This window comes from Edaphobacter dinghuensis (assembly GCF_014640335.1).
Taxonomy (GTDB): Bacteria; Acidobacteriota; Terriglobia; order Terriglobales; family Acidobacteriaceae; genus Edaphobacter; species Edaphobacter dinghuensis.
On the sequence record NZ_BMGT01000003.1, the window covers coordinates 229562 to 286065 of the forward strand.

Annotated in this window: 54 protein-coding genes (2 of these 54 running past the window's edge); 25 read left to right on the forward strand and 29 right to left on the reverse strand. The window is 58.2% G+C overall.

Annotated features, from left to right (window positions below; all coding sequences use genetic code 11):
- Positions 1-765, forward strand: the 3' portion of a protein-coding gene (locus IEW09_RS12840; protein ID WP_188554617.1) for a trans-sulfuration enzyme family protein. 393 nt of this gene lie to the left of the window's left edge; 765 of the gene's 1158 nt are visible here — the last part of the coding sequence; its start codon lies off the left edge, out of view; it ends in the stop codon at positions 763-765.
- 6 nt (positions 766-771) lie between these two features.
- Here IEW09_RS12840 and IEW09_RS12845 read toward each other — a convergent pair whose 3' ends face one another.
- The 3 genes from IEW09_RS12845 to IEW09_RS12855 form a co-directional block, all read right to left on the reverse strand.
- Positions 772-2985 (reverse strand): M28 family metallopeptidase, encoded by a 2214-nt coding sequence (locus IEW09_RS12845; protein ID WP_188554618.1) that lies wholly within the window; start codon positions 2983-2985, stop codon positions 772-774.
- Between the two features lie 27 nt (positions 2986-3012).
- Complete coding sequence (gene mscL, locus IEW09_RS12850) at positions 3013-3408, reverse strand: large conductance mechanosensitive channel protein MscL (protein ID WP_188554619.1); 396 nt, start codon at positions 3406-3408, stop codon at positions 3013-3015.
- Positions 3409-3497: 89 nt separating this feature from the next.
- Positions 3498-4109, reverse strand: a complete 612-nt coding sequence (locus IEW09_RS12855) for a D-sedoheptulose 7-phosphate isomerase (protein WP_188554620.1) — start codon at positions 4107-4109, stop codon at positions 3498-3500.
- Positions 4110-4297: 188 nt separating this feature from the next.
- On the opposite strand from IEW09_RS12855, the gene IEW09_RS12860 reads away from it, so the two are divergent.
- The 9 genes from IEW09_RS12860 (at position 4298) to mqnE (ending at position 16196) form a co-directional block, all read left to right on the forward strand.
- Positions 4298-5185 (forward strand): alpha/beta hydrolase, encoded by an 888-nt coding sequence (locus IEW09_RS12860; RefSeq protein WP_229739298.1) that lies wholly within the window; start codon positions 4298-4300, stop codon positions 5183-5185.
- Positions 5157-5477 (forward strand): hypothetical protein, encoded by a 321-nt coding sequence (locus tag IEW09_RS12865; RefSeq protein WP_229739299.1) that lies wholly within the window; start codon positions 5157-5159, stop codon positions 5475-5477. Before IEW09_RS12860 ends, IEW09_RS12865 begins: the two co-directional genes overlap by 29 nt.
- Before the next feature lie 196 nt (positions 5478-5673).
- Positions 5674-7098 (forward strand): ammonium transporter, encoded by a 1425-nt coding sequence (locus IEW09_RS12870; protein ID WP_188554622.1) that lies wholly within the window; start codon positions 5674-5676, stop codon positions 7096-7098.
- A gap of 50 nt (positions 7099-7148) precedes the next feature.
- Entirely contained in the window at positions 7149-7487 is a 339-nt protein-coding gene (locus IEW09_RS12875) for a P-II family nitrogen regulator (RefSeq protein ID WP_188554623.1), read from the forward strand.
- Between the two features lie 68 nt (positions 7488-7555).
- Positions 7556-10210 (forward strand): [protein-PII] uridylyltransferase, encoded by a 2655-nt coding sequence (glnD, locus tag IEW09_RS12880; protein WP_188554624.1) that lies wholly within the window; start codon positions 7556-7558, stop codon positions 10208-10210.
- A gap of 138 nt (positions 10211-10348) precedes the next feature.
- A complete protein-coding gene (locus tag IEW09_RS12885; protein ID WP_188554625.1) occupies positions 10349-10966 on the forward strand; it encodes an NADH-quinone oxidoreductase subunit B in 618 nt (205 codons plus the stop codon).
- Positions 10967-11179: 213 nt separating this feature from the next.
- Entirely contained in the window at positions 11180-12802 is a 1623-nt protein-coding gene (locus IEW09_RS12890) for an OmpA family protein (RefSeq protein ID WP_188554626.1), read from the forward strand.
- A gap of 116 nt (positions 12803-12918) precedes the next feature.
- Positions 12919-14976, forward strand: a complete 2058-nt coding sequence (locus IEW09_RS12895) for a sialidase family protein (protein ID WP_188554627.1) — start codon at positions 12919-12921, stop codon at positions 14974-14976.
- A gap of 68 nt (positions 14977-15044) precedes the next feature.
- Positions 15045-16196 (forward strand): aminofutalosine synthase MqnE, encoded by a 1152-nt coding sequence (mqnE, locus tag IEW09_RS12900; RefSeq protein ID WP_188554628.1) that lies wholly within the window; start codon positions 15045-15047, stop codon positions 16194-16196.
- 277 nt (positions 16197-16473) lie between these two features.
- Here mqnE and IEW09_RS12905 read toward each other — a convergent pair whose 3' ends face one another.
- The 3 genes from IEW09_RS12905 to IEW09_RS12915 all read right to left on the reverse strand — a co-directional run bounded on the left by IEW09_RS12905 (position 16474) and on the right by IEW09_RS12915 (position 19876).
- Complete coding sequence (locus tag IEW09_RS12905) at positions 16474-16671, reverse strand: hypothetical protein (protein ID WP_188554629.1); 198 nt, start codon at positions 16669-16671, stop codon at positions 16474-16476.
- 247 nt (positions 16672-16918) lie between these two features.
- Positions 16919-19006 (reverse strand): beta-galactosidase, encoded by a 2088-nt coding sequence (locus tag IEW09_RS12910; RefSeq protein ID WP_229739300.1) that lies wholly within the window; start codon positions 19004-19006, stop codon positions 16919-16921.
- A gap of 192 nt (positions 19007-19198) precedes the next feature.
- Complete coding sequence (locus IEW09_RS12915; protein WP_188554630.1) at positions 19199-19876, reverse strand: DUF4142 domain-containing protein; 678 nt, start codon at positions 19874-19876, stop codon at positions 19199-19201.
- Between the two features lie 259 nt (positions 19877-20135).
- Between IEW09_RS12915 and IEW09_RS12920 the strand changes: the two genes are divergently transcribed.
- A complete protein-coding gene (locus IEW09_RS12920; RefSeq protein ID WP_188554631.1) occupies positions 20136-20450 on the forward strand; it encodes a Dabb family protein in 315 nt (104 codons plus the stop codon).
- Between the two features lie 16 nt (positions 20451-20466).
- Here IEW09_RS12920 and garD read toward each other — a convergent pair whose 3' ends face one another.
- The 8 genes from garD to murA all read right to left on the reverse strand — a co-directional run bounded on the left by garD (position 20467) and on the right by murA (position 29904).
- Positions 20467-22020, reverse strand: coding sequence for a galactarate dehydratase (garD, locus tag IEW09_RS12925; protein WP_188554632.1), 1554 nt, complete (start codon positions 22018-22020; stop codon positions 20467-20469).
- 33 nt (positions 22021-22053) lie between these two features.
- On the reverse strand, positions 22054-23409 hold the full coding sequence (gene gudD, locus IEW09_RS12930; RefSeq protein ID WP_188554633.1) for a glucarate dehydratase: 1356 nt from the start codon (positions 23407-23409) through the stop codon (positions 22054-22056).
- A gap of 28 nt (positions 23410-23437) precedes the next feature.
- A complete protein-coding gene (locus IEW09_RS12935; protein WP_188554634.1) occupies positions 23438-24769 on the reverse strand; it encodes an MFS transporter in 1332 nt (443 codons plus the stop codon).
- A gap of 16 nt (positions 24770-24785) precedes the next feature.
- Complete coding sequence (gene kdgD, locus IEW09_RS12940; protein ID WP_188554635.1) at positions 24786-25700, reverse strand: 5-dehydro-4-deoxyglucarate dehydratase; 915 nt, start codon at positions 25698-25700, stop codon at positions 24786-24788.
- 101 nt (positions 25701-25801) lie between these two features.
- Positions 25802-26983 carry an MFS transporter gene (locus tag IEW09_RS12945; protein ID WP_188554636.1) on the reverse strand — a complete coding sequence of 394 codons (1182 nt, stop codon included), beginning with the start codon at positions 26981-26983 and terminating at the stop codon, positions 25802-25804.
- A 108-nt stretch (positions 26984-27091) separates the two neighbouring features.
- Positions 27092-28165: a LacI family DNA-binding transcriptional regulator gene (locus IEW09_RS12950; protein ID WP_188554637.1), complete on the reverse strand. Its 1074-nt coding sequence runs from the start codon at positions 28163-28165 to the stop codon at positions 27092-27094.
- 99 nt (positions 28166-28264) lie between these two features.
- Positions 28265-28588 (reverse strand): hypothetical protein, encoded by a 324-nt coding sequence (locus IEW09_RS12955; RefSeq protein WP_188554638.1) that lies wholly within the window; start codon positions 28586-28588, stop codon positions 28265-28267.
- 35 nt (positions 28589-28623) lie between these two features.
- Positions 28624-29904: a UDP-N-acetylglucosamine 1-carboxyvinyltransferase gene (gene murA / locus IEW09_RS12960; RefSeq protein WP_188554639.1), complete on the reverse strand. Its 1281-nt coding sequence runs from the start codon at positions 29902-29904 to the stop codon at positions 28624-28626.
- A 222-nt stretch (positions 29905-30126) separates the two neighbouring features.
- Between murA and rpsO the strand changes: the two genes are divergently transcribed.
- The 4 genes from rpsO (at position 30127) to IEW09_RS12980 (ending at position 34599) form a co-directional block, all read left to right on the forward strand.
- Positions 30127-30393, forward strand: coding sequence for a 30S ribosomal protein S15 (gene rpsO, locus IEW09_RS12965; protein WP_188554640.1), 267 nt, complete (start codon positions 30127-30129; stop codon positions 30391-30393).
- Between the two features lie 298 nt (positions 30394-30691).
- Positions 30692-33091, forward strand: coding sequence for a polyribonucleotide nucleotidyltransferase (gene pnp, locus IEW09_RS12970; protein ID WP_188554641.1), 2400 nt, complete (start codon positions 30692-30694; stop codon positions 33089-33091).
- Between the two features lie 151 nt (positions 33092-33242).
- Positions 33243-34154 carry a DMT family transporter gene (locus IEW09_RS12975; RefSeq protein ID WP_188554642.1) on the forward strand — a complete coding sequence of 304 codons (912 nt, stop codon included), beginning with the start codon at positions 33243-33245 and terminating at the stop codon, positions 34152-34154.
- A gap of 34 nt (positions 34155-34188) precedes the next feature.
- Positions 34189-34599 carry a hypothetical protein gene (locus IEW09_RS12980; RefSeq protein WP_188554643.1) on the forward strand — a complete coding sequence of 137 codons (411 nt, stop codon included), beginning with the start codon at positions 34189-34191 and terminating at the stop codon, positions 34597-34599.
- 229 nt (positions 34600-34828) lie between these two features.
- Here IEW09_RS12980 and IEW09_RS12985 read toward each other — a convergent pair whose 3' ends face one another.
- A complete protein-coding gene (locus IEW09_RS12985; protein WP_188554644.1) occupies positions 34829-35614 on the reverse strand; it encodes a dienelactone hydrolase family protein in 786 nt (261 codons plus the stop codon).
- Between the two features lie 98 nt (positions 35615-35712).
- Between IEW09_RS12985 and IEW09_RS12990 the strand changes: the two genes are divergently transcribed.
- Entirely contained in the window at positions 35713-36594 is an 882-nt protein-coding gene (locus tag IEW09_RS12990; RefSeq protein WP_188554645.1) for an SCO family protein, read from the forward strand.
- Between the two features lie 153 nt (positions 36595-36747).
- On the opposite strand, the gene IEW09_RS12995 is transcribed toward IEW09_RS12990, so the two are convergent.
- From IEW09_RS12995 to IEW09_RS13010, 4 genes are all read right to left on the reverse strand, one after another.
- Complete coding sequence (locus IEW09_RS12995) at positions 36748-38646, reverse strand: alpha-L-arabinofuranosidase family protein (RefSeq protein ID WP_188554646.1); 1899 nt, start codon at positions 38644-38646, stop codon at positions 36748-36750.
- A 106-nt stretch (positions 38647-38752) separates the two neighbouring features.
- Positions 38753-39400, reverse strand: a complete 648-nt coding sequence (locus tag IEW09_RS13000; protein WP_229739301.1) for a YdcF family protein — start codon at positions 39398-39400, stop codon at positions 38753-38755.
- A 13-nt stretch (positions 39401-39413) separates the two neighbouring features.
- Positions 39414-39803 (reverse strand): DUF302 domain-containing protein, encoded by a 390-nt coding sequence (locus IEW09_RS13005; RefSeq protein WP_188554647.1) that lies wholly within the window; start codon positions 39801-39803, stop codon positions 39414-39416.
- Between the two features lie 75 nt (positions 39804-39878).
- A complete protein-coding gene (locus tag IEW09_RS13010) occupies positions 39879-40076 on the reverse strand; it encodes a hypothetical protein (RefSeq protein WP_188554648.1) in 198 nt (65 codons plus the stop codon).
- A 35-nt stretch (positions 40077-40111) separates the two neighbouring features.
- On the opposite strand from IEW09_RS13010, the gene IEW09_RS13015 reads away from it, so the two are divergent.
- Positions 40112-40681: a hypothetical protein gene (locus tag IEW09_RS13015; protein WP_188554649.1), complete on the forward strand. Its 570-nt coding sequence runs from the start codon at positions 40112-40114 to the stop codon at positions 40679-40681.
- The gene (locus IEW09_RS13020) at positions 40678-41097 is read left to right on the forward strand and encodes a type II toxin-antitoxin system VapC family toxin (RefSeq protein WP_188554650.1); all 420 of its coding nucleotides are present in this window, start codon (positions 40678-40680) and stop codon (positions 41095-41097) included. The genes IEW09_RS13015 and IEW09_RS13020 overlap by 4 nt, the downstream gene beginning before the upstream one ends.
- A 47-nt stretch (positions 41098-41144) precedes the next feature.
- Here the strand turns inward: IEW09_RS13020 and uvrB are convergent, their stop codons facing one another.
- On the reverse strand, positions 41145-43133 hold the full coding sequence (uvrB, locus tag IEW09_RS13025; RefSeq protein WP_188554651.1) for an excinuclease ABC subunit UvrB: 1989 nt from the start codon (positions 43131-43133) through the stop codon (positions 41145-41147).
- A 60-nt stretch (positions 43134-43193) separates the two neighbouring features.
- The gene (locus tag IEW09_RS13030) at positions 43194-44099 is read right to left on the reverse strand and encodes a class I SAM-dependent methyltransferase (RefSeq protein WP_229739394.1); all 906 of its coding nucleotides are present in this window, start codon (positions 44097-44099) and stop codon (positions 43194-43196) included.
- A gap of 188 nt (positions 44100-44287) precedes the next feature.
- On the opposite strand from IEW09_RS13030, the gene IEW09_RS13035 reads away from it, so the two are divergent.
- Positions 44288-44875: a histidine phosphatase family protein gene (locus IEW09_RS13035; RefSeq protein WP_188554653.1), complete on the forward strand. Its 588-nt coding sequence runs from the start codon at positions 44288-44290 to the stop codon at positions 44873-44875.
- 104 nt (positions 44876-44979) lie between these two features.
- Here the strand turns inward: IEW09_RS13035 and IEW09_RS13040 are convergent, their stop codons facing one another.
- The 4 genes from IEW09_RS13040 to arsM all read right to left on the reverse strand — a co-directional run bounded on the left by IEW09_RS13040 (position 44980) and on the right by arsM (position 48177).
- Positions 44980-46203: an FAD-dependent oxidoreductase gene (locus IEW09_RS13040; RefSeq protein ID WP_188554654.1), complete on the reverse strand. Its 1224-nt coding sequence runs from the start codon at positions 46201-46203 to the stop codon at positions 44980-44982.
- A 169-nt stretch (positions 46204-46372) separates the two neighbouring features.
- Positions 46373-46780: an arsenate-mycothiol transferase ArsC gene (locus IEW09_RS13045; protein ID WP_188554655.1), complete on the reverse strand. Its 408-nt coding sequence runs from the start codon at positions 46778-46780 to the stop codon at positions 46373-46375.
- 9 nt (positions 46781-46789) lie between these two features.
- Positions 46790-47278 (reverse strand): arsenate reductase ArsC, encoded by a 489-nt coding sequence (locus IEW09_RS13050; RefSeq protein WP_188554656.1) that lies wholly within the window; start codon positions 47276-47278, stop codon positions 46790-46792.
- A gap of 8 nt (positions 47279-47286) precedes the next feature.
- Positions 47287-48177, reverse strand: coding sequence for an arsenite methyltransferase (arsM, locus tag IEW09_RS13055; protein WP_188554657.1), 891 nt, complete (start codon positions 48175-48177; stop codon positions 47287-47289).
- Between the two features lie 78 nt (positions 48178-48255).
- On the opposite strand from arsM, the gene IEW09_RS13060 reads away from it, so the two are divergent.
- Both IEW09_RS13060 and arsB read left to right on the forward strand, forming a co-directional pair.
- On the forward strand, positions 48256-48663 hold the full coding sequence (locus tag IEW09_RS13060; RefSeq protein ID WP_188554658.1) for an ArsR/SmtB family transcription factor: 408 nt from the start codon (positions 48256-48258) through the stop codon (positions 48661-48663).
- Positions 48660-49727, forward strand: a complete 1068-nt coding sequence (gene arsB / locus IEW09_RS13065) for an ACR3 family arsenite efflux transporter (protein ID WP_188554659.1) — start codon at positions 48660-48662, stop codon at positions 49725-49727. Before IEW09_RS13060 ends, arsB begins: the two co-directional genes overlap by 4 nt.
- Before the next feature lie 300 nt (positions 49728-50027).
- On the opposite strand, the gene IEW09_RS13070 is transcribed toward arsB, so the two are convergent.
- Positions 50028-50741: an HAD family hydrolase gene (locus IEW09_RS13070; RefSeq protein ID WP_188554660.1), complete on the reverse strand. Its 714-nt coding sequence runs from the start codon at positions 50739-50741 to the stop codon at positions 50028-50030.
- Between the two features lie 58 nt (positions 50742-50799).
- Between IEW09_RS13070 and IEW09_RS13075 the strand changes: the two genes are divergently transcribed.
- Positions 50800-51477 (forward strand): carbonic anhydrase, encoded by a 678-nt coding sequence (locus IEW09_RS13075; protein WP_188554661.1) that lies wholly within the window; start codon positions 50800-50802, stop codon positions 51475-51477.
- Positions 51478-51716: 239 nt separating this feature from the next.
- Here the strand turns inward: IEW09_RS13075 and IEW09_RS13080 are convergent, their stop codons facing one another.
- The 3 genes from IEW09_RS13080 to lexA all read right to left on the reverse strand — a co-directional run bounded on the left by IEW09_RS13080 (position 51717) and on the right by lexA (position 54544).
- Complete coding sequence (locus IEW09_RS13080; RefSeq protein WP_188554662.1) at positions 51717-52571, reverse strand: DUF4097 family beta strand repeat-containing protein; 855 nt, start codon at positions 52569-52571, stop codon at positions 51717-51719.
- A gap of 35 nt (positions 52572-52606) precedes the next feature.
- Entirely contained in the window at positions 52607-53815 is a 1209-nt protein-coding gene (locus IEW09_RS13085; RefSeq protein ID WP_188554663.1) for an efflux RND transporter periplasmic adaptor subunit, read from the reverse strand.
- Between the two features lie 123 nt (positions 53816-53938).
- On the reverse strand, positions 53939-54544 hold the full coding sequence (gene lexA, locus IEW09_RS13090) for a transcriptional repressor LexA (RefSeq protein ID WP_188554664.1): 606 nt from the start codon (positions 54542-54544) through the stop codon (positions 53939-53941).
- Between the two features lie 213 nt (positions 54545-54757).
- On the opposite strand from lexA, the gene IEW09_RS13095 reads away from it, so the two are divergent.
- The 3 genes in view from IEW09_RS13095 to IEW09_RS13105 are tightly spaced (at most 37 nt apart) and all read left to right on the forward strand, a layout consistent with a single transcriptional unit that may run on beyond the window.
- Positions 54758-55501 carry a response regulator transcription factor gene (locus IEW09_RS13095; protein WP_188554665.1) on the forward strand — a complete coding sequence of 248 codons (744 nt, stop codon included), beginning with the start codon at positions 54758-54760 and terminating at the stop codon, positions 55499-55501.
- 37 nt (positions 55502-55538) lie between these two features.
- Entirely contained in the window at positions 55539-55754 is a 216-nt protein-coding gene (locus IEW09_RS13100) for a hypothetical protein (RefSeq protein WP_188554666.1), read from the forward strand.
- A 5-nt stretch (positions 55755-55759) separates the two neighbouring features.
- Positions 55760-56504: the 5' portion of a sigma-54-dependent transcriptional regulator gene (locus tag IEW09_RS13105; RefSeq protein ID WP_229739396.1), read on the forward strand. The gene runs 575 nt beyond the window's last position; only the first 745 of its 1320 coding nucleotides appear in the window; it begins with the start codon at positions 55760-55762; its stop codon lies off the right edge, out of view.

A 56504-nucleotide genomic window follows, 5' to 3' on the forward strand; every position in this document is an offset into this window, starting at 1 on the left:
GTCGCGGCGGCGATCACTCCGGCGACGAAGCTGGTGCATATCGAGACGCCGACGAATCCGATGATGGCGATTACGGACATTCGCGCCGTCGCCGACATCTGCCATGCGCGCGGAGTGGAGTTGAGTGTCGATAACACTTTCCTATCGCCTTATTTGCAGCAGCCTATCGCGCTGGGTGCGGACATCGTGATGCATTCGACGACGAAGTTTTTGAATGGGCACTCGGATGGATTGGGCGGGGTGCTGGTTTGCACGAAGCCGGAACAGGCAGAGCGTTTTCGTTTTGTGCAGAAGTGCACGGGCGGGATTCTGTCGCCGTTTGAGAGCTATCTGCTGTTGCGTGGAGTGAAGACGCTGGCGGTGCGGATGAAGCAGCATGATGCGAATGGCCGCGTGGTTGCCGATTTTCTGAAGGGACACAAGGCAGTAAAGCAGGTCTTTTATCCGGGGCTTGCTGAGCATCCGCAGTATGAGCTGGCGAAGCGGCAGCAGAGCGGGTTCGGGTCGATGATCTCGATGGAACTCGGTTCGTTGGAGCGGGCGAATGCCTTTGCGAAGGCTTTGCGGCTGGGGTATCTGGCGGAGAGTTTGGGCGGGGTGGAGACGCTGATCTGTCACCCGGCGAGTATGACTCATGCGGCGGTTGGTGCGGAGGGCAGGGCGCGGCTGGGAATTACCGATGGGCTGATGCGGATCAGTGTGGGGATCGAGGATGTGGAGGATATTGTTGCGGATCTGGGGCAGGCTTTGGATGGGTTGGGGTAGTCTGCATCATTTCGATGCAGACTCTAAGATCTCTGCTGCGCGGTTGAGGGCTTCGGTGAGGGCTGTTAGCTGCGATTGTGCGCGAGGGGCGTCGTCGGCTGCGATGGCTTCGTTGACTCCGGGGATGACTACGGCCTCGTAGCCGGTGTATTCGCCGGGAGCGTAGATGAGGTGTTTGTACCAGGGACGATGGGGCAGGCCGGATTGATTCAGAAAGGCTTCCTCGGTGGCTCGCAGGACTTGATTGAGCTGGTCGGGATTGGCGGGTGGGTTAAGTTGCGCGACGCGAATGGCGGCACCGGCGGCGGCGAAGCGCTGGGCTGCGGCTAGCGTGGAGGTGAAGTCCAGTTTCAGGCCGGCTCTTTCGGCGTGGCGTTGTGCGTGTTCGAGGTAGCCTAGTGTCTCTTTGCCGTAGAGCTGATAGTCGTAGGGCAGCACGTCGGTGTCGGCCATATGCAGGACTTCGAGGCCGAAGACGCGGGCCATCTCCTGCTCGTAGACGAAGGTGGGATCGGCGAACTTGATGAACCAGTTGTAGTCGTCGAAGGTGGAGTGATAGACGCCGTAGGGGCCTTCGGAGCCGATATCGGTGGAGGGCACGCCGACGTGCTGGAGGAAGGGAGTGTAGTCGGAGCCGGAGCCGAGGTTGTCGATGGGGACGGCATTCTCTGAGTGGGACCGATGTTCGTGGTCCTCAGCGCCAGCTTCTTCCGTCTTCTTCCATTGATCGTAGACGGTGCCGCCTTTGGGGCTGGGGACTTCTGTGGTGGCTTCGCGGACGAACTGCTTGAGCGAAGGCACGGCGGCGGCGGTGAAGTCGGGGCCGGAGACGCTGACGTCGGTGTTGAAGTAGGCAACGGTGTGGCTAAGTTCGTCCGCGTGCTGCTCAACCCATTCGGTGGAGCCGACGAGTCCTTCTTCTTCGGCGTCCCAACTGGCGAAGAGAATAGTTCGTTTGGGCTTCCAGCCATGTTGGAGCAGATCGCCTATGCCGTGGACGGTCTCGAGCATGGCGGCGGTGCCGCTGTTGGGATCGACGGCGCCGTAGACCCAGGCGTCGCGATGGTTGCCGGCGACGACCCAGTTGTCTCCTGCCTCGGTGCCGGGAACTTTGCCGATGACATCCCAGATGGTGCGGCGGACGTAGTCCTGCTGAATGTTCATGTGGACGGTCACTGCGCTGGTGCCGCCGAGGTGATAGGTGAAGGGCAGCGCGCCCTGCCATCCGTGGGGCGTCTCGGGGCCGTCGAGTGCTTTGAGAATTGGCTCTGCGTCTTTATACGAGATCGGGTTGGACGGGATGGAGGCCAGATCGATCGGGGCTTTGGTGCGCTGCGAGTCGGGGAGGTCGGGGGTGGAGGCTATGCCGGGAGTCTCGGGGTCGCCGGGATAGATGGGCAGGAACTGTACCGAGCCGCGCTGGACTGCGGAGGCTGGGCGATAGGGGCCTTTGGGGTAAGAGTCGCCGCGGAAGTAGCCGTCGTCGGCGGGGTCGGAGTAGATGAGGACGCCCTTGGCTCCATATTGCTGGGCGATGTAGACCTTCACGCCGCGGAAGTTTTGCCCGTAGCGGACGAGGACGATCTTGTCTTTGACGCTGACGCCGAGTTCGGCGAGCTTTTTGAAGTCGGCGAGGGTGCCGTAGTTGGCGTAGACGACGGGGGCGGTGACATCGCCGGAGGGAGAGTATCCGTTGAAGGCGGGGAGAATGCGGGGATCGTCCTGGCCGGGGTCGCCGCCGTATTTTGCGGGATCGACATGCTCGGGAGTGGGGCCGGACATGAGCTTGGTGCCGTCGGCGTCGAAGGCTTCGATAAGGATGCTCTTGGGCTTGTTGAGGAGGACCTTATAGGGAACGATGGTGGTTTCGAGACCGGCAGCTTTGAATTTGTCGGCGACGTAGAGGGCAGTCTTGTAGTCTTCGGGGGAGCTGGCCCAGTGGGGTTCGGCGGTGAGGATTTTTAGGTGCTCGCCTGCGAGCTTTGCGTCGGGGATGGCCATGAAGGCGGCGTCCCACTTGGCTTGCTGGGCGAAGTCGCGATAACCGAAGACCTGTTGCGGAGCGAGGGATGGTGCAGGCTGCTGGGCGGGGAGAGCGAGCGCGACGAGAAGCGACAGGGAGGCCAGTATGCGGGGAGATGTCAACGAATTTGCCTTGGCGGGGATTGGTTGGCGCAGAAAATCTGGAATACGGCGATGCCCACGGCTGAGCGTGGGCATGATGGCCTTAGGTCGAACTTCGCAGTTTTAAGCTACGGGCTGGCCGCAGAACTTGCAGCGGTGCGCGGCGAGAGGAATCTCCGAGAGACATTCGCCGCAGGTCTTGTTGCTGGCAGCTTCAGGCCCCTTCAGTTTGGCAAGAAGATGGTTGGTCGGAAGCACAAGGAAAAAGTAGATGACAAAGGCAAGCAGCAGGAACGCGATGACCGCGTTGATGAAGTTGCCATAGGTGACGGCGCCTCCGTTGACGTGTGCGACGAGATAGGAAAAGTCCGGCTTGCCGACGATGGCAGCAATTAAGGGATTGATGATGTCCTTGGTCAACGATGCGACGATGTTAGTGAACGCCGCACCGATAATGACTGCGACTGCCAGATCGATCACGTTGCCGCGTAGGACGAAATCGCGAAAGCCTTTTAGCATCGGTTGATCTCCTTGAAGCTTAAGTTGTAGTTCAGAAAGCACGCCGAGTATACGCCAGCATGATTCGGTTCGCGCAAGTGCTGGAGGAGCTATTCGCTCAATATCTGGGGCCGGGTCTCGAAGTCGGCGCCGAACATGGCGCGCTCGACGACCATGCAGAAGATATGTTCAAGAGCGAGATGAGACTCCTGGATGTTCATCGTGACGGATGAGGGGATGACGACGTTATAGTTGCAGAGGCACCGCATCTGACCGCCGCCGTTGCCGCTGAAGCCGATGGTGGTGATGCCCATCTTGTGGGCCTGTTCAAGGGCCTTGATGATGTTGGTGGAGTTGCCGGAGGTGGAGATGCCAAGAAAGACATCCCCAGGCTGACCGAGTGCCTCGACCTGGCGCTCAAAGAGACGATCGAAGCCGAAGTCGTTGCCGGTAGCGGTGAGGATCGACGAGTCGGTGGTGAGCGCAACGGCCCGCAGTGCAGGCCGATTGACGGTGAGGCGAACGACAAACTCGGCGACGAGGTGTTGAGCATCCGCCGCAGAGCCGCCGTTGCCGGCGACCAGCAGTTTTTTGCCGGCCTTCATGGCTGCGGCTGTCAGCTCGCCGATGCTGACGATGGTCTCGACGATGGCAGTGTCGGCAAGGACTGCCTGCATCGTGGTGATGGACTGGGCCAGTTGCTTTTGAACGAGTTCCTTCATCGGTCTCCGTGGTGAAGCTGATGTGTGATTTTATCGCGGGAATAATACCGCCCGGTAAACGCACGCGATGTTTGGGCACGCAGTCGGCGCAAGATACAATTTCTTCGCTGCGCCATAGGATGCTTCGCGGTGCAATAGGAGATGTAAAGCGGATGAGGACAAAGCTATTCCTGGTGTGTGGGGGAGTCTTGGCAATCGGATTGGGTGTTGGAATGGCGCAGGGGCAGCAGGCACCTGCGGCGACTACAGAAAAGACATTATTGCTTTGGCCCGCGGGGGCTCCGGGAGCGCAGGGGACGACGGATGTGGACCAGCCGACGCTGACGGTCTATCTGCCGTCGGGAGTGAATGCGACAAAGACCGGAGTTGTGGTCGCGCCGGGAGGCGGCTATCAGCATCTTTCGATGACGAAAGAAGGATCGGACATCGCGCACTGGTTGAACGAGCATGGCGTTGCAGCATTTGTGCTGAAGTATCGGCTGGGGCCGACGTATCACAACCCCATCGAGCTTGGAGACGCGCAACGGGCGATTCGCATGGTGCGTGCCAGTGCGACGGAGTATGGCATCGCTCCGGACCATCTGGGAATGTGGGGCTTTTCGGCAGGCGGACATCTTACGGCTACGGCGGGAACGCACTTCGACGCGGGCAATCCGAGTGCTGCTGACGTGATCGACCGGCAGAGCAGCCGCCCCGATTTTCTGATTCTGGCTTATCCGGTGATCACCATGATGAATCCCTATGTCCACGCCGGTTCGCGGCAGTATCTGCTGGGAGACAATCCGGATACGGCGCTTGAACAGTCGATGTCGGCGGAGTTGCAGGTGACGAAGGATACGCCGCCAACCTTTCTGTTCGCGACGACAGACGACGGCACGGTGCCGGTGATGAACAGCGTGATGTTCTACTCCGCGCTGGTCAAGGCTGGGGTTCCGGCGGAGATGCACCTGTTTCAGCATGGAGCGCATGGGGCAGGGCTGGCGGCAGCAAATCCTCAGTTAAGCGTATGGCCTGACCTGCTGATCAAGTGGATGCGGGAACGGGGCTATGCCGCGCCTGCTGCCGCAGGGAATTGACGGGAATTTGATGATGACGGTTGCGGAGTTTCGAGCGGCGGAGAGCAGTGAATTCACGGGGGCTCTGCTCGCTCTCTGGTGGGACGGACGGGGCGACTGGCAGAAGGCGCATGAGATTGCCCAGGACGTGCCGGATGCGGACGGAGCGTGGGTCCATGCTTATCTGCATCGCAAGGAGGGCGATCTGGGGAATGCGGCTTATTGGTATCGTCAGGCGGGGAGAGAGACTGCCAAGAGCGATTTGCGGAGCGAATGGGAACAGATTGTCAGGGAGATACTTACGCGAGGTTGAATTTGTTGCAGGTTGATGAATTTACGGCTTTGTGTTGCCGGCTATCTTGTGTAGATTAAATGCATCAGTGCAAAATGTGGCCTTCGCTCCCATGATGTAGTGAAGTTCGCTGTTTTTGTTCACACCGCCATGACCGCGGGTTTGCCGAAGTATCTCTTTCATCGTTCCTCCAAATTCTGAAAAGAGTGGTAGACACATGCGTCTTCGAGCAGCCAAGGTATTTCTTTCATTTTTGTTTGTCCTGATCTTCGGCGGATCGGTCCTGTGCGGATCGGTCGCGATGGCCCAGACGCCCGCGACCGCGCAGACAGACCGGATTGCCGCTCTCGAAAAACGAGCGGACGAGAACGCGGCTGCGATTGCCGCGGCCCAGACGGCAGGGGACAACGGCTGGATGCTGGTCTCAGCTGCGCTGGTGCTGATGATGAGCGGGCCCGGGCTGGCGCTGTTTTACGGCGGCCTTGTACGCAAGAAAAATATTTTGGGAACGATGATGCAGACCTTCGCCATGATGGCCATCATCACGGTGCTGTGGGGACTGCTGACCTACTCGCTGGCCTTCAGCAGCGGGAACGCGTTTATCGGTGGATTGCACAATGCATTTCTGCACGGCGTGGGGCTGGCGCCGGACAAGGCCTATGCGGGGACGATTCCTTTGCAGACCTTCATGGTGTATCAGATGATGTTTGCCATCATCACCCCGGCGCTGATCACCGGAGCGTTTGCCGAGCGCATGAAGTTTTCGGCAATGGTGGTCTTCACGGTGCTGTGGTCGATCGTCGTCTACAGCCCAATGGCGCACATGGTCTGGGGCCAGGGCGGATTTTTGAATGCGACCGGATCGCTGCCTTGCCTTGATTTTGCAGGCGGAACGGTGGTGCACGTTACCTCAGGCGTCTCGGCGCTGGTGACGGCGATTTACCTGGGCAAACGCATTGGATATCCGAAGATTCCGATGCCGCCGCACTCGGTGGTGTTGAGCTTTATCGGAGCATGTATGTTGTGGGTGGGCTGGTTCGGGTTCAACGCGGGTTCCGCGCTGTCGGCGGGAACGTTGGCAACCTCGGCCTTTGTAGCGACGCAATTTGGCGCGGCCGCAGCGGTGCTTGGCTGGTCGGCGGTGGAGTGGATTCGGCAGGGCAAGCCGTCGGCGCTGGGAGCAATCTCAGGTGCGGTGGCCGGTCTGGTCGCGATTACGCCTGCCGCGGGATTTGTGTCCCCGATGTCGGCCATCTGGATCGGCCTGATCGCCGGAGCCTTCTGCTACACCATGGTCGTGAAGGTGAAGGCGTGGTTTGGCTATGACGATTCGCTGGATGCGTTCGGTGTCCACGGTGCGGGCGGAACGCTGGGAGCTTTGCTGACCGGCATCTTCGCGAATAGTGCCATCAATCCGATCTTCGGTGCAGGCAAAGCTACCGGGTTGCTTGAGGGGAACTGGCGTCAACTGTTCCATCAGGCGCTGGGTGTTGGGCTGGCGTGGGGGATCTCGATTGTGGGTACGCTGATCCTTTTGTTCCTTGTGGACAAGACAATTGGCCTGCGGGTAAGTGAAGAAGACGAGCGCATCGGGTTGGATCTGTCGCAACACGGCGAAGAAGGATACGATTGGGCTCACTAGCATTGCAGTGAGATGGTAGTGAGATTGAAGGCGCGAGAGGACATACAGCTATGCAGAAGATTGAAGCGGTGATTCAACCATCGAAGCTGGACGCGGTGAAGGATGCGCTGGTGGACATTGGCGTTGAGGGAATGACGATCACCGAGGCACGCGGCCACGGGCGGCAGAAGGGCCACACCGAGTTCTACCGTGGCCGGGAGTATTCGGTCGACCTGTTGCCGAAGGTGAAGTTGGAACTAGTGGTCAAGGACGAGATGCTCGACAAGGCCATTACGGCGATTACGACGGCGGCGCGTACCGGCACCATCGGCGACGGCAAGATCTTTGTGTCGAAGATCGATGAGGCGATCCGCATCCGCAACGATGAGCGCGGCGAGCTTGCGCTTTAACAATTTGTAACCGGCAAGGTTTTTCAGCAGCCTCTCTGGGCTTGGGTTTTCTTTAGGGAGAAAACAGCATGAGCACAAATGAGTCCACAGGCAGCAAATTGCGCGAGCGATACCAGAAGAAGATGCTGGAGATTCGCGGTGCGTTCGATTCGGGGGCATCGGGCGCGGCGACGATTGCGGCGCGGTCGAAGGCCATCGACGAATTGGCAAGCGGGCTCTGGGCGGAAGAGGTCCAGCGCGACCGCAGGCTGGCGACGGGCATCGCGCTGGTGGCGATTGGCGGATATGGGCGGGGACAGTTATTTCCTTACTCCGATGTCGACCTGCTCTTTCTGCTGGACGGACGGCTGGCCGAGAAGGACGTGAAGGACGCGATCCGGCGCGTCAACCAGGATATGTGGGACTCGGGGATTCGCATCTCGCCCGCGACGCGGAAGCTGGCGGAGTGCGAGCGCTTCGACGAGGAGAACGCCGAGTTTGCAGTCTCGCTGATGGACCATCGGCAGCTCACCGGCGATGCGCTTCTCTACCGCAAGCTGGCGACCGTGACCATACCCAGGCTGCTGCAACGCGAGCAGAAGGGGTTGATGGCCCGGCTGACGGAGCTGACGCGGGCGCGTCATGCGAAGTACGGAGATACGCTCTTCCATCTGGAGCCGAATATTAAGGACTGCCCCGGCGGGTTGCGCGATATCCATGTCTGCAGTTGGATGACGCTGTTGCGCGGAACTGGTTCGGATACAGCAAGTCGCGTCGTGGGTAATGGGAACGTAGAAGAGGACAGCGAGTTCAGCAAGGCGGTGGAGTTCCTGTGGCTGGTTCGATGTTTTCTGCACTACCGGCACCAGCGCGATGACAACTCGCTTGATTGGCAGGCGCAGGATGCGGCGGCAGCGGCAGGCGTAGGAATGGATGGCGCCGTGCCTCCTAATGCAGATGCAGCCTACTGGATGCGCTTCTACTTCCGCCATGCGCGCCGGATCGAACGGCGCGTCTCGCAGATGATGGGAGAGACTCCTCTGGACAAGCCCCGCCTGAAGCTGCTGGGGCTGCGACGAGAGCGGCGCACGGAGCCGTTACAGCAGGGGTTTCGTGTGGAGCGCGGCCGCATCGTACTGGATGCGTTGGTGGACGACGGAAGTGGCGCTCCGGCACACGATCCGGCGCAGGACCCCGATGTGGTGTTGGATGTCTTTGAATCCATGGCGCGAACAGGATGTACGCTGGGAGAAGAGGCGGAGCAGCGGCTGCTGCTCGCGCTGCCGATACTTTCGGCGCATCTCGAGGAGGGACCGGCGTTGTGGCAGCATCTGCAACGCATCCTGACCGGACGCTACGCCGGAGACGCGTTACGCACGATGCATGTGCTGGGCGTGCTGGAGCTTCTAATTCCGGAGTTTCACGGCATCGATGCGTTGGTCATCCGCGATGCCTATCACCGCTACACGGTGGACGAGCACACTTTTGTGCTGATCGATACGCTGCATGGTTTGGAGAGCGCGCAGGAGGGCCCGATGGCCGAGTGGGCCGCGCAGTTCGGGCGGCTGCTGCGCGAGCTTCCTCACCCCGGACTGCTTTATCTGGCAGCGCTGATGCACGACACCGGCAAGGGCCGCAGCACGGACGATCATGCCAAAGAGAGCATGACCATGGCGCGGGGCGTGCTGGAGCGGCTGGAGCTGGATTCGTATGAGAGCGATCTGGTGAGCAGCCTGATCGAGAACCATCTGGAGATGTCGCTGGCCATGCGCCGCGATATCTTTGACCGGCAGACGGTGCGCGCCTTTGCCGGCAAGGTGCAGACGCCGGAAGCGCTGCGGATGCTGGCGCTGTTTACCTATGCCGATATCAATGCCGTGCATCCCGATGCGTTGACACCGTGGAAGGCGGAGAACCTGTGGCGGCTCTACATTGCGACGTCGAACTACCTCGACCGCAACGTCGATGAGGACCGCGTCGGCGCGCAGGAGGAGAGCGAGCTGGTGCATCGCGTCTCCGCCTTGCTGCCGGGTCAGAAGGCAGCGGTCGCCGAGTATCTGGATGGCTTTCCCGAGCGGTATGTGCTGACGCGGACGCCGGAGCAGATCAGGGCCAACTTTCAGCGGTTCCAGAGATTTTCTGAGGATGCGGTGCAACTGGACTTTCGCTATGCGCCGGGGGTGAGCGAGCTGACCCTGGTGACTCCGGATCGGGCGCTGCTATTTGCAAATATGACGGGAGCGCTGGCGGCGTGGGGCATGAATATCGTGACTGCCGACGCGTTCTCGAACCGGCACGGCGTTGTTGTTGACAGCTTTCGTTTTACCGACAGCTTCCGCACTCTGGAGATGAATGCCTCCGAGCACGAGACGTTCGTAAAGAGTGTCCACGAGGTAATGACCGGCGCGTTGTCAGTCGAAAAACTGCTGAGCGGACGCAGGCGGGGAAGGCGCAAGGTGCCGAAGGTTGTTGTGGAGTCGCGCATCGAATTTGACGATGCTGCGTCATCGCACAGCACGCTCCTTGAAGTAGTCGCGCAGGATACGACCGGGCTGCTGCATGCACTTAGCCTGACGTTGGCACGACAAAACTGCAATATTGAGGTGGCATTGGTCGATACGGAGGGAGAGACGGCGATCGACGTCTTCTACCTGACTCGCAAGGGTGCGAAGCTGAATCAGGACGAGGAACGGGCGCTTCGGGAAGCTTTGTTGCGGGCGATAGAAGAAAATGCTCGTTCTTGAGATATTTTTTCGGTAACCGAGCAACCTAGGTAGGTTTAGCGGCGTCTCACCAGATTGCTTTGACCTAGTTTGTGCAAATATTTGCCAATCACATGAAAAATGTCGTCGTCGGGCGACATCGGTTTTATTATTAGATATATGAGTACAGCAGCCAACGAAACAACGAGCAGCGGCCGTCCGACTGCGGTTCCGCAAAAGAATGATCGCTATATCTTCGGCAGCCTGGACAGCTTTGGCAAAAACCAGGAGAAGCTGGAAGAGGTGAGCTGGGGGTATGACCAGCCGGAGGGCATCGTTCTGGCGTCGCTCGACGGAGCCCTTAATTGGGTGAGAAAGAACTCCATCTGGCCCATGACGTTTGGCCTCGCCTGCTGCGCCATCGAGATGATGTCGATGGGCGGTTCGCGATACGACATCGCCCGCTTTGGAGCGGAGGTATTTCGCCCCTCGCCGCGTCAGAGCGACCTGATGATTATTGCCGGTCGCGTCTCGCAGAAGATGGCGCCTGTTATTCGTCGCCTCTATGAGCAAATGCCTGAACCTAAATGGGTTATATCTATGGGGGCATGTGCCACTTCGGGCGGTGTCTTCAATAATTATGCTTTGTTGCAGGGTGTCAATCAGGTGATCCCTGTCGACATTTATGTTCCCGGGTGCCCACCGCGTCCGGAGCAGTTGCTGTATGCCATCACGTTATTGCAGGAGAAGATTCAGCACGAGCGCGGCTCGCTGAAAAAGACTCTTAATTTGGCGTGATTCAAGGTTTACAGCTGATTACTTGCAAGGTTCATTCCGGGAGATATCTAGGGTCTTTTAAGAATTACGGCTGGTAAAGTATTGAAAAGATAGTAGCCGAAAGTAGCTTTTAAACTGGTACGGCTCACAACCAACGTAAGCTGTACTGAATCGAACTAAACTAAACGAGCCAATAGGCTTGCAAAATGAAAGATTTTTAGCGGAGGAAGTTCAATGGTTCATCGCCCGTTTCGTAGTGTTGGCCGGTTCGTACTGGCTGCATGTGCAGTCAGCCTTGGAGTAGCCACTCTGGGCGCACAGACGCCCAGCACAACCGCCCCGATGGGGCCTAACCCTTCGCGAGTGGATGTCTTCACCGGTTACTCGTACTTCGGAGCCCATGGACAGGTAAAGCCTGCGGGAATTAACTATTCTTCGATCGATCTCGGGGCCATTGGTAGCGGCGCTTACTACTTCAATAAGTACTTCGGTGCCGAGGCAAACTTCGTTGCGCACCCGGACGGCAACAACGACGGCCTGTACTCGGCCTCCGCTGGTCCGATCTTCCGCGCACCGATGCAGAACTTCACCCTCTTCGCGCATGGCCTGGTCGGCGGCGCCAAGCTGGGCGGCCCGAACAGCGAAGCCCCCTTCCCGTACCACGAGCCCTACACCTGGGGCCCGACCCTGACGGCCGGTGGCGGCATGGACTATGATCTGCCGTTCCTCAACAACCGCTTCTCGCTTCGTCTCTTCGAAGCAGACTATCGCTATATTCACACCAGCTTCGGCCCCTACACACCTCCCCCGACGGGCGGCGTCATGGGTGGTCGCGCGAACCTCAGCGGCGTGGATCTCAGCACCGGTATCGTGACGCACTTCGGCCATGTCATTCCGCCGCCGCCTGTCACCTACTCCTGCGCGGTCTCGCCTGCACAGGGCTACCCTGGCGATCCTCTGACCGTCACCGGCACCGCTCTGAACCTCAACCCCAAGAAGACGGCCACCTACAGCTGGACTGCTGACGGCGGCACGATCACCGGCACCTCCAACGTTGCCAACATCGACACCAAGAATGCTGCTCCCGGAACCTACACGGCCAAGGGCCACGTAACCGAGGGCAACAAGCCTGGCCAGATGGCAGATTGCTCGGCCCAGTACACGGTCGAAGCCTTCCAGCCGCCAACCATCAGCTGCTCGGCCAATCCTTCCACCTTGAATCCTGGAGATTCTTCCACGATTACGGCAGAAGGCGTCAGCCCGCAGAACCGTCCTCTGACCTATAGCTACAGCGCCACCGAGGGTTCGGTCAGCGGCAACGGCAACACGGCAACCTTGAGCACCGCCGGCGCAGCACCTGGCACCATTACCGTCACCTGCAACGTGGTTGACGATAAGGGTCAGACTGCATCGTCCACCACCAGCGTCACCATCGCCGCGCCGCCACCGCCGCCGGCACCTACGGTCAGCAGCCTCTGCTCGGTCAACTTCGAGCGTGACAAGCGCCGCCCGGTCCGTGTCGACAACGAAGGTAAGGCCTGCCTCGATGACGTGTCCCTCAAGCTGCAGCAGTCGTCGGATGCGAAGCTCGCACTCGTCGGCAATGCCGCCAGCACCGAGAAGCACGGTCCGAAGCTCGCTGCTGAGCGCGCTGTCAACACCAAGGACTACCTGGTCAAGGAGAAGGGCATTGATGCCAGCCGTATCTCGGTCTACACCGGTACTCAGGACGGTAAGACTGTGACGACGACCCTCATCCCTGCCGGCGCCACCATGGACAGCACTGGTATCACCGCTGTCGATGAGAGCGCACTTGCGGCTCCTGTCCGGCACCATGCTCGTCGCCACAAGAAGTAACCACGAGCATGTAACCTAAGCCAAAGGCTGACTGGGATGATTCCCAGTCAGCCTTTGTGTTGAGCGCGATTATCGCGCTACGGCTTATGCTTATAACATTGAACTTGTAGAACTGGATGAATACGTTGACCCGACGCTACAGATTGCAAATCTTTTTCCTTGTATTGTTTCTTGCCTTCACCAGCCTGCGTGGCAACGCAGTCACCTGGTTGCCGTTTGGCCCGGATGGTGGGGACGCTCGATCATTGACAGCCGATCCGCAGGATCCTTCGCATCTGTACCTCGGCACTATGAATGGCTGGCTCTATGAGTCCCATAATCGCGGCAAGGATTGGAAACGACTGGCTCTTGTGGGTGGACGCAATAATTTGGCGCTGGATTCGGTTGTCCTGGACGAATCAAACCCTAAGCATATTTTGGTGGGTGCCTGGGTACCGGGTAGTCGCGACGGAGGCCTCTATAGCAGCAACGACGGCGGCATCACCTGGACTGGCAATAGTGATATGAAAGGCCAGTACATACTTGCTCTGGCCGCCTCTCCGTCCAATCCAAAGATCATTGTTGCTGGAACGTTGCTTGGGGTATACCAGTCAAGCGACAGTGGTGTTCACTGGAAACTCATCAGCCCCGAAGGTAGCAAAGAACTGCATGAAGTCGAATCGATAGCCATCGACCCAGTCAACCCGCAAATTATCTACGCCGGAACCTGGCACCTGCCATGGAAGACGACCGACGGTGGAGAGCACTGGAAGAACATCAAAGAAGGCATCATCGACGACTCTGATGTATTCTCGATCATCGTCGATCCCAAACAGCCAGCTACTGTCTACGCCAGTGCCTGCTCCGGCATCTACAAGAGCGAAGATCAGGGCCTCAAGTTCCAGAAGATACAGGGTATTCCTTCCACTGCTCGCAGAACCCGTGTGCTGATGCAGGACCCGCAGCACCTGAACATCGTCTTCGCAGGAACCACAGAGGGCTTGTTCCGCTCGAGCGACTCCGGCAAATCATGGCTGCGTACGACCGAGCCTGACGTGATTGTCAATGATGTGTATGTCGACCCGGCAGACTCGAACCGCGTTCTTCTGGCGACGGACCGGGGCGGTGTACTGGCCAGCAACGATGGAGGCATGAGCTTCCTGCCTTCGAATAGCGGCTTCTCCTCGCGCCAGATCGTGGCCTATGTGCAGGATGACGAGCATCCGGCGACCATCTATGTCGGCGTGGTCAACGATAAGGAGTGGGGTGGCGTCTTCGTCAGCAACAATGGCGGACTGACATGGAGCCAGCTCAGCGCTGGCCTCAACGGCAGCGATGTCTTCAGCCTCGGGCAAGCCTCAGACGGAACGATCATTGCGGGTACTGCCCATGGTCTCTATCGGCTTCAGGGACAACTATGGAGCCGGGTCGATGACGTGAGCCTTCAGGCTGTAAGCCCGATACCGACAAAGAGGCCAGGCGCTCGACGGCTGGGCAGGGCAGTTGTTTCTCCTCGGCATCCTCACGCAGACCCCTTCGACGGCAGCGTCAATGCAATCGCGAGGTCGGGCGATACACTTTATGCCGCCACCACAGATGGCTTGTTGCAGAGTGTAACTGCGGGCCAGAACTGGGAGCTAACACCCGGACTGGGGCGTCAGAGCTGGCGGTATGTCGCCGCTGCGCGGTCGATGGCGGCAGTAGCCGATTTGAATAGCGTCTCGCTCTCGATGGATAACGGTAGGAAGTGGAAGACGGTAAACCTGCCTTCCCCAGTGACACAGCTTGCCGCTGTGGCAGTCGATGGGGTCGGCGGGCTGTGGGTGGGTGGCCGCGAAGGCGTCTTCTTCTCCGAAGACGAGGGCGCGACCTGGCACACCATGAGCCGATTCTCCATCCACGATGTCACCAATCTCTTCTACGATGCGCGAGAACAGCGCATTCTGATTACGGCCAATAACAAAAACACGATTGTCTATGCCGTGCATCTGCCCGACAGAAAAGTGCAGTACTGGAACGCAGGCTGGTCGCTTCGGATGGCCCGTCCCGTCGGAGATCATCTGGTAGGGGCAACCCTGTTTGACGGCATCGTGGTGCAGCCGCGCATGGTGGCTTCAAAAGAGGTGTCCAGCAACACCGAGGCATCGACCACGCCGGAGACATCCGCAAAACCGGCGATCATCGCCCGGCCTTAGACCGGCATGATCTGCCCTTCAGAGTCCTGTTACAGGAAAACCTGCTCTAGAAGGGATAGAATCGAAGGATGAGCCTTTCATCGGCAGCAGCGCGCTCGCGACACTCTTTTCAGACAGACGATGCTTCTCTTCTCCCCATCGCGGAGAAGGTGCAGCGTGGCGAACGGCTCAGCTTTGATGACGGTGTCACCCTCTATCGCAGCGGCGACATTCTGGCGATCGGCTGGCTGGCTAACCTCGTTCGCGAACGGCTGCACGGCGATCTGGCTTACTTCAACGTCAATCGCCACATCAACCCCACCAACGTCTGCGTTGCCTCCTGCCGCCTATGCGCCTTTGGGCGCAAGAAGGGCGAGGTCGGAACCTACACCATGGCGCTTGAAGAGGCGTGGGAGACGGCCGGCTCCGGGTACTCCGAGGCTATCACTGAGTTTCATATCGTCGGCGGACTGCACCCCGACCTGCCATTTGAATACTTCATGGACCTGGTGCGTGGGCTCAAGCAGCGCTTTCCCAAGGTCCACATCAAGGCGTTCACGATGGTCGAGGTTGCATTTCTCGCCAAGCGTGGCAAGATGACCATTCCTGAGACCTTGCAGCGCATGAAGGACGCAGGGGTCGACTCCATGCCTGGTGGCGGAGCAGAGATCTTTGCCGATCGCGTCCGGCACATCATCTGCGATCACAAGATCGACGGCGGCGAGTGGCTGGAGACTGCCAAGACGGCCCACCAGTTGGGGCTGCGCTCCAACGCGACCATGCTCTACGGCCACGTTGAGAACGACGAAGATCGTGTCGACCACATGGTGAGACTGCGCGCCGTGCAGGATGAGACTGGCGGCTTCCAGACCTTTATTCCTTTGGCGTTTCATCCTGACCACACCGCGCTTGCGCATATTCCGCGCACGACCGGTGTGCTCGACATCAAGCAGATCGCTATCGGTCGCCTGATGCTCGACAACTTCTCCCACATCAAGAGCTACTGGCAGATGGTGTCGCCGAAGATGGCGCAGATCGCGTTGCGCTTCGGAGCTGACGATATCGACGGCACTGTCGTCGAAGAGAAGATCTATCATGAGGCTGGAGCGACGACTCCGCAGGGTATGCGCCGCGCTGACCTCATCCGCCTGATTACCGAGGCGGGTCGTGTGCCCTTCGAGCGTGACACCCTGTACCGGGCTGTGACGCGAAGCGAAGACACGTTTACCGTTGCCGTCTAAGCAGAGGCCGGATCAGTAAAAGCGGGCGCAACTACAGACCAAAGTACAGATGCGCTCTCGCGCCTTACGTAGTGCGCTCATTAGCATCTCTGCAAATCTTTTACATTCTTGTAATAGATTGCAGGAAAAGTTTTTCCTAAAAAGTCGCGGTCTTCGCCATTTCCCATAGAAAATCCATCAATTTTTCTTGCTTTGCTGTTTGGCAACTTACTTGCTTTCATCTATCCCGTACACACATATTCGATCTGATCGCCTGCATCCAGGGGCGCACAAGATCTTAATCATTGGTCTTTAGCAGCTTGCCTTCGTGGTGAGCCGAGGAGAACCGCGCAACAAAGTGCAAGCCACGCTTCAGGTATAAGCAGCAAATATCTTCGTAGGGCCGGTGGTATGTCGTTGCAGCAAAGTTATGCCGATCGCGGTAGTAGAGATGCTCGCAGGCCACCACGATCGGCATAGCAGGGACTCGCTTCAAGTCGCATGTTCATCAGTAGGAGGCATTATGTACCTCTTGTTTATCCCATCCCTGCTTGCGGTTGTCGTTATCGGTTTTATTCAGCTTCGTGATCAGTTTGCGCTTGCAAAATCAAAGAAAGACTAACACTCCGGGCCAGCCGCATTCGTCTTACTTACCGCCCCAAACCCAGGTCTGTACGGATCGGTAAGTAGCAAAAGGAGCCGGATGCCATAGCCCCGGCTCCTCTTTGCTCATGCGGTTAGATTTATTTTGCTTGCAGCACGGCCACCCCATAGTGATCGAGCGATACGGTGTGTACCTCTTTGTCATGAAGCACGTCACGCATCTCAGCGGGCAGAGTGACGGTTTGCGTTGCTTTATTGAAGTTGACGAGGATGAAGACCTTCTTCCCATCTCCCTCGCGCGGATAGACATCGACACCGGCAGGTACAGGCCCAAACGCCGCTGTAACCCCGCTGGTCTCCGCCATCCACTTTGCAGCCTTCAGCATCGTCGCCTCATCCATCCATGCGCCGATATAGGTGATCTGGCCTTTGCCCACCTTACGAGTAATGGCGGCGGGCTGGCCGTCGAGCCAGCCATTGCTCTTGCCATAGCGCATCAGCACCTTCGTATCCGGTGCTGAGACGCTAAGTTGTTCCGCCCATATCTTCGAGGTGGTGTCACCCCATACTCCGTTTACAGGAACCGTGTCCTCAGGTTTGTCGTCGATTGCGTAGAACTGATCTACCCTCCCTCCGAGCAGTTGGGCCAGCGGGCCGGGCTCGCGCTCCGGCCACAGCCCGTTGTCTTCGTTCTTCATCCCGCTGCGCTGTCCCAGAACAAGATGCCCGCCGTTTTTTACATAGGCGATCAGGTTTTCGGCTTCGGCCTTTGAGATCACCTCAAGCCCCGGCGCAACAACAAGCTTGTAGCTATCGAGCCGTGTCGTTGGCGGAACGATGTCGATCGACTGTGCGACCTCGCGCAGAGGCTTGTAGTAGCTCACAATCTGCGTGACTGGATCGAATGCCTGATTGTGCCGCTGCCAGTTAATGGCCCATCGACTGTCATAGGAGTGAAGAATTGCAACCTGCGAATGAACGCTGGTTCCGGCCAGCGCCGGACCGGCCTTGGCAAACTCTTTCCCGATCTGCGCAACTTCGGAGTAGACCGGAACCGGCGTTCCATCGGCACCGAGCAGCGTGCCATGCAGCTCTTCCTGACCATTCAGGTCAGAACGCCACTGCCAGTAGCTCACCGCATCCGCGCCATGACCGACATCGTGCCACGCCATCGCGCGAACCTCGCCCTTATCGAGCATACTGTTTACGGGAGCCCAGTTTACAAAGCCGGGCTGTGTCTCCATTACCCAGAAGTTCTTGCGCAGAAATCCTCGCGTCAGATCATGCGCTGCGCCATTGCGATACGGATCGAGATGACCGCGTCCAACATAGTCATCCCACGATGCAAGATCGAGGTCCTGCGATACCGTGTAGTGATCGTAGCCATCGAACCAGCCCATCATATTCGTCGTGATGAATTGCCGTGCGTCGCTGTTGGCGCGAATCACATCGAGCTGATTTTTCTGGTAGCTCCTGTAGGTGTCCGAGACAAATCTCTTCCAACTGAGTAGAAGGCCAGGATTGCCGTACTTTTCTTCGATGGGAATCTGAGACCAGTCCGAATAGGTCTCACTCCAGTAGGCGGTCGTCCAGCGCTCATTCAAGTTATCGAGTGTTCCGTAGCGTGCCTTCAGCCAGTCCTGAAATTGCTTTTGCACATCGGGACCATACGACTCCGCTGCGTACTCGTTGTCGATCTGCCAGCCAATGACATTGGGGTTGTGACCATAGCGTTGTGCCATCTTCTCGGCAATACCGCGGCACAGTTCGCGATACTTTGGATTGGCCCAATTGAACTGCTCGCGGTTGCCATGCTCGTCTGGCCGCCCGTCTTCCTTGATGCGCAGCGTCTCCGGATACTTCTGCGTCAACCACGCAGGAGGAGCAGCCGTAGGTGTTCCCAGCACGACAAAAATGTGGTGCTTCGCAGCGTCGGCGATGGCATGGTCCACCCAGTCGAACTTGTACACGCCTTCCTCAGGCTCAATCGACGACCACGCAAACTCTGTGATGCGCACAAAGCGAATTCCGGCCTGCTGCATCAGCGTGAGATCGGCGTCCCAACGCGATTCAGGCCATTGCTCCGGATACCATGCGGTGCCAAGATAAATCGGCGGTTGTGCGTCGGGCTGAGATTGCGGTTGTGCCTGAGCGTGCGTGCTCAGGGCAGAGAAGATGAAAAGCGTTACAAAGGCAAGTGGAAGGAGTTTGCGAATCGTCTGCATCATATTTTCTCCGGAGGAGCCAGCTGTGCGCGGAGGCCAAAATTCGCATCAATGCTGACGAACCCATACTAATCGCAATTCGCTGTGTACGGTGCGAAGCAAGAAGTCATTCATCTACCGGGGAGGTATAGCGAGTTTGCAGACAATAAAAATGGGCGCTACTAGTAGCGCCCATTTGCGGATGTTCAGCATGTTTTACTTTGAGGCAACGACGTTATTCTTCTGGGCGATCTGCTCGATCATCTGCAAATGTTGGTCGATCATCTGCCCACCTTGAGAGACAAGGCTCTTCAGCGCAGGGTTCGAGGTATTCTGCGCTTCCTGCTTGAATTCTTTCTCATCTTGCTTATGGTCTTTCACCATGTTTTGGATGTAGGCCTTGTCAAACTCGTCGCTGTTTAGCGCGCTAAGCTTGGACACCGTCGATTTATCTTTGCCCGACAGTGAGGACGGCGGTTTGACGTTCATCTGTTGAGCGACTTGTTTCATCGCATCGCCAAGTTTGGTATGGTCATCGACCATCTTCTGCGCAAACTGCTTTACATCCGGATTGCTGCTCTTTTGCAGGGCGAGTTGCCCCATCTGAACCTCGGCCATTCCGCCTTGAAGGGCCTCGCGAACAAATGCTTTGTCCATCATGGCTGCAGGCCCGTTCGGGTCCTGATTGCTGGTGGTCGCCTGATTCATCGCTGATCCGGGCTGCATTCCCGGCTGGGTTCCCGGTGTCGTCTGCTGGGTCGGAGATGACTGTTGTTGGCCGCCCCCAGGAGACATCTGCGCGATGGCGCAGGGAACGCTGAGAAGCGCCGCACCTGTGAGAAGCACAGGAAGGCTGTGCATCAACCTGCTGATTGCCCGACAACTTGTTCTCATGATTGAGCTCCTGAATAGGGATTCGAAAAGTCATTCCTGAAAATAAGAATGTTCCGTTCGCGATCCACACCTTACAGGTCGCATTAAATAGGGTGCATCGAAGTGTCTTTCGGTTGCCTATTGATAAGTAGAAGATGAAGAAGCAAATAAGGAGAACTCCATCGCGCCGTGCGTCTGCGCAAGGTGATATTTTTGAAGGCAAGACAGGCAAATATTCAAGCCGCAGCGCCATGCGCTCGGATACAGAGGATTCAATCACATGTATATTCACGCGTTTGCGTTTCGCTGGGTAGAAGGAATCACCGAAGAGCAGAAGAAGCACGTTCAGAAGGAAATCCTCGCGCTGCAGGGCAAGATCCCGGGTCTGCTTGAGACGCATGTCGGCACCAACGTCTCGCCCCGAGGACAGGATTACGCGTTTGGCGGCGTGATGAAGTTTGTCGATAAGGCTGCGTTGGAGGCGTACTTTCCGCATCTCGTTCATCAGGCCCTGGGCGAGTGGCTGATGCCGATGATTTCACCTCTGGAGCTGGATTTTGATGCTGCCTCCTCAACTGAGGCATACAGAGGCTGAAATTCGATTCGTCACGTTAAGTCACCGGAGCAGGATTGAAGAGCGCAAGATCGTTATGCAGCCCCCATTGATCTGCACGTGTCTGCTTGCGCCCGCTGGCCACATCAAGAATCAGTTGGAAGAGTTGAGTGCCGACCTGCTCAATGGTGGCATCGCCGGTTGCGATACTGCCTGCGTCGAGGTCGATGAGATCAGACCATCGCTCTGCTAGGGCGGAACGCGACGCTACCTTGATTACAGGGCACATCGCAAGACCATAGGGAGTGCCGCGCCCGGTCGTAAATACATGCATGTTCATGGAAGCGGCGAGTTGCAACGTTCCGCAGATGAAGTCGCTGGCCGGAGTGGCAGCGAAGATCAATCCCTTTTTTGTAACTCGCTCACCCGGACCGAAGACGCCCGCAATAGCGCTGGTGCCGGCCTTAGCTGTCGAGCCCAGCGCCTTCTCGACAATGTTAGTCAATCCTCCCTTTTTATTTCCGGGAGTAGGGTTGGCGCTGCGATCTACTCCTCCACGGTCGAGATAGGCGTCATACCATGCCATCTCGCGGACGAGATCGCGCGCCACCTGTTCATCCGCAGCGCGTGCCGTCAGCAGATGAATCGCATCGCGAACCTCGGTCACTTCAGAGAACATGACTGTGGCTCCAGCACGAACCAGCAGATCGGATGCGTAGCCCACAGCGGGGTTTGCTGTGACGCCGGAAAACGCATCGCTCCCACCGCATTGCAGCCCAACAACGAGATCGGAGGCAGGTCGCGTCACTCGTGTTCTTCGATTGAGCTCCGCAAGTCGTTTCTCCGCTAACTGCATAATGGAAGCCACCATGTCGCCGAAGCTATGGTGCTCTTCGTCCTGCATGCGAACGACATAGGGCTCTGCTGCCAGTATAGGTAGAGTGCTGTTCGGCAATAGCCGCACTGGCTGCAGCTTCTCGCATCCCAGACTAACAACCATGGGAGCGCCGCCCAGATTAGGGTTCAAGCTGAGGTTGCGCAGTGTACGAATAGGAATCTCAGCGCCAGGGGCATCAATGGCGACGCCGCATCCATAGTTGTGGGTCAACGCGATAACGTCATCGACGTTGGGATAACGCGGCAAGATCTCAGCCTTGATGCGCTTGACAGCAAAGTCGACGGTCGCAGCGACGCATTGAACAGTAGTTGTGATGCCAAGAATATTTTTTGTGCCTACCGATCCGTCATCATTGACGAAGCCATCGAAGGTGTAGCCTTCAATCGGTGGCATCGGCGCTGGCACCGCCGTCGCATGAGGAAGGTTATCCAGCGAGGGAGCAACCGGCAGGCGCATCCGCTCCTCATGCACCCAACTGCCTCTTGCAATGGGATACTCTGCGTAACCGATCACCGAGCCGTATCGCAGTATGGGCGCTCCTGCCGGCATATCGACCAGCGCCACCTTGTGCGCTTCCGGAATATCCTCAATCAGCTTCAGCCCTGAATCGAACTCTGTGCCTGCAGGCAGACCGCCCTCGTTCACGATGATAGCCACCGTGTCGTGTGGGTGCACCTGTACAAAGAGGGGACGCAACTTTTTTCCGCTGGGCATGCTGTTCCTTATATTGCTGTTGCCGCCAAAAGTCTACGAGACCAGGCAGGGCCGCTTTGGGTTGAACTTCCAGCCCGGAACAAGAAACTGCATCGCCTTCGCGTCGTCCCGTGCTCCCAGCTCCATCGTATTGTAGAGCGCATGGGCGCGCTCGATCTGCTCCATGTCGATCTCGATGCCAAGTCCGGGACGCTCCGGCACAGTAATTCTGCCGCCAACAATTTGCAGAGGCTCCCTTGTGAGGCGTTGCCCATCCTGCCAGATCCAATGCGTATCGATTGCAGTAATCTTGCCCGGTGCCGCTGCTGCCACATGCGTAAACATCGCCAGCGAGATATCGAAGTGATTATTGGAGTGCGATCCCCACGTGAGTCCCCACTCGCGGCATAGCTGCGCTACGCGTACCGAGCCCTGCATCGTCCAGAAGTGCGGGTCGGCCAGCGGGATGTCGATGGCATTGAGCTGAATCGCGTGCTTCAACTCGCGCCAGTCAGTCGCAATCATGTTGGTCGCCGTGGGGAGACCAGTGGCACGCCGGAACTCGGCCATGATCTCGCGTCCGGAGAATCCCTTCTCTGTGCCGCACGGGTCTTCGGCGTATGCCAGCACATGCTGCTTGCCCTGGCAGAGGCGGACAGCCTCATCGAGCGACCACGCTCCATTCGGATCGAGCGTAATGCGTGCATCGGGAAAGCGCTCCGCAAGCGCGGTAACGGTTTCCATCTCCTCTGCGCCTGCCAGCACACCGCCCTTTAGCTTGTAGTCATTGAATCCATAGCGCGCCTGAGCCGCTTCTGCCAATCGCAGCACAGCATCGGTCGTCAACGCCTCTTCGTGTCGCAGCCGCAGCCACTCGTCGTCTGCATCGGGTTCGCTGCGATAGGGAAGATCTGTCTTCTTTCTATTACCAATGAAGAACAGATAGCCCAGAACCTCGATGCTTGAACGTTGCTGACCTTCTCCCAGGAGGGCTGCGACTGGCAGCTCAAGAAACTGGCCGAGCAGATCGAGCAACGCCGATTCGATCGCAGTGACTGCATGGACCGTCGTGCGAAGATCGAAGGTCTGCAGTCCCCGGCCTTCGTTATCGTAGTTGGCAAAGCGTTCTCGAACCGTGTTCAGAATTGCGTTATACGCAGCTAACGGTTGTCCTACTACCAACGTTTGTGACTCTTCAAGCACACGGCGGATCTTTTCGCCACCCGGAACTTCGCCCGCGCCGGTGTTGCCGGCACTATCGGTCAACAGCACAACGCTGCGTGTGAAGAACGGCGCATGCGCTCCGCTCAGGTTCAGCAGCATGCTGTCATGCCCGGCTACGGGAATGACCCGCATGCTCGTGATGGTGGGAGTGTCCTTGTGCGAGATGGGCGTCTCTACCGAATTCACCGCTATTCTCCGAATCTATCGTTTTGCATTATCTTGACGACGCTTGAGGTTGCAGCTCGAGCCGCTTGATCTCGCCGACAATGACAAGATAGCTAAAGATAGCCAGCAGCGCGGCAAAGCCGACAAAGATCAGCGCATCGTTAAACGAGCCTGTTCTCTTCACCAGATATCCGATCACAATCGGCGTCGTGATGCCGGCCGTGTTACCGAAGAGGTTGAAGAGTCCGCCGTTCAGTCCGATCAACTCCTTCGGCGATGTGTCTGCGATTACCGTCCAGCCCAGTGCGCCGAAGCCCTTGCCGAAAAAAGCCAGCGACATCAGGAACATCACGACTGCCTGCACATTCGTATAGTTGCACGCGATCATCGTGACCGAGAGCAACATGCCTGCGATGATCGGCGCCTTGCGCGCAAACGTAAGAGAGCGGCCTCGACGGAGAAGCGCATCCGAGCACAGCCCGCCAAGCACGCCACCCACAGAGCCGCATAGCGCGGGCAACGCCGCTGCGAATCCTCCGCGAAGGATGGACATGTGTCGCGCTTGCACCAGGTACACGGGAAACCATGTGATGAAAAAATAAGTCAACGTCGTGATGCAAAACTGTCCGAGATAAATTCCGACCAGCATTCGCTGGCTCAGCAACTGCTTTACGCCGGACCAGGTAAGAGCATGGGCAGTCGATCTCCCACCCGCCACGCGATCGACGTTAACTAATCCGCCGCCTCGCTCGATGCACTCGATCTCCGACTCCGAGATCAGCGGATGGTCCTTCACGTTGTAGACGGTCTTCCACCAGACGAAGGCCAGCACAAAGCCGAACACTCCCATAAACCAGAAGCAGCTTCTCCAGCCATAGGAGTGCGTGAGCCATCCGAAGAGTGGAGCGAACGCAACCAGTGCAAAATACTGCGACGCATTGAAGATCGCCGACGCTCCGCCACGCTCTGCCGTCGGAAACCATGCAGCGACGATACGCCCATTGCCGGGAAAGACCGGTGACTGGGCCAACCCCGAGAGCAGCCGCAGAATAAAGATCGCGCTGAAGACCCACGCTGCCGCGAGATATCCGGTGAAGCCGATGAGGAATGCACAGGTCGTCCAGCAGACGATGCTGATGCCGTAGACGCGTTTAGATCCGAAGCGGTCCAGCAGCCCGCCCGAGGGCAATTGGCCAAGCACGTAAGCCCAGCTGAAGCCCGACAGCAGAAAGCCGAGCTTTACTGGGTCCAGCGCCAACTCTCTCTCCATCGCGGTGCCTGCGATGGAGAGAGCGACCCGATCGCCATAGCTGAAGCAGCTGGCGATGAACAGCATCGATACGATCAGATAGCGTATGTGCGTCTGTTTGCCGGCGTTCATCGATCTCCCATTCAGCTTAGGAACGGCCAGCGATCAGTTTGGTGAGAGCATCCATCTCGTTTTGATCGAGATCGGTGAGCGGTGTGCGGACGGGACCTGCGGGTCTGCCAATGGCGCGCATTCCGGCTTTGACGATCGAGACCGCGTAACCCTTATGCCGATTGCGAATGTCGATGTAAGGCAGAACGAATTCGCGCAACTGCGTGAAGACCTCCGCATGATCGCGCCTGCGTACCGCGGCGTAGAAGTTCTGCGCGAACTGCGGAAGAAAGTTGAAGATCGCTGAAGAGTAAGTGGTGACGCCCATCTCCAGATAGGGCAGGGCAAAGGTCTCCGCCGTCGGCAGACCGCCGATGTAGGTGAGCCGGTCGCCCATGCGCGCATAGATTCGTGTCATTAGCTCGATGTCGCCGTATCCATCCTTGAAGCCGACAAGGTTGGGGCAGCGCTCGCACAGACGAGCCAGCGTCACATCGTTGATGATCGCGTTGTCGCGGTTGTAGAAGATGACCCCAAGGCTGGTGGAAGCGCAGACCGCCTCTACGTGTGCCATGATTCCCGCAGGCTCTGCGTTGACGAGGTACGGAGGTAAGAGCAGTATTCCATCCGCACCGGCACTCTCCGCCGCCTGCGCGAACTGCTTTGCGATTGCCGTGCCATATCCGCAACCCGCTACGACCGGCACGCGATGATTGGTCTGTTGCACTGCGGCAGTAACGACAGCAGAGAACTCCTGCAGGTTGAGCGAAAAGAACTCGCCCGTGCCTCCCGCTGCGAACAGCCCCGCCGGCTTGTACTGCAAGAGCCATTCAATATGCTCGCGATAGGGAGCCTCGTTAAATGCGTAGGTATCGGTGAAATGAGTGACGGGAAACGAGAGTAGCCCCGCTCCAATCTTCTTTGCAAGTTCTTCCGGCGACATCGGGGTCATAGGTTTCCTTCAAGGCGGATCGCGTGGTGCATACGCAAAACTATAAAGAAGTCAGAGAAGATGTAACAAGCAAGCTATGGTTTCACTGACGATTTCGCGATTTATCTTTCGGTTGCTCTCGAAGGAATGATGGATGTACTGGTGATAATGCCGGCCAGCAGTAACAGCAACACCGTTCCAATGGCTGGCACTGCAAGCCCCGCTCGCAACCCATGGAACCTGCTTGAGACGACCCCGGTCATCCAGGGCAGGGTTGCTCCTCCCACGGAGGCTGCGGCGAACACCCGTCCAAGCCGCGGATGATTGCCTGTCCGCGCCAAAAAGAATGAGAGAATCAACGGATAGACGGGTGCAATGGCAAGCCCGCAAAAGATGGTGAGCGCTATCACTCCACCGGCGCTTAGATGCTTCGCCACAATCAGCACGCCCTCTGCCACTATCAGCAGCACCACGCTGCCTCGATAGAGCGTAGCCTCGCCGAACATCTCGATCAGCCCAGCCAACATCAGACGTCCGGTCATCTCCGACACCCAGAAATAAAGCGCAATCGACGAGGCCAGCAGAGCGGAACTGGCGCGTACGCCGTAGCTCGGCAGCCATCCTCCCAGGGCGTTCTCTACTCCTACGAACAGCAGCATCGCAGCAGAGAACATCAGCAGCGGCCACAGTGACATCGGCATTGGAATCTCTGCCTTCGCTTCGTTACCTCCTGTGGCTGCTACTTCAGGTTTTTTATCGCGCGGCAGAAAGATTGCAAAAGCAGCCGCCAGAACCAGGCAGCTTGCAAGCACGCAGAAGAAGAGCCGTACTCGACCCGGCCCGCAGGCACGCACCAGCAGCGAGCAGCTGATCGCTCCTGCTCCCCAGGTCATGTTGAGTAGCGCAATCAGACGGGTGCGTGCCGACGGAATCGCTATCCCCGAGATCACATTTCCTGCAGTAAGTCCCGCGCCTAACCCAAGCCCAACGCAGAACAACGCGATGTGCGCCGCGTTGAAATCGGCCCAGCCCATCAAGGCGCATCCTGCCGCGCTCATGCACGCGCCATACAACATGCTCGCCCGCAGGTTGCGTGTTGCGAACCATGCTCCGCAAAGCTGGCCTGCAAAGGTGGTTGTGAACAAAGTTCCGGCCTGCGCGTCTTGGATATGCCATCGGCCGATCAGCGCCGGCAGCAGCGGCCCCAGCATTACGGTCGCAATGCCCGCTACAAAGAAATAGAAGAAGACCGGCCCCAACACGCGCAAAGTGCTCGTCCGTGTCTCAAAAGCATCCGAGGTCAATGGTGTGGTTCCTGGCAATGCGCTGTTCTCGCGTCCTCATTATGACCAAGAGCATAGCCGAAAGGGAAGCACTCCTGTATTTCGCGTCTGTTATGCAGTTCAGAAGATCTAATGCTTTGCCTTATGTCCCTTCACCGGGCGATCTTCGCGAACTCCCGCCGTCGATTCTCTCACCACCAGCTCCGGCTCAAACCACACCGCGTCAGGATACGGCTCATCCGGCGATTGAATCCGGTTGACCAGCAGTTGCGCCGCAGTCCAGCCCATCTTGTGCAGCGGCTGCCGTATCGTCGTCAGCCGGGGGTTGTAGTATTCGGCAACGATGATGTCGTCGAAGCCGATCACCGAGATATCGCGCGGGCAGTTCAACCCCACATCCTCGATGGCACGAATCGCGCCAATCGCAGCCGTATCGTTGAAGCAGAAGATAGCGGTAAAGTCGCGGGTACGAGTCAGCAGCTCTCGCACCGGCGGATAGCCCAGCTCCGGCGACCACGAGTTCTTCTCGAGGTTGATGCAAAGCTCCGGCCTGATCGTAATGCCGATCTCCTGCGCGATGCTGCAAATCGCCTCCCACCGCGCCACCGAATCGCTTACATACTTGGACCCCTTCATAAACGCGATGCGTCGATGGCCCAGATCATAGAGATGACGCAGCGCCATCTTTGCTGCGCGGTTATGGTCGAGCACCACGTTCGTGAGTCCGGGCGTCTTGCTGTGCGACGAGATGCCCACCATCGGCAGCGGCACCTTGTGCTTCAGCTCTGTATTCACCGTCAGAAAGCCATCGACGGCCCGGTTCATCAGCAGCTGCGGATACTCTTCGATCAGGTCCGGCCGTCCCAGATGGCTGACAGTGAAGTAGAGAAAACCTTCTTGCAAAAGATACTGTTCCACGCCCAGCATGACGCCGGTGAAGTATCCTTCGCTGACCTCCGGCACGATCAGGCCAACCGTGTTGGTCACCTTCGTTCGCAGCATACGCGCGTGCAGGTTGGGGCGATACTCAAACTTCTTCGCTGCAGCGTGTACCCGCTCCTTCGTTGCAGTCGAGATCGACTTTGCTACCGGCGAATCGTTCAGCACGATGGAGACGGTCGCCGGCGAGAGATCCAGGTACTCCGCAAGGATCTTCAGCGTTACCGGTTTGCCGGCCTCGGATGTTTTTTTCTTTCCTGTCATGGTTCTCCAGGGACCCTGTATGCGTGTTGTGCAACCTTTGTACACCTTCTAACCCGGTTGCAGCGAGAGATATCGAATTGCGGTACTGCAATGACAGCGTCACTTCCAAAGCGAGACGATCAGGCCGCCGGTCACAATCAGGGTTCCACCCACTACGACGGCAGGCGTCGGGGCAGTCCGAAAGATGACATAGTTGGTGAGCTGAAAGACCACGAACAGAGTTGCGATATACATCCCCGTCACGGCAGCAAACTCTACCGGCGCAAGGTTGAGCGAAGTTCCGTAGAGCGTCAGCAGCGTGCCTCCAACGACGAAGAGGCCGATCCGCGCCGGCAGCGAAGGGTGGTTCAGGGCAATCCGTACCACGGCGTCGCCTACAGCCTCAAACACGGTTGCAGCAAAGACAAACAGAAAGATCTTCATTCATTAACCTTGCACAGCCGAATTTCGAAAATCTTCTACTTCTTGCCGAAGACGTCTCCCATCCGCCGAATCTGCGCTCCTACACCACGCAGCTTCTCTTCCAACCGCTCGTAGCCGCGATCCATGTGATAAACGCGGTCGAGGATCGTCTCTCCGTCCGCTACCAGCGCCGCCAGCACCAGCGACGCCGAAGCTCGCAGGTCCGAGCACATCACTGCAGCTGACTGCAGAGGAGTCTTGCCCTGCACCGTAGCCGTTCGACCCTGCACGGTGATGTTCGCGCCCATGCGGTTCAGCTCCTGCACATGCATAAAGCGGTTCTCGAAGATGTTCTCCGTAACAATCGTCGTTCCTTCAGCCTGCGTGGCCAGCGCCATGTACTGCGCCTGCATGTCGGTCGGAAAGCCCGGATACTCTTCGGTCGAGATGTCCGCCGCCTTCAGATCACCACCGCTGCGGACGCGGATATGGTCCGTGCCCACATCGATGCGAACGCCGCACTGCTCCAGCTTGTAGATCAACGCGCTCAGATGTGCAGGCTCGCAGCCATCCACATTAAGATCGCCGCCGGTAATCGCTCCGGCAATTAGAAACGTCCCGGCCTCGATACGGTCGGGGTTAATGCGGTGCCGCGCTCCGTGCAGCTTCGAGACGCCCTGCACGCGGATCGTGGATGTCCCGGCCCCCTCGATCTTGGCTCCCATCGCGACCAGCATCGCGGCAAGGTCAGTCACCTCCGGCTCTCTCGCGCAGTTCTCGAAGATCGTCTCGCCCTCGGCAAGCGTGGCTGCCATCAGCAGGTCTTCCGTTCCTGTGACGGTGATCTTGTCGAAGACGATGCGCGCTCCCTTCAGCCTGTTGGTGCGAGCTTCGAGGTAGCCATGTTCCTGCGTGATGGTAGCGCCCATCGCTTCCAGCCCTTTGATGTGCAGATCGATAGGCCGTCCGCCAATGGCGCAGCCTCCGGGCATAGCGACACGTGCGATGCCGGTGCGGGCGACCAGCGGGCCCAGCACCAGTGAGCTGGCACGCATCGTCTTGACGATCTCGTACTTGGCCACCGGGTCCGACAGCACAGCGCAGCGAATGCGGGTGCGATGCTGCGCTCGTCCATAGCCCAGCTCAACCTCGGCTCCCATGCTGGCCAGCAGTTTGCGCTCGGTCTCGATATCGCGCACCTGCGGGATATTTTCAAGGATGACCTCATCCTCGGTGAGGATGGCGGCGGCCATGCAGGGAAGGGCGGAGTTCTTCGCTCCGGAGACTTTAATCGTGCCGAGAAGCGGATTTCCGCCGCGTACAACAAACTTGTCCATCCTGCCAGTTTACGGGGCATTCACGTGGAAATAAGTGCCTGTGCTGGTACGCGCACCGGGATAGCTGCGCTGCACCATGAAGAAGTCGCCGCAAGTGTAATTAAATCAATGCGGCAGCCATCCCCTGAAATGCGGTTCTGCTTATTGCTGCCTTGCGTGAGCGGTGCTATCCTATCGTAGACACTAAGAGTGGACTAGAAGAATCAGGAGTTAAAGAAATCTGTGCTGGCATCTGCTAAAAAGACAGACATTATTGCAAAGTTCCGTACACACGACTCAGACACCGGGAGTCCCGAGGTTCAGATCGCGATTCTGAGTGAGCGCATCGGCGAGTTGACGGAGCATTTCAAGACCCACAAGAAGGACCACGGATCGCGCCGCGGGCTTCTCATGCTCGTGAGCAAGCGCCGCGGTCTGCTTGATTACCTCAAAAAGTGCGACGCGGACCGCTATCGCGACGTGATCGGTAAGCTGGGAATCCGCAAGTAGCGCATTGTCTCCGGAGACACCGTTCAATCCTATGGAAGCATGCACGGCCCGTTCTCGTTCGGCTGCAACTTCTCGTGCTAGGTCATTGAAGACCTTGCCGCTGGAATTGCTGACGATGAGCGGGTCTCGTCGTGCGTCGATGACGGATCGCGCCGGACACTCACCATCAATCGAAGATTGTATTCAGTGCAGCTTCCAGGCGGCCCGATAGTCGTCGCCGTGGAGCTGCCTTTTCGCGCCCGCAAGAGGATGACGCGATTTAACAAGTTTCCAAATAGACAAAAAATGAGAGGGCAACATGAAGCAGGACGTTACAGTTGAGCTTGCCGGCGGCAAGCAAATTAAATTTGAGACAGGGCGCATGGCCAAGCAGGCCTCCGGCGCCGCGCTTACCACCAGCGGAGACAACGTAATTCTGGCGACTGCCGTGGCTTCGCCCGACCCCAAGGAAGGCATCGACTTCTTCCCCCTCACGGTCGAGTACCGCGAGTTCGCCTATGCCGGCGGCCGCATCCCCGGCGGCTTCATCAAGCGCGAAGGCCGTCCCAGCGAGAAGGAGATCCTGACCAGCCGTCAGATCGACCGTCCTATCCGCCCGCTCTTCCCCGAAGCCTTCCGCAACGAGACCCAGGTGGTCGCGTTCGTCTACTCCGCCGACAAGGAAAATGATCCTGACGTGCTCGGCATCAACGGCGCAAGCTGCGCCCTGGCCCTCAGCGATATTCCCTTCCACGGCCCGGTAGGCGCAGTTCGCATCGGCCTGGTCGACGATCAGTTCATCGTCAACCCCACCTATGCCGAGCGCGCGAACAGCAAGCTGAACATCATGGTCGTCGGCACCAAGGACGGCATCGTGATGATCGAGTCCGGTGCGAAGGAAGTTGCCGAAAACCGCGTCGTCGACGCCATCGAGTTCGCGCATGAACAGATCAAGAAGATCTGTGCTGCGATCGAGGACCTCGTCAGCCGCGCAGGCAAGGCCAAGCGTCTCGTCACCGCGGTCGAGAATGATCAGGAGTATCTGAACGCCCTGACCGCCAAGATCGGCGACAAGCTGAAGGATGCGCTCGACACGAAGAAGCACCCCAAGTTCGAGAGCTACGCTCTGGTCAAGGAGATTAAGGACGAGCTCAAGCGCGACCTTCCCGAAGGTGATGCCGCCGCCGCGAAGAAGCTCAGCAAATACTACGAGCTGTTGCGCGAGATTATCTTCCGCGAGCAGGTTCTCAAGGAGCGCATCCGTCCCGATCACCGCGCCTTCGACGAGATTCGCCACGTCACGGTCGAGGTCGGCGTTCTTCCCCGCGTTCACGGCTCCGCGTTGTTTACTCGCGGAGAGACGCAGGCCCTTGTAAGCGCGACCCTCGGTACGACCGATGATGCACAGCGCCTCGAGAGCTACGAAGGCGAGCAGAAGCGCCGCTTCATGCTGCACTATAACTTCCCGCCGTTCTCGGTCGGCGAAGTTGGCCGCATGTCCGGCGTAGGCCGTCGCGAGATCGGCCACGGCGCTCTCGCGTCGCGAGCCATCGAGGCTGTTCTTCCCGCCGAGGACGAGTCGCCCTACACGCTGCGTGTCGTCTCCGACATTCTGGAGTCGAACGGTTCTTCTTCGATGGCAACGGTCTGCGGCGCATCGCTTGCGCTGATGCAGGCCGGGATTGCCATCAAGGGATCGGTTGCCGGTGTCGCCATGGGCCTCGTCAAGGAAGGCGAGAACTACGCCATCCTCACCGACATCGCCGGTGCTGAAGATCACTACGGCGATATGGACTTCAAGGTCGCCGGTACGCGCAACGGCATCACCGCGCTGCAGATGGACATCAAGATCATGGGCATCACGCCGCAGATCATGCGCGAGGCGCTGGAGCAGGCACGTCGCGGTCGTCTCTCGCTGCTCGACACGATGGATGCTGTCATCGCCGGAGCCAATGAAGAGAAGTCGAAGTTTGCTCCCCGTATTCACACCCTCCAGATTCCGACCGACAAGATCCGCGATCTCATCGGACCTGGCGGCAAGGTCATCCGCGGCATCGTCGATGCCACCGGCGTCAAGATCGATGTGGACGACAGCGGTCGCGTCAACGTTGCTTCAAGCGACGCCGAAGGACTGGATCGCGCCATCCAGATGATCAGCGACATCACCGCGGTGCCTGAGGTTGGCAAAACCTATCTCGGTAAGGTCGTTCGTCTGGCAGAGTTCGGCGCATTCGTCGAGATCTTCCCTGGCACCGACGGTTTGCTCCACGTCTCGGAGATCGCAGAGCATCGCGTCAAAGAGGTCAAGGACGAGCTTCGCGAAGGCGATCAGATTCTGGTCAAGGTGCTTGCCATCGAAGGCAATCGCATCAAGCTCTCCCGCAAGGCGGTCCTGCGCGAGCAGCGCGCCAAGCTGGGACTTCCTGATCCCGCACAGGTCGGCAGCGATGGCGCACCGGCGCATCCTCGCCCGAACGCCTCCGAAGGCAACGTCGCCGAGGCAGAAGACGGTGACGACTTCGAGGACGATGACGAGTCGGATTCGGACGAGCCGAACTTCAACCGCGCCGATGGAGCTGCTCCGGCACCCGTCGGCGAGGGTTCAGGCGCTCCTGCCGGTGGACAGCGTCGTCCCGGCGGTCGTCGTCGTCGCGGCGGACGTCGTGGTGGACCGGGCGGCGGCGGTGCTCCTCGTTCCGGTGGTAATGGCAATCAGTAATCGTTATGGATTGAATAGAAGGGCCGCGCAGAGTGCGCGGCCCTTTTGCTTTTCCAAAGAGTTGCACCTGTAACTCGCCGCATCGCAATCTATCCATACGGCCAGGCCGTTGAAGGATACAGAGCTGCACATAAGCTCCGGGAGATGATTCATGACAACAGCGCAGCCGCAGCAGATGCGATGGACGACATGGGCCGCATTTTTTGCGCTGTGCCTTCTCTCGGCGAGCTCATGGCTGCTGCCCGAAGGCGGTGCCGACGAGTCTTCCATCGCGCAGCAGGGCTTCTTCTACGGAATCATTGGCTTGCTGGCATGCGCGTTCTCTTATCGGAGCATATGGGCCCGCGTGAGTCGCGGCGATCTGCTCTGGCTCAAAGCGGCTGCAATGAGCATCCTGCTTCTCGGCGTACCTGTAGTAGCAGTGGAGTGGACCCGCGATGGAATATCGGACATTAATTGCGCGGCACTCTTTGCTCTGGTGCCGTTTGTGATCGTGGTCGTCGCCATAGGCCGTGAGCTTGAGCCCGGTGTCCGGCGATTCTTTGTCCCTGCACTGATCAGCTTCGGCGGAGTCTTACTTCTGCTCCCCTTCAACTTTCCGACTTCGCCACGCGGACAGATCGTATTCGCCGTCCTTCTTGTGGTGGTTGCGTTGGTTGGCTTTGGCAGTGAACGAATCTACAGCCTGCTTCGCGAGCTTGGAACATTGGAATCTTTAGCGATCGTGTTTCTGGCGAACGCCGTGTTCCTGATGGCTTGCGGGTTAACGGGGTTATCCACTGTTTCCAGTAGGAGCGTAGCGTCATATCTGCTCTCAATCCGCTCGCTTTACAGCCTCGTCGAGCTGCTTCTGCTGGTATGGCTGCTGCGCGCGATGTCTCCGGTGCGGCTTGCAACGCGCTATCTGCTCGTCCCACTCCTCTCCGTGTTGGAGGGCATCGCGTTTTTGCGTCCCCCACTAACGCTGCGGATGGGCGCTGGCCTGGTTCTGCTGGTGGCCGGAGCGACGTATCTCCTGCTTTCAAGGGGTGGGGACTCTGATGCGGTACTCTCCATACGATAGATTTTCCGCGTGGCGGAGCGGTACACTGCCTTGAATGGCAGCTTCTATGTACATCGTCGTCGAGGGCGAGGACCCCGGCTTTGATACCTTCGTCAATGGCCGTTCGCTCGCTCGTCATGAGGACGCTCTTGAAAAGCTCGCGCTCAATCTGGGGGTGCGTCCGCTGATTGAGTTCTTTTCGGCGGATGAGAACTCGATGGCTCTTCTTATTGAAGAGGGTGCAGGCGACCAGGAGTTGTTGCGAAAGCTTCCGCCGCCGCAGTGGTATACCCCCGCCGACGGCCTGAAGACGGTGCAGGCACTTTTGCAGGCCCTGCGCGACGACCCCCAGCAACTCGGCACCGAAGGGAAACAGGTGCTCTCCGAGCTGCGGGAGTACGCCGAGGTTCTCGAAAAGGCCCGTGACCGGGAGATGCGCTGGCATCTGGCGGTGAGCTGGCGCTGACCTCTACCCCCCCTCCTGTACTTAAGTCCTAAAGTCTTCCAAAAAGATCACTTAAGTCCAAACGGAGTCTATCTGAAGTCCAGACTTAATTAGGACTTAGGGATGGACTTGGTTCAAATGAAAAAGCCCGGCGAGTGCCGGGCTTCTCCTTTTGTCTTCTGAGTTAAGTATATCGGGGGTGTCAATAGGGTCGATCAAGATGACGTTTCTTGCATCGCCTGAAATAGCTCTAGTGGCGGGTCTCGGTTGAGGCGGCGGTGGCGGCCAGGTCGCCCTGACCCAGCTTGCGGTGGAAGAGGTTGAAGACCAGACCGTAGAAGCTGTAGGCCAGTTCGGGATCGTAGCGGGGGCCTTCGTCGCGCATGAAGGCGTGGGCTCCGTTGACCTCGTGCCAGCTCAGACGGGTGCCAAGCTCGTTGAGCCGGGCGAGGACTTTGAGGCGGCCTTCGAGGGGGATGTGGGGGTCCTGACGTCCCCAGATCATGAGGAGTTCGCCCTTGATGTGCGCCGCACGCTGAAGGGAGTCGTCGTTCGTTCCTTTGCCGAGACCGCCTTTATGGATGTCGGTGGCGTAGAAGCAGGCGGTAGCGAGAACGTCGGCATTCATGGCGGCGCGAAAGGCGAGGTGTCCGCCGATGCAGATGCCGAGGGCACCGATGTGTCCGGTGCAGTCGGAGCGGGACTTGAGATGGTCGATGACGGCGCGGGCATCGTCGTCGTAGCTCTGAACGGTCTTGGTGGTCTTGAGCGCGTTGCCGCGGTCGGAGCCGGCCTGATCGTAGGCAAAGACGGTGCCTGCGGGCTCGAACTCGTGATAGATCTCGGGCATGGCGACGACGTAGCCTTGTCCGGCGAGGAGGCAGGCGGTGCGGTGGATGGGCGCGGTGATCTGGAAGATCTCGGAGTAGAAGACGATGCCGGGGTAGCGTCCGGGTGCGGCGGGGCGGACGATGTGGGTGCGCATGGGGCCGTTGGGCGTGGACAGGTCTACGTGTTCGTCGCTGATGATGATCATGTTTTCCTCTGGTTGTCGGTGACAGATGCTGTTGCTCGCCTGTCTCTCTAGAATAGCGCCTGCCTGATGGAAGGGGCGTAGCATGGAAGGAGAGTCGGTTGGAGGGTGCTTTGATCGGGTTTCGGCGGTTCGGCGTATTGGCGTTGGCGGGGCTTGGGTTGTTGGCAACGTCGATGTATGGGCAGCAGATCGGCGCGGACAAGCCGATGGGCACAATGGGCGCGATGGCGCAGCAGACGCCGGACTACCTGAAGGGCGCGGGACTGGTGGAACGGTTGAATCAGTCGCTGCCTTTGTCGGCTGCCTTTGTCGACGATGCAGGCAAGCAGGTAACGCTGGGGCAGTACTTCCATTACCGTCCGATTGCTCTGGCGCTGGTCTACTTCAAATGCGGGATGCTGTGTCCGCAGGTGCTGCACGGCATGGCTGCGGGATTGAAGGGAACAGGGCTGACAGCGGGAAAAGATTACGACGTTGTGGTGGCGAGCATCGATCCGATGGATACGCCTGCTGATGCGGCAGAGGCGAAGAAGACATTTCTTGCCGGAATCGGGCAGCCGAATGCTGGGGACAGCGTTCATTTTCTAACTGGGCAGCAGCCTTCGATTACGGCGCTCGCCGAGGCCACGGGGTTTCATTATGTGCGCGTGCCGGGGCCGGATGGAAAGATGGACCAGTTCGCTCACTCGAGCGTGATCATGTTTGCCACGCCCGAGGGCAAGATGTCTGAGTATCTGGCGGGGATTGATTATCCGACGAGAGACGTGCGGCTGGCGCTGGTGAATGCGTCGCACCTGAAGATTGCCACGGCGAAGGATTTATTTCTGTTGTACTGCTGCAACTACGTCCCGTCGTCGGGCAAGTACACCGTGGCGGTGTTGCGGATACTGGGATTGGCGGCGATGTTGACGCTGCTGGGAATTGGGCTTGGCTTCTATTTTCTTAGCAAAAAGAAACCAGCCTCAGGAGCTCCCGCTTAGAGTGCAGCGAGCATGATCTATTGTGCAGGACGAGCCTCGATAGGGTCTTGTCTGTAGAAGAAAATCCGAGCGTAGCGTGGAGACGGTTTTAAAAGAATTGCGGCCAACTCTTATGTCTTTGCAGGACATAAGAGTTGGCCGCGTGGGTCCGACTTAGTTCAGATCGAGATCGAGAATCTGGATCGAGTAACGCGGTACGGTGTGGGTGAAGGTAGATGCGGCGTTCGAGATGGTGCTGACGACGGGAACGATGCGCGTGGGGTCGGTGATGGAGTTGGTGGCCGCGGTGGTCGGAGCGCCAAGGGTGGTGACGTGCGCGTTGCTGTGTACCTTTGCGCCCGACAGATTAATGTTGACCGCCTGCGGCAGCGATGAGCCGTTGACCAGCTTGACGATGACGCGATGGTTTTTATTATCTACCGTTACAGAGTCGAACAGGCGTGGATTCACGGTATCGAGCTTCGCGTCGAGCACGTGGTCACCGAGGTGCGTGCTGAACATCTCCTGCGCGTAGTAGCTGGGCGAGCCGTAGCTGTTGAGCGCGTCGTAGCCAATCAGATCGCTCGGCCACTGCATGCCGCCGGGGTTGACGTTGACGAACAGCGGAGCGTAGCTGGCGAGCACGATGATGTCGCTGTTGCGCTCCATGCCCGTCATCCATGCGGCGTCGCCGAGGGCCGCGCCCATGTTGGTGGTGGGTGAGCCTTCACGCGTGGCCCACTCGCCGACCATGACCTTGGGGCCGTTGCGATCGGTCTTGTCGTAGTGATGTACATCGTCGAAGAACTCCTGCGCAGAGCGATAGAAGTGGTCGTCGATGATGTCGGGGCGGATGCCTTTGACCGGTGCCGTCGCGATGATCTGGATGTCGGGATATGCAGCCTTGATGGCCTTATAGAACTGGGCGTAGCGGCCGCTGTAGCTGCCGGATTTATCGAACCAGTCTTCGTTGCCAACTTCGACGAAGCTGATGTGGAAGGGAGCGGGATGGCCGTCTTTGGCGCGGATAGCTCCCCACTTGGTGGAGGTGCTGCCGGTGGCGTATTCGATCTCGTCGAGTGCGTCCTGCACGTAAGGCTCAAGCGCTGGACCGGCGTCGACGTGCTCCTGCCGCATGGAGTAACCGGCGTAGACGGCGAGCAGAGGCTGCATGTGCAGGTCCTCACACCACTCGAAGAACTCGAGCAGGCCGAGACCGTCGGAGGAGTGATAGTTCCACGGGCTCGGGTGCGTCGGACGGTCGACGAGCGAGCCGATGGTCTTCTTCCACTCGTAACGCTCGTTTATGTGGTCGCCTTCGAGATAGTTGCCGCCGGGGAAGCGTAGAAACGCCGGATGCATCGCGGCAAGCTTCTGCATCAGGTCGATGCGGTTGCCGTTGGCAGTGTTCTGATAGGTCGGCGGGAACAAAGAGACCAGCGAGAACCATGCGGTGCCGGGGTGCTCGACCGAGAGCGTGAGGTGGTTGGCTGCGGAGGCGACGAGGTTGCCGGTCTTGAGGGTGTACTCGTAGCGGTGCCACTCCGTGCTGAGGGCCGGGACCGTGGCGATGGCTTCATAGACGCCGGTCTTGTCGTTGATCAGCGAGATGGTTACCGCGCCGACACTGGCGTTGTCGGCCTTGGCGTAGAACGAGCCGTGGTAGGTGGTCGAGGGATGGACAGGAACGCCCCAGTAGCCGCTGTTGACGATGCCGGCCTCGGAGTGCTGCGCGGCGTTATCGACGGTGAGCTTGAGGCTGAGGGGAAGCGCTTCGCTGGGGCCGGTGGTCTTGTCGATGGTCATGGTGGCGCGAGCGTCGCCGTTTTGCAGAATGGTCCAGTCAGCAGTGCTGGGGCCGCGATTCGTCTGGAAGGTGCGGTTGTTGACCAGCTCCGCGTAAAGGCCGCCATCGTAGGAGTAGTTGATCTCTTCTGTCATAAGGCCGTAGAGGGTGGGGCTGACGGCGGCGATGGGCTTGGCAGTGTCGATGGTGAGCGTGGCGGGCTGCTGGGCCATGGCGGCAAAAGGCAGGCCGGCCAGCAGGACGGCGGCAAATTTTTCGAGGCGCATGAATATAGGTCCTTCGTGAAATAGACGGCGAGAGAACGTTTACTTGTGGTGCACAACGATCCTAACCGAAGAAAGCAGGTTTTGGCTCGTCGATGTTGACCGCGTGCTAATTAATAGCGCGATCTCGGGGGAGGAAGCGCGAGGAAGGGAAGCCGTTGAAGCGCAGAATCAGGCAGTTCCGTGCCTCTCCGATGTAGAGGATGGCCTCGCGGAAGATGCTGTACTCCGGCGGCCAGTGCGCGGCGTGGGTGCGCCAGTTGATGTAGAGGCTGGGCTGGTCGACGTTGAAGGTGTTGACGATGAGCGCAGCGCGAGGAAGATGGCTCGGAGAGCTGATAATCTCGGCGGAGTTCATGTCGTGATCGTGCATGATGCGGGCCGAGTAGTAGATGTTCTGAATCGTGTTCTGTGCCTGGGTATCTTCAAGGATCGCCGACGCCGGAACGCCCTGCGAGCGTGCCAGTTGCGCCATCACGTCTGCTTCGACGTACTGATTGTGTGCGGCGGTGCCGGTCATGATGATGTACGGTGCCACCCCGGCCTTGTACTCGCGAACACCTTCGAGGACACGCTCGCGCTGCTCCGGCGAAGGGGTGCCGTCGGCGTTGGCCGGGTAGCCAAGCACGATCAGCGTGTCGAAGTGGGTGGCGGCGGTGTTGTGCGTGGGGATCGTGATATAGATACCCACCATAAAGAGCGCGATGGCGAAGACGATAGCCGAGAGATAGAAGAAGGCCCGGTTGAGATATCTCACGGAGGTAAGGTTATCAGGCTATCGCCTGCAAGATAAGGCCTTCGATTCCGGCAATGGGTTTGAGCAGCTCATCGCTCAGATCGTAGCGCGTCTGCAAGTAGCGCGGATCATTGATACTTACCCAGACCTTGCCCCCGGCATCCTGCCAGGCCAGCGCCTTGAGCGGAAGATCGATGGCCGACAGCGGCGCGGCGAGCATGATCGGCGTGCCGCCTTTGGGGTTGCCGAAGATCAGCAACTGCGTGGGCGGCATGGCCAGGCCAACCTTCGCGGCCTCGCCGCTGTGGTCGACACGGGCAAAGACATTGATGTTCTTGGCGTGCAGGACGGCCTCGAGGCGGTCAAGTGTCTCAGGGACAGAGTAGGGGCTGGGGTGAGTGACGAGGCCGTTCGGCGTGCTCATGCGACGCTCCCTTGCGAAGAATATTCTGCGAAGTCTACGAGGGATGAGACATCCTCTATAAACCTTGAGTTTGGATTAGGTGGCTTTGCGCTGAAAGGCCGTCTTGCGAGCCGGGGCGTTGGAGGCCTTGGCTGCGGGGCCGGAGTCTGCGTGATTGGCCTTGGAGCCGTCGTTCTGGCGAGCAGCTTTCTCGCGCAGGGCCTGCAAGCGGGCTGCCTTAGGGCCGAGTCCGCCGATCTTCTGGGTAGATGCTTTGGGGATGAAGTCGCTCATGCAGTGATTTTATCGCGGAGACGAGCTAAGGAAGCTTGAAAGAGATTACCGGGAATTTCCAGATGACAATGGGGTTGGCAAGATTGACTTACTTTTGTCAAAAAGTATACTGTTTAGACAGTCAGACAGTCTATCTGGGGGTCGAGATGAAGGGATACAAACTAAGCGATCAGGTTCGGTCGGTAGCAAAGGACAAATATGTAACTCCTGCACTGCGTGCCGGCCAGACTTCTTTTACGATCCGGGTTCGGAATGTGCTTGATGATCTGGCTCCGCTTGGATTTCCTTCGAACAATACTCCTCAAGTGTGCAATGCTCTGCGATCAGAGAAATTCTTGAAAGAGAATGGATTGGAAATTACGTCTGTTGACGGTCCTCCTTCAAAGTTGAGCACAACCGTTGTCGTGCATTACCGAAAGACCGAACAGGGAGTAGCAACGCAAGAGGCATCCTCCGGAGCAACAAACGTTGCGGAAGATGCCGCCACACGGGCACTGCGATTGACGGAAAAATTGAAGGGGTTGCTCAGAGAGGAACTCAAAGAGTATGGCGGTGCGGAAGCATTCATCCGGTGGATAAGATCTGACGATGAGGAGGCGGCTTGAGCAAGATCTTTTGGGATTCAATGCTCTTTATCTATCTGCTGGAAGGGAATCCCTCCTATTCAAAACGAGTCCAGCATCTTTTGCAGAGGTCCTATGAGCGGAGCGATTCGCTTCATAGTAGCTTTCTTGCTTACGGAGAAGTGATGGCTGGTGCAGCAAATTCGCCCGACAAGGGAGTGCGGATACAGCAGACCATGAAGGAAATGGGCTTCTCTTATCTTCCTTTCGATGCTGGTGCTGTGACTCCATTCAGCAGGTTACGAGCTATCAACAAATTAAAGATCGCCGATGCGATTCATTTGGCTTCTGCAGCTTCGGCAGGCATTGATTTGTTTCTTACCGGGGATAAACAGTTGTTGGGGTTAGATGTACCGGGAATTCAATTCATTGCGGATTTCAATACACCATTGCTCTGAGAAGCCCTCAAAGAGGGCGCAATGTCGGCAATGAAAACTGACAAGCATCAGCTAAATAAAAACTCCTTGGTGCGGAGTTCCTTCACCGTATCACGCAACTTGGTGGCTTTTTCAAACTCAAACTTCTTCGCCGCTTCGCGCATATCCGATTCCAGTTTGCCGATGTAGGTGTCCAGCTCCTGCTGGGTGGCGAAGTCGGGAACGCCTTCGGCCTCGTCGGTGAGGTCGGCGTAGTCGGCTTTGAGGATGCCGGCGAGGCCCATCTCGATGGCACTCTTCACGGAGACAGGAGTGATGCCGTTCTCTTCGTTGTAGGCCTCCTGTTTTTCGCGGCGGCGGTTGGTCTCGTCGATGGCACGCTGCATGGAGTCGGTCATCTTATCGGCATACAAAATGGCGCGGCCTTCCAGATGCCGAGCGGCGCGGCCGATGGTTTGAATCAGCGATCCCTGCGAGCGGAGGAATCCTTCTTTATCCGCATCGAGAATAGCCACCAGCGAAACTTCGGGCAGGTCGAGTCCTTCGCGCAGTAGGTTGATGCCGATCAGCACGTCGTACTCGCCCTTGCGCAGATCGCGCAGCAGCTTGATGCGTTCCAGCGTCTCGATCTCAGAGTGCATATAGCGGCAGCGAACGCCAACTTCGGTGTAGTAGCTGGCTAGGTCTTCCGACATGCGCTTGGTCAGGGTTGTCACTAACACGCGCTGATTTTTTGCAGTGCGGTCACGGATCTCGGCGAGCAGATCGTCGATCTGTCCTTTGACTGGACGAATCTCGACGATGGGATCGATGAGGCCAGTGGGGCGAATAATCTGTTCGACGACGACACCGGCAGACTTGGTGAGTTCATAAGGGCCGGGAGTCGCAGAGACATAAACAATCTGGCCGGTGCGAGACTCGAACTCTTCAAAGCGCAGCGGACGATTGTCGAGCGCCGAGGGCAGACGGAAGCCGTAGTCGATGAGGTTCTGCTTGCGGCTGCGGTCGCCGTGCCACATGCCGTGGAGTTGCGGCACGGTGACGTGCGACTCGTCGATGAAGATGAGGAAGTCGCGGGGAAAATAATCGAGCAGCGTCGGTGGCGGCTCACCCGGCAGGCGGCCTGACATATGGCGAGAGTAGTTCTCGATGCCGTGGCAGTAGCCTACGGATTTAATCATCTCCAGATCAAAGCGCGTGCGCTGATGAATGCGCTGCGACTCGACCAAACGGCCTTCTTTTTCAAGCTGCGCCTCCCACTCGAAGAGCTCTTCGAGAATGGAGTCGGAAGCAGCTTTTTTGCGCTCCGGTTGCACGACGTAGTGCGACTTCGGATAGATAGGCAGACGCGAGTACTTCTGACGAACGCTGCCGAAGAGAGGATCGATCTGCGAGAGCAAGTCGATCTCATCGCCGAAGAGCTCGATGCGATAGGCGTTTTCGTCGTACGTGGGATAGACCTCGATGATGTCTCCGCGCACGCGAAACGTCCCACGGCGGAAGTCCACATCGTTGCGCTCGTAGAGGATTTCGACGAGGCGGCGAATGATATCTTCGCGCTTGATCTTCTGGCCTTTTTCGAGCAGAAGCAACATGCCGTAGTAGGCTTCGGGCGAGCCGAGGCCGTAGATGCACGAGACAGAGCTGACGATGATGCAGTCGCGACGCTCGAAGAGACTGCGTGTGGCGGAGAGGCGAAGCTTGTCCAACTCCTCGTTGATGGTCGCCTCTTTTTCGATGAAGAGGTCGCCGGCAGGAATATAGGCTTCCGGCTGGTAGTAGTCGTAGTAGGAGACGAAGTATTCGACCGCGTTGTTCGGAAAGAAGGTCTTGAACTCGTGATAAAGCTGTGCGGCGAGCGTCTTATTATGCGCGAGGATCAGCGCGGGACGGTTCGACTCGGCGATGACCTTGGCCATGGTGAAGGTCTTGCCCGAACCGGTGACGCCGAGCAGTACCTGGTCCTTCTCTCCAGCGTTGAGCCCGCTCACAAGTTCTTCAATGGCGCGAGGCTGATCACCCTGAGGCTTATAGGTAGTGGAGAGCTGGAAATCCATTCACTGATCATATGTCAAGGCTTCAATCAAAAAGAGGGAAGATACTCTCAGAGCCTTCTACTATTGCCAGTTTTTTGCCAGTGCGCGGATGAAATTCTGTTTGGCACTGGGGTTTTCGACTGGAACCGCTTCGATAGAAATCAACTGAAGACCGGCGGCTTCAATCAATTTCTGTACAGAGAGCTCGCAGTAGTTATTGATGTGCTCATGAACTCCAACATCGCAGTTTAGGTCACCAGTTTGCAAGCGTTTCAGGAAATCAGAGCTGCTGTCCTGGGGTACCTCAATGAGAAGATATCCATCTTTCGCTAAGAATGCAGCGACTTGCCTGACCATGATGAGAGGTTCATTTACGTGTTCAAGCACATGGGAGAGTTGGATGTAGGAGTAGGTCTGGAGCTGAGAAGCATCGGCTATGCGAATAACTCCTGCATATGGCTCAATGTCGGAGATCTCAAAGACATATTTTTCTCCCGGAACGTTCGGGAGGAACTGACCGTTAGCGCCACCATAGTCGAGCATGGAAGCTTCGCTGAGATTTACTCTGCTCTCCAACCATTTGGTAAGAGCAGTGATGCGATCCAGGCCACGTTCTGTATGCTGACCGATTTGATTGGCAATCGCAGCATAATAAGGTTCGTAGTGGCAACGCTCTTTATTGTAAGAATCGGAACGATAGTCCGCGTAAAGGCGAGCAAGGCCTTCTTCCGGAAAAGGAAATTTACTCTGAACAAAAGAACAGTTGAGGCAGGACTGCATCTCGATTGCAGCGATGGCAGGCTGTATTCGTGATACAAGCGACTGTATTGGAGCTGTCAGTTTCTGGATAAATCGCTTGAACGGGTGAGACGAAATACGGGTCGCTAATTCGATTCGATAGACACGCTTGAGAAAAAATGGAGCAAGATTTCCGATAAAACCTAACTCGCGCAGAGTCGAGGCTCCGCAATTCCTACAACTATTCATCAAGTCCCCACTATTCATCATTTCATCATCGCTGGCAATAATTCAGCCATCCTAGCACAGAAAAATTACCCAAGACCCCGTGATATATACGGGACAACTTCTGGCATTCATTGTGTGAATGTGCTGATGATACCTTTTGGAAAAGAGGTCTCTTCTGGTAATTGAGAAAGAAGATGTTGGAGGGGTGAATGTGCGCAAATGTGGAGTTGTGGCTGATTCGGCATGGAGAGACCGAATGGAGTCTGAACAGGAAACATACCAGCCGGACCGATGTAGGGTTGACGGAGCGAGGACGGCAACGGGCCGAGGAGTTACGGGATTATCTTGCGGGAACGAAGTTTGCGGCCGTGTTCAGCAGCCCCATGAAGCGGGCGCTTGAGACCTGCGCGATTGCCGGGTTTGGCGATGTTGCCAAGGTGGACGAAGACCTTCGGGAGTGGGACTACGGCATTCACGAGGGTCGCACTACGGAGGAGATTCGGGCGGAGATGCCTGGGTGGTCGGTTTGGGAGAACGAGATTGTAGGTGGGGAAGCTATTGAAAAAGTTGGGGTTAGGGCGGATGGGGTGATTGAGCGGGCTTTAAAGGCTGGCTCGGGCGGGCGGGTGGCTTTGTTTGCGCATGCTCATATTCTGCGGGTGCTGGCGGCGCGGTGGGTTGGGCTAAATGCTAGAGATGGAAGGCTTTTTGCGTTGAGGACGGGCAGCGTGAGCGTGCTGGGATGGGAACGGGAGACTCGCGTGATCGAAAGCTGGAACCGGGGCTTCGAGGGATAAAAAAAATGGCGATGTAACTGGTTAGATGCTGTTTTAGTGGTTACATCATATGCTCTGTAACCAGCTAAAGACGCTTTATCCGGTTACATGATGCTAACCCCTTTCTAATGAGTCTGAATGTGCTCGGGACGCACTCCCATGCCGATGAAGCGTGCCAAAGTGCGGCGGACGAAGGGGCGAGCTGAGAGCAGCCTGAGGAGCAAGGGCGGTTTGACTGCGGCAGGGTTGCCGAGGGTGCGGTTCAGGAAGTGATGCACCGTGACCTGAAAGGCCTGGGTGATGCGGGTGGGCAGCTCGCGGCGGCCCTGAATGTGAGCGAGCGTAAGCTCGGTGACGAGGCTGGTTTTGAGCGTGGGTGCGAGGATGCGTGCGGCAGCGACTGCGTCCTGAATGGCGAGGTTGATGCCAATGCCGCCTACGGGCGACATGGCGTGTGCGGCGTCGCCGATGCAGAGCAGGCCGGGGCTGTGCCATCGGGTGAGGCGGTTGACCTGAATGGAGAGGAGTTTGAGCTGATCCCAACTGGTGATCTCGTGGACGCGATCGTTTAGAAATGGAACGAGGTGTACGAGGGAGTTGCGGAAGGCTTCGAGACCGGCAGGTTGGATGCGGGTGACGAAGGTGTCCTTGGCGATGATGTAGCCGCACTGATAGTAGTCGCCGCGATTGATGAGGATGGCGAAGCTGCCGTAGTTGATGTTGCCGAGGGCGTTTTCTGGTTCGCCTTCGTGGCGGCTGAGACGAAACCAGAGGATGTCGATGGGGACGCCCGTGTCGTGGAGCGGGAGATGGCCGGAGACGCGGGTGATAGCGTGGCGGCCATCGCAGCCTACGATGAGGGTTGCGTGGATTTCGACCGGACCTGCGGGGGTGTTGGTGCGGACGCCGGTGACTCGGTTGCGGGTTTCGATGAGGCCGGTGGCTTCGTGCTCCATGAGGAGATGGAAGCTGGGGAGCTTAGCGGCCTGCGCTGAGAGGAAGTTGAGGAAGTCCCACTGCGGCATCAGAGCGATGAACTTCGCGTGTGTGGGAAGACGGGAGAAGTCGCTGATGGGAAGCGTCTGGCCGCCGATGGCGATGGCAAGCTGGGTGAGCTGCTGATGGGGGAGTGCGAGGAACTCGTCGAGCAGGCCTAGCTCGTAGAGGAGCTGGAGTGTGGAGGGGTGGATGGTGTCGCCGCGGAAGTCGCGGAAGAAGTCTTTGTGCTTTTCGAGGACGGTGACGTCGATGCCGGCGCGGGCGAGGAGGAAGCCGAGCATGATGCCTGCGGGGCCTCCGCCGACGATGCAGCAGGTGGTCTTCAAGGCCGAGCTTTGAGCGTCCGCCATGGTGCGGCAAGGGTAGCAAGGGGCTGGCGGGGAGTCAAAAAGAAATGCGTGGATATAGAAGATTTGTACAGCACGGGCGAAGCACTAAGGCAGCGATATCAAAAGTCATCACAACTTCGCTTCAAGTGCGAGGACATCATAAATCTCTGGAACATGATGAGAAGGGCGTTTATGAGGACTGATCCAAATTTTCTCGTTCGAGAAGTTCTTGAACGCGCTGCTTCACCTCGTCACGTATCGCGCGGACTTCCTCTGCGGACAGTCCCTTCGGATCACGGAGGGGCCAGTCATCACGGCGCAGACCGGGCACATAAGGGCACTTGTCTCCGCACCCCATCGTAATGAGAAGCTGAGCACTCTTTGCCAGTTCTTCCGTGAGTTTCTGAGGCCTCGCATCGCTGAGGTCTATTCCAACCTCCTGCATAACGGCCTGCACTTCAGGATGAACGCGTTCGCCCGGCTCAGTACCTGCAGACGCGGCATGGGCCTTCTGTGGGTCTGCAAGATGGTTGAAGAACGCGGCCGCCATCTGAGACCGTCCGGCGTTGTGAACGCAAGCGAAGATTACTTTGAACATGAGTTTTCCTTATTTCTTTCCGATGTCGTCTAGCTTGGTTTTGAGTGCCATCGCGTCCAAACTGGCGAGCGGTAGCGCCAGCATGAGGCTGATACGCCGTTCGAGGATAGAGAACGCCTGCGAGAATGCACGGTCTATCTCTTGTTGCGTACCGGATACGGCGGCTGGGTCAGGTACTCCCCAATGAGCAGTGATAGGTTGGCCCGGCCAAACTGGGCAGATTTCGTGAGCGGCGTTGTCGCAGACTGTGAAGACGAAGTTCATCACTGGGGCGTTGGGCTTGGCGAACTCATTCCATGACTTACTATGCAATCCGGCAGTGCTGAGACTTGCTAACTCGATCTGTCGCAATGCCTCCGGGCGAACTGCGCCCATTGGATGGCTGCCTGCGCTGTAAGCACTGAAGTTTTCGCGGCCCTTCCATCTCATAATGGCTTCGGCCATGATTGAGCGAGCAGAATTGCCGGTGCAGAGAAACAAGATGTTGTAGTGTGGCATAGTCGCTCCTACGAGCAGCAGTCCGGCCCGCAGCATGAAGCAGTCGATCTGGGTTTGATGGCATACACCTTTACGCTGGCGACTGCCGTGTTCACGTCGTATTTGCTCAGCAGGTCTGATAATTCGGCGTGGAGTGTGGAGGTGTTCGATGTGGGCGAGCAGCACGAACCCTCTGCCATTGCTGGGGAGCAGCAGCCCGATTGGTTCTCCACCTTTGCGTAAGCATTGAGGTCTGCATTGCTGTCCACGATCTTGACATGCTCGAATCCGGCAGCAAGCAGCTCGGCGCGGTAGTCGTCGATTTTGATCGCTCCAGCGATGCACCCTACGTAGGCCGCCATACTGCGAGAGACAGCTTCCGGCAACTCTTCCTTGAGGGCAATGTCGCTGACGGCAAGGCGGCCTCCAGGCTTGAGGACGCGTGCAATCTCCCGGAAGACAGCAGGCTTGTCTGGCGCAAGGTTGAGGACGCAATTTGAGATGACGCAATCGACAGAAGCATCCGGTAGCGGGATACGGTCGATGGTGGACTGATGAAAATCCACGTTCGTATATCCACCGGACTCCGCATTCGTTCGCGCCCGTTCAATCATGGCCGGGGTCATGTCGATGCCGATTGCCCTGCCTTTCGGCCCTACCATCTTCGCGGCAAGGAAGACATCAAGGCCGCCGCCCGAACCAAGGTCTACCACAACCTCGTTGGGCCGAATGTGTGCGGTGGCGGTAGGATTGCCGCAAGATAACCCCATGTTTGCCTCTGCCGGAATGGAAGTTAGCTCCTCGGCGGAATATCCGAACGCCTCTGCGACGGCCTTTACTCCGTCATCGTTGCTGGACAGACTGCTCTGTGCCACTGCACCGTACTTCAACCGTACAGAATCAAGAATCTCTTCTGCCATGCACTCACCCTCAGAAACACATTCGTTTAGGTGAATATATCTCTTGCAAACACATTCGTCAAAGCATATACATATCGCATGGCTCGAAAAGCACAATTCGACATGCCCCAATTCTTTCAGGCCCTCGGTGATACGACACGCCTAAGACTCCTCAACCTGATGGGAGAGCAAGAAGTCTGCGTCTGCTATTTTGTGGAGATCTTGGGCGGCCCTCAGCCGAAGATCTCCAGGCATCTTGCCTACCTCCGTAATGCCGGAATTGTCTCGGCAAGGCGCGAGGGCAAGTGGATGCACTACCGCATCGTCATGCCGCAGCACATCGGGGCAGCGCAGATGCTACGCCAAACGCTGGACTCCCTCAAGGAAGACAAGGCCATGCAGTCAGATCGCGCGCGCCTCTCTAAGGCTTGCTGCTCTCCGGCTAAGTACGACCTTGCCGGCGCTCCACTTCCGGCAGCCGTGGACTGTTGCGAGGTGTGCGAGTGAGCACAGCATTATGCTCTCCGGCGCAGCGAAAGAAACTGTCTTTTTTAGACCGCTTCCTCACGCTCTGGATATTCCTTGCAATGGCTGTAGGCGTCAGTGTCGGGCATTTTGTGCCTGGCTCCGCTGCCTTCGTGAACCGCTTTCAGACTGGAACGACAAACATCCCCATTGCCATCGGCCTGATCGTCATGATGTTTCCACCTTTGGCGAAGGTCCGCTATGACAAGCTGAGCGAGGTCTTCCGCAATCGACGCGTGCTCGGCCTGTCTCTGGTGCAGAATTGGCTTATCGGCCCTGTGTTGATGTTCGCCCTTGCAGTGATCTTTCTACGCAGTGAACCAGCGTACATGCGCGGCTTGATCTTGATCGGCATTGCGCGGTGTATCGCGATGGTACTGGTCTGGAACGAGTTGGCGGAGGGCGACACGGATTATGTCGCCGGGCTCGTTGCGATCAACAGCGTCTTTCAAGTGTTCTTCTACAGCTTCTATGCGTGGGCGTTCCTGACAGTGTTGCCCAGATGGTTCGGTCTCCAGGGAAGCGTCGTGAACGTCAGCATCGGACAGATTGCGAAAAGCGTTGGTCTCTATCTGGGCGTGCCGTTTGCTGCGGGTTTCCTGACACGCTATGCGCTCATCCGTACGAAAGGCGAGGATTGGTATCTCACTCGCTTCGTACCTCGCATCAGTCCGCTAACACTCATCGCGTTGCTATTTACCATTCTCGTGATGTTCTCCCTCAAGGGTAATTTGATCGTGCGGCTGCCGTTGGATGTCGTGAAGATTGCCATTCCTTTGGTCGTCTACTTCCTTGTCATGTTCCTGGTAAGTTTCTGGATGGGAAGATACTTGGGCGCTGACTACGCGCAGTCGGCCACGCTGTCATTCACCGCTGCCGGAAACAACTTCGAACTGGCAATCGCTGTGTCAGTCGCTGTGTTCGGGTTAAATTCTGGAGAAGCGTTTGTCGGTGTAGTCGGCCCGCTGATCGAAGTTCCAGCCCTCATTGGCTTAGTGAACGTAGCCTTCTGGTTGCGTAGGCGACTCTACCTGGCCAGAAGTTAGTGCCCATAAGTCGGCTTGTCGCCAGTCGTTCAATCAGGCTAGCGCTAGTTGGGCGTTTCGTAATACTCGCGGGTTTAGCTTCCCACCATGACGTGCTTTGGGTGAGATGACGTGGGTTTAGGTGAGATGACGGCTAGAGCGATTCTCCTCTAGATGTAGTTTTGGCGATTCGAGCAAAACGCAGATTCCCTTCGGGAATGACAACAAGGAAGCTAGACCTTAGAGGAGATAGTTCTAGCTGTTAGCTGAACAAGGGCGATGCATGGCGCATGGGTGGTGGATGAGTTCCGTGGTGTTTCGCTAGGAGCTGCGTTGGTTGATGCCGAGGATGGTGAGCCAGTCGGTGGGAGCGTTGGCGAGGTGGTCGGGTGGCGTGGTGATGAGCGATTGTGGGGCGAGGCCGAAGGTGCAGCCGATGGATTGTGCTCCGGCGTTGCGGGCGGTGAGGACGTCTACGTGCGAGTCGCCGACCATGATGGTTTGGGCGGGGGTGATGGTTTGACCTGCGATGGCGGAGGCTTCGGCGATGAGGGTGAGGAGGCCGTGGGGATCGGGCTTTTTGGTGTGGAAGCTGTTGCCGCCGTAGTTCTGGAAGAAGAAGCGCGAGAGGCCGAAGTGCGCGCAGATGTCGCGTGAGGGGTTGACGGGTTTGTTGGTGAGGACGGCCATGAGGGTGTCGGGCCAGGCGGCGCGGATGGCTTCGAGCGAGAGGATGACGCCGGGATAGACGTAAGTGAAGTCGAGCTTGTGGATGCGGTAGTAGTCGAGAAAATAAGTGAGGACTTCGGTTACATATTCTTCGTCGTGGACGTCGCCTTCAGGGTCGCCGAGGGCGCGGCGGACGAGCATGGAGGCTCCGTCGCCGATGTAGCCGGCGATGACGGGTTCGGGCAGAGGCGGCTTGTTGAAGTGGGCGAGGGCGGCGTTGATGGAGTTGCAGAGGTCGACGCTGGAGTCGATGAGGGTTCCGTCGAGGTCGAAGACGATGAGGCGCGGCTGGGTGGGGAAGTGCATTTCTTAACGATAATCGACAGAACTGCGGTAAGCTTGCGGACGCAAGGAGGACGCGGATATGAGCGAGCTGGACAGAAGCGCATGGACACGAAGGCGATTTATGGCAGCAGTAGCGGCGACTGGAGTTGCAGGCGGTGCGATGATGCATGGCACAGCAGCCGAGGCGCAGCCTGTTGGCGCGGATGAGGCGATTCAGGAGCTGATGGCGGGCAATGCAAGGTTTGTCGCGGGCAAGCTGACCTCGTTCGACCTTGACCTGAAGATATTGAAGGCGGGAACGGTGGAGAAGCAGGAGCCGTTTGCGGCGATCCTGTCGTGCGCGGACTCGCGGGTGCCGGTGGAGCTGGTCTTCGACCAGAGCATTGGGCATTTGTTTGTGACGCGGGTTGCGGGGAATATGCTGACGCCTGAGATTATCGGCAGCCTGGAGTATGGCGTGGCGGTGCTTGGGATCAAGGCGATTATGGTGCTGGGACATGCGAAGTGCGGCGCGGTGAGCGCGGCGATGAAGGGGCAGGAGGTTCCGGGGCAGATCAGCTCGCTGTATCAGCATATGATGCCGGCGATCAAAGACATTCATGAGGATGTTGCGGCGGCGGTGAAGGCGAATGCGCTGTTTCAGGCTCGGCTGCTGGGGGTGAGCTCGACCGTGATTGCGAAGGCGATGAAGGATGATGGAGTGAAGGTTGTCGCGGGGTACTACGATCTTGCTACGGGGAAGGTGTTGCCGCTTTAGTGAGGTTGTTCTGGATGTCGTTTTGGGGATTCGAGCTGAACGCAGATTCCCTTCGGGAATGACAAACAAAAAGAAATCTATGCCAGAGAGGCCTATAGCTAGGCCTCTCTGGCATAGGCTGATGTTGCTGGTCGAACGAAAACAAATACAGGGGTCTCTCCGCTGCGCAACGGACGATGGAGCTGTCCGTTGCTTCGGTCGAGATGACGTACCTTTTTCCCTATCCAGAAAAGCTGCGGTTAGTTAATGCTGATGTCGCCTGAGCCGGTGTTGGCGCGGATGGTTGGGCCGCCTCCGTTGACCGTGCCGTTGACGTGGTGTTTGTTGATCTCGCCTTGCATTGCGATGGCTTGCGCTGTGCGTACGGAGCCTGAGCCGGTGCTCGCGTTGAGGTTGAAGCGAGCGGAGGAGCCTAGAGTGAGATGGATGGAGCCGGAGCCGGTATCGAGCTTCCAGTCGGAGGTGGGTTGGCCGGCGGCTTCGATGTTTCCTGAGCCGGTGCCTGCCTTGAGCGCTCCCGAGAGCCCCTCAAGCTGAATGGAGCCGGAGCCGGTCTGGGCGCGGACGTCGCCGCTTGCAGCCTGGTGAAGAAAGATGTTGCCGGAGCCGGTCTGGAGGTCGGCGGGGCCATGGATGCCTTCGGCGCGGACGTTGCCTGAGCCGGAGCTGGCTTTGATAGACGAGCCGACGTCCTGAATGTCGACGTCGCCGGAGCCGCTGCCAGCGTGGATGGTAGAAGCACGGGGGAGAGTGACGTCGTAGTCGATGCCGATGTTGCGGTAGAGGTCGTTGGAGTGGGTCTCGCCGATGCTGATGTTGTTGCCGTCCTGTGTGATGGGCGGGTTGTTAACGATCTGCTGGACGCGGGATTCGCTGTCGTTGTTGAACCATGAATTGCTGGGGTGAACGTGACCGATGATATGTATCTGATTGTCGGAGCCGGGACGAAGATGAATGTAGCCGGAGCCGGTAGAGATGGAGACGGTGGGTTCGTTGCTGACGTTGAGGGTGCGGGTGAAGTCTTTGCCGCCAGCGGCGAGGGCGGCTGTGGTGGCGAGAGCGAGAACGGCTGTGGCGAGAACACGGGCTTTCATAGATGCTCCTTGAACGCGAAGAATTAGAGGCCTAGCTATTGCTGAAGAATGACGGTGTCTCCGCTGTTGAGTCCAGCGAGAAGCTCGGTTTTGGTGCCGTTCGAGATGCCAGCCTTGATGGCGACTTTGCGGCGACCGTTCTTTTGTTTGGGGTCCGGGACTTCGACGGAGGCGTTGCGGTCCTTGTCGTAGATGACTGCCTGTTCGGGGATGGTAAGGACGTTTTTGTGCTCGTCGAGGATGATCTCGGCGTTGGCGGTCATGTTGGCTTTGAGTTCGCCGCCGGGGTTGTCGATGGAGACGCGGACCTCGAAGGTGGTGACGTTATCTTTTTCGACGCCGAGGGGAGCGATCTTGGTGACCTTGCCGTAGAAGGTCTTGTCCTTGAAGGATTCGACCTTGATGCGGGCGGGCTGGCCGAGGTAGACCTTGCCGATGTCGGACTCGTCGACCTTGCCCTGGACGTAGACCTGGGTGGTGTCGCCGATGGTCATGACGAGCGTGGCGGTGGAGCCGAGGACGAGGATGGAGCTGACGGCGTCGCCGACTTCGACGTCGCGGGAGAGGACGGTGCCGTCCATGGGCGAGGTGATGGTGGTGTAGCTGAACTGCTCTTCAAGCTGGCGGAGAGAGGCCTGGGCCTCGGAGACCTGCGACTGCGCCTGCTTGAGTTTGGCGTTGTCGACGGTGATCTGGGCGACGGCTTTGTCGCGGGTGTTGGCGGCGAAGAGATATTTCTGCTCGGCGTCGTCGAGGGCCTGCTTGGAGACGACGCCATCTTTGGACATCTGGAGGGCGCGCTCGTAGGTGTGCTTGTACATGGGCAGGTCGGGCGCCTCGGCGTTGACCTTGTCGTATTCGATGGAGGCAGAGGCGGCGCGTGCGTTCGATTCCGCGGCGGCAAGCTGGGCCTTTTGTGCGGCCACCTGCGCGAGGATCTCGATCTGGTCGAGCTGGGCGAGGAGCTGGCCCTGATGAACGTGGGCGTTGATGTCGACGAAGAGCTTGGTGACGATGCCGCTGGCCTTGGATTTGACCTCGACCTTGGTGATGGGCTGGACCTTACCGGTGGCGACGACGGAGCGGGCGATGTCTCCCCGCTCGACCTTGGCAAGCTGCGAAGGATCGATCTTGGTGCTGCTGCCGGTGGCAGCGATGGTGATGCCGGCAATGACTGCGATGAGCAGAACAGCGATGCCGCCCCAGATCCAGAGTTTGCGTTTATTCTTGCGCGCTGTTGCCACGTGGTCGCTCCGATGCCGGTTGAGATGAACGATTGAGCCGTCTCGGAGCAGTTTACGCAGAATATTGCTGGTTGGTTCCGTTATGGGTGTAAATATCGCTGATGAATTTTTGGAAGGCCAGGCTCAGGCATATTTGCGTAGAACGCCAAGGACTTTGCCCTGGATGCTGACGTTGGCGGCGGGGGCGTAGATGGGGGCCATCTCGGCGTTGGAGGGCTGGAGGCGGATCATGCTGCCCTCGCGATAGAAGCGCTTGAGGGTAGCGTCGGAGCCGTCGACCAGGGCGACGATGATCTCGCCTTCGCGAGCGGTGCGGGTGCGCTCGACCAGGACGTAGTCGCCGGAGACGATGTGCTCGTCGCGCATGGAGTCGCCGCGAACCTCGAGGGCGAAGACCTCGCGGTTGCCGATGATGTCGTTCAACGAGATACTTTCGGCGGTTTCGATGGCTTCTACGGGCTGGCCGGCGGCGATGCGGCCGAGCAGGGGAAGACGCTCGGAGCCCTTCTTCGCCGATCGGGCCGGAAGGACATCGATGGAACGGCTGCGGTTATGGGCGCGCTGGAGCAGCCCTTTGTTCTGCAGGTTGGTGACGTGCTTATGCACGGTGGCAAGAGAACTGAGGCCGAGACCACTGGCGATCTCCTCGTAGGACGGAGAGTAACCATTCTTTTGCGTGAAGCCGGAGAGAAAGTCGAGGACCTCTTTTTGCCGCCGCGTGATAGCCATGCGGAGATTGTAGCGAATAAAAGGCGAATTGCAATAGCTAACTTTACTTTATTGATTCTTAATTTTTCCAGGTACCGATAGTGGGGCATAATTCCCATTTTGAAATGGGGGTATGCAAAAAGATTCACATTCATCTTGTCTCCTCGCCCGGGATCAACCAAGGTGGTTACACGCCGTTGGAATTTGTGACCACAACGGAGATGGAGACAAAAAATGCAGGTATTGATTGTTGAAGATGACGCCGCCTTGGGATCGTTTCTGCAGAAGGGTATGAAGTTGGAGGGCCATGAGGTGCAGTGGGTCGGGGATGGAGAGGCGGCTCTCGCCTATGCCGAAGAGCATCGGCCCGATCTGATGGTGTTGGATCTCAGTCTGCCTCGAAAAGATGGGACGGAGGTCCTGGCAGAGATGCAGGGCCGTTTCGACGAGATGGCCGTGTTGGTATTGACGGGACGGAGCCAGGTGGAAGAGCGGGTGAAGTGCCTGAACCTGGGAGCGGACGACTGCCTGTTGAAGCCGTTCAGCTTTCATGAGCTGACGGCACGATGCCGGGCGCTGTTGCGGCGGCGCGAGCAGTTTGCCGATCCGGTGCTGCGTCATGGCGACGTCGAGCTGAACCGCATGGACCGCAGGGTCTCGCGTAGCGGCGTGGCCGTGGAGCTGACGGTGAAGGAGTTCAACCTGCTGGAGTTTCTGATGCTGCGGCGAGGGCGGTGTTGCAGCCGTACCGAGCTGCTGCAGGAGGTCTGGCACATGTCGCCGGATGTGGGCACGAATGTCGTGGACGTGTACATCAACTACCTGAGAAAGAAGTTGACGGTAAGCGATGAGGACGTTGACGCGAGCTATCCCGTGATTGAGACGGTGCGCGGCGAGGGCTACCAGATGGGCAGCATCAGGAAGATGCCGCAACGGGTCTGCGATATTCCGCGACGTGCGATGTTTGCCAGTGCGTAGTGGGACGCAACCATCGGACGCGGAGCTTGTCGCAAGAATGGACGATGCGCTGCACGGGCTGTGTCAGCCGCTGACGGTGCTGCAATGCAGGCTGGCGATGGGCGAGCTGATCGGCGGACAGGACGCGATGCGGACGGCGATCGCCGAAGCTCTAGTGGAGTGTACGCGGGTGAATCTGGCGGTGAGCCTGATGCGTGAGATGTTGCAGCACGAGCTACAGAAAGATCGAGACGGGCAGGAGAGGACGAGGTGAATCGGATGGGCGCAGGGCAGGAGACGCTGGCGGGGATGGACATTGTGGAAGTGGCGGCGCGCACGGTCGTGCTGGCAAGCGCGGATGCGGGACTGCGGCAGAGGCTGCGGCGGTCGTTGACGGGGCTGCGCTGGCAGGTGCGCGAGGCGACGGGCGGCGCGGAGGCGATGGCGCAGTTGGAGGCCTCGCGTCCGGAGGCGCTGCTGGTGGATAGCTGGCTGCCTGACCTTGAGGTGGGCGAGTTCGCCGGGCAGGTGCGAACGATGTATCCATCGATGGAGATGCTGCGGGTGGATGGCGGCGTGGATGGAGGGGCGCGCAGCCCGAGAAGGAATGAGCTGCTCCATGCGCTGCGCGAGGCACAGGAGGCTCCGCTGAACGACACGGCGGCGTGGAAGGCGGCACCGATCACATTGCCTCGCAATACGGGCAGAGCACCCTCGGTGGTGAAGAGCTTCGATCAGGAGGCGGCGCGGCGAGCGTTGTCGGTTCTGCTGGGGCGCGAGGAGAGCACGCACGCGGAGAGCGCGGCGAGCCATGCTTTGCCGGATGAGGTGATGCTGCCCGAGCTGGTCGGTGCGAGCGCGCCGATGCGGGAGCTGGCGCGGCTGATTCGGCTGGTGGCTCCGCGCTCGACGACGGTGTTGATCGAGGGAGAGACGGGATCGGGCAAGGAGGTTGTGGCGCAGGCGCTGCATCGGCTGAGCGAGCGGGCGTCGAAGCCGTTTACGGTGTTGAACTGCGCGGCGA

What these genes read in the sequence shown, in the direction of transcription:
- IEW09_RS12915 (WP_188554630.1), bottom strand. Translation starts at nt 19,876, where the DNA reads ATGAGAACAAGTTGTCGGGCAATCAGCAGGTTGATGCACAGCCTTCCT.
- IEW09_RS12955 (WP_188554638.1), bottom strand. Translation starts at nt 28,588, where the DNA reads ATGAAGATCTTTCTGTTTGTCTTTGCTGCAACCGTGTTTGAGGCTGTA.
- IEW09_RS12910 (WP_229739300.1), bottom strand. Translation starts at nt 19,006, where the DNA reads ATGATGCAGACGATTCGCAAACTCCTTCCACTTGCCTTTGTAACGCTT.
- IEW09_RS13080 (WP_188554662.1), bottom strand. Translation starts at nt 52,571, where the DNA reads ATGAAAGCCCGTGTTCTCGCCACAGCCGTTCTCGCTCTCGCCACCACA.
- IEW09_RS12845 (WP_188554618.1), bottom strand. Translation starts at nt 2,985, where the DNA reads ATGCCCACGCTCAGCCGTGGGCATCGCCGTATTCCAGATTTTCTGCGC.
- IEW09_RS12875 (WP_188554623.1), top strand. Translation starts at nt 7,149, where the DNA reads ATGCAGAAGATTGAAGCGGTGATTCAACCATCGAAGCTGGACGCGGTG.
- IEW09_RS13095 (WP_188554665.1), top strand. Translation starts at nt 54,758, where the DNA reads ATGCAGGTATTGATTGTTGAAGATGACGCCGCCTTGGGATCGTTTCTG.
- IEW09_RS13005 (WP_188554647.1), bottom strand. Translation starts at nt 39,803, where the DNA reads ATGAGCACGCCGAACGGCCTCGTCACTCACCCCAGCCCCTACTCTGTC.
- IEW09_RS13045 (WP_188554655.1), bottom strand. Translation starts at nt 46,780, where the DNA reads ATGTTCAAAGTAATCTTCGCTTGCGTTCACAACGCCGGACGGTCTCAG.
- glnD (WP_188554624.1), top strand. Translation starts at nt 7,556, where the DNA reads ATGAGCACAAATGAGTCCACAGGCAGCAAATTGCGCGAGCGATACCAG.
- IEW09_RS12995 (WP_188554646.1), bottom strand. Translation starts at nt 38,646, where the DNA reads ATGCGCCTCGAAAAATTTGCCGCCGTCCTGCTGGCCGGCCTGCCTTTT.
- IEW09_RS13035 (WP_188554653.1), top strand. Translation starts at nt 44,288, where the DNA reads ATGTGCGCAAATGTGGAGTTGTGGCTGATTCGGCATGGAGAGACCGAA.
- IEW09_RS12870 (WP_188554622.1), top strand. Translation starts at nt 5,674, where the DNA reads ATGCGTCTTCGAGCAGCCAAGGTATTTCTTTCATTTTTGTTTGTCCTG.
- IEW09_RS13100 (WP_188554666.1), top strand. Translation starts at nt 55,539, where the DNA reads ATGGACGATGCGCTGCACGGGCTGTGTCAGCCGCTGACGGTGCTGCAA.
- IEW09_RS13075 (WP_188554661.1), top strand. Translation starts at nt 50,800, where the DNA reads ATGAGCGAGCTGGACAGAAGCGCATGGACACGAAGGCGATTTATGGCA.
- garD (WP_188554632.1), bottom strand. Translation starts at nt 22,020, where the DNA reads ATGCCCAGCGGAAAAAAGTTGCGTCCCCTCTTTGTACAGGTGCACCCA.
- IEW09_RS12885 (WP_188554625.1), top strand. Translation starts at nt 10,349, where the DNA reads ATGAGTACAGCAGCCAACGAAACAACGAGCAGCGGCCGTCCGACTGCG.
- arsM (WP_188554657.1), bottom strand. Translation starts at nt 48,177, where the DNA reads ATGGCAGAAGAGATTCTTGATTCTGTACGGTTGAAGTACGGTGCAGTG.
- IEW09_RS13050 (WP_188554656.1), bottom strand. Translation starts at nt 47,278, where the DNA reads ATGCCACACTACAACATCTTGTTTCTCTGCACCGGCAATTCTGCTCGC.
- IEW09_RS12950 (WP_188554637.1), bottom strand. Translation starts at nt 28,165, where the DNA reads ATGACAGGAAAGAAAAAAACATCCGAGGCCGGCAAACCGGTAACGCTG.
- IEW09_RS13010 (WP_188554648.1), bottom strand. Translation starts at nt 40,076, where the DNA reads ATGAGCGACTTCATCCCCAAAGCATCTACCCAGAAGATCGGCGGACTC.
- mscL (WP_188554619.1), bottom strand. Translation starts at nt 3,408, where the DNA reads ATGCTAAAAGGCTTTCGCGATTTCGTCCTACGCGGCAACGTGATCGAT.
- IEW09_RS12980 (WP_188554643.1), top strand. Translation starts at nt 34,189, where the DNA reads ATGGCAGCTTCTATGTACATCGTCGTCGAGGGCGAGGACCCCGGCTTT.
- IEW09_RS12865 (WP_229739299.1), top strand. Translation starts at nt 5,157, where the DNA reads ATGCCGCGCCTGCTGCCGCAGGGAATTGACGGGAATTTGATGATGACG.
- IEW09_RS12975 (WP_188554642.1), top strand. Translation starts at nt 33,243, where the DNA reads ATGACAACAGCGCAGCCGCAGCAGATGCGATGGACGACATGGGCCGCA.
- mqnE (WP_188554628.1), top strand. Translation starts at nt 15,045, where the DNA reads ATGAGCCTTTCATCGGCAGCAGCGCGCTCGCGACACTCTTTTCAGACA.
- IEW09_RS12920 (WP_188554631.1), top strand. Translation starts at nt 20,136, where the DNA reads ATGTATATTCACGCGTTTGCGTTTCGCTGGGTAGAAGGAATCACCGAA.
- IEW09_RS12985 (WP_188554644.1), bottom strand. Translation starts at nt 35,614, where the DNA reads ATGATCATCATCAGCGACGAACACGTAGACCTGTCCACGCCCAACGGC.
- IEW09_RS13060 (WP_188554658.1), top strand. Translation starts at nt 48,256, where the DNA reads ATGGCTCGAAAAGCACAATTCGACATGCCCCAATTCTTTCAGGCCCTC.
- lexA (WP_188554664.1), bottom strand. Translation starts at nt 54,544, where the DNA reads ATGGCTATCACGCGGCGGCAAAAAGAGGTCCTCGACTTTCTCTCCGGC.
- IEW09_RS13070 (WP_188554660.1), bottom strand. Translation starts at nt 50,741, where the DNA reads ATGCACTTCCCCACCCAGCCGCGCCTCATCGTCTTCGACCTCGACGGA.
- IEW09_RS13040 (WP_188554654.1), bottom strand. Translation starts at nt 46,203, where the DNA reads ATGGCGGACGCTCAAAGCTCGGCCTTGAAGACCACCTGCTGCATCGTC.
- murA (WP_188554639.1), bottom strand. Translation starts at nt 29,904, where the DNA reads ATGGACAAGTTTGTTGTACGCGGCGGAAATCCGCTTCTCGGCACGATT.
- IEW09_RS13030 (WP_229739394.1), bottom strand. Translation starts at nt 44,099, where the DNA reads ATGAATAGTTGTAGGAATTGCGGAGCCTCGACTCTGCGCGAGTTAGGT.
- IEW09_RS12935 (WP_188554634.1), bottom strand. Translation starts at nt 24,769, where the DNA reads ATGAACGCCGGCAAACAGACGCACATACGCTATCTGATCGTATCGATG.
- kdgD (WP_188554635.1), bottom strand. Translation starts at nt 25,700, where the DNA reads ATGACCCCGATGTCGCCGGAAGAACTTGCAAAGAAGATTGGAGCGGGG.
- pnp (WP_188554641.1), top strand. Translation starts at nt 30,692, where the DNA reads ATGAAGCAGGACGTTACAGTTGAGCTTGCCGGCGGCAAGCAAATTAAA.
- uvrB (WP_188554651.1), bottom strand. Translation starts at nt 43,133, where the DNA reads ATGGATTTCCAGCTCTCCACTACCTATAAGCCTCAGGGTGATCAGCCT.
- IEW09_RS12855 (WP_188554620.1), bottom strand. Translation starts at nt 4,109, where the DNA reads ATGAAGGAACTCGTTCAAAAGCAACTGGCCCAGTCCATCACCACGATG.
- IEW09_RS12890 (WP_188554626.1), top strand. Translation starts at nt 11,180, where the DNA reads ATGGTTCATCGCCCGTTTCGTAGTGTTGGCCGGTTCGTACTGGCTGCA.
- IEW09_RS12895 (WP_188554627.1), top strand. Translation starts at nt 12,919, where the DNA reads ATGAATACGTTGACCCGACGCTACAGATTGCAAATCTTTTTCCTTGTA.